53 protein-coding genes and 2 pseudogenes (1 of these 55 running past the window's edge) are annotated in these 56469 nt (G+C 67.3%); 26 read left to right on the forward strand and 29 right to left on the reverse strand.

Annotated elements, in window-relative coordinates; genetic code table 11:
• Window positions 1-23 precede the first annotated feature (23 nt).
• The 5 genes from DIE04_RS16240 (at window position 24) to DIE04_RS16260 (ending at window position 4751) form a co-directional block, all read left to right on the forward strand.
• Window positions 24-1214: a CaiB/BaiF CoA-transferase family protein gene (locus DIE04_RS16240; RefSeq protein ID WP_044843524.1), complete on the forward strand. Its 1191-nt coding sequence runs from the start codon at window positions 24-26 to the stop codon at window positions 1212-1214.
• 32 nt (window positions 1215-1246) lie between these two features.
• The gene (locus tag DIE04_RS16245) at window positions 1247-2212 is read left to right on the forward strand and encodes a hydroxymethylglutaryl-CoA lyase (protein WP_124521746.1); all 966 of its coding nucleotides are present in this window, start codon (window positions 1247-1249) and stop codon (window positions 2210-2212) included.
• A 19-nt stretch (window positions 2213-2231) separates the two neighbouring features.
• Window positions 2232-2615: a VOC family protein gene (locus DIE04_RS16250; RefSeq protein WP_124485470.1), complete on the forward strand. Its 384-nt coding sequence runs from the start codon at window positions 2232-2234 to the stop codon at window positions 2613-2615.
• Between the two features lie 294 nt (window positions 2616-2909).
• Complete coding sequence (locus DIE04_RS16255; RefSeq protein WP_124521742.1) at window positions 2910-3737, forward strand: alpha/beta hydrolase; 828 nt, start codon at window positions 2910-2912, stop codon at window positions 3735-3737.
• Between the two features lie 120 nt (window positions 3738-3857).
• Window positions 3858-4751 carry a LysR family transcriptional regulator gene (locus DIE04_RS16260; protein ID WP_124485468.1) on the forward strand — a complete coding sequence of 298 codons (894 nt, stop codon included), beginning with the start codon at window positions 3858-3860 and terminating at the stop codon, window positions 4749-4751.
• Window positions 4752-4840: 89 nt separating this feature from the next.
• On the opposite strand, the gene DIE04_RS16265 is transcribed toward DIE04_RS16260, so the two are convergent.
• The gene (locus DIE04_RS16265; protein WP_124521740.1) at window positions 4841-6298 is read right to left on the reverse strand and encodes an MFS transporter; all 1458 of its coding nucleotides are present in this window, start codon (window positions 6296-6298) and stop codon (window positions 4841-4843) included.
• Window positions 6299-6784: 486 nt separating this feature from the next.
• A complete protein-coding gene (locus DIE04_RS16270; RefSeq protein WP_124521738.1) occupies window positions 6785-7954 on the reverse strand; it encodes a hypothetical protein in 1170 nt (389 codons plus the stop codon).
• A 143-nt stretch (window positions 7955-8097) separates the two neighbouring features.
• Between DIE04_RS16270 and DIE04_RS16275 the strand changes: the two genes are divergently transcribed.
• From DIE04_RS16275 to DIE04_RS16300, 7 genes are all read left to right on the forward strand, one after another.
• Window positions 8098-9024 (forward strand): LysR family transcriptional regulator, encoded by a 927-nt coding sequence (locus DIE04_RS16275; RefSeq protein ID WP_044843518.1) that lies wholly within the window; start codon window positions 8098-8100, stop codon window positions 9022-9024.
• A 117-nt stretch (window positions 9025-9141) separates the two neighbouring features.
• Window positions 9142-10344: a YbfB/YjiJ family MFS transporter gene (locus tag DIE04_RS16280; protein WP_124521736.1), complete on the forward strand. Its 1203-nt coding sequence runs from the start codon at window positions 9142-9144 to the stop codon at window positions 10342-10344.
• A complete protein-coding gene (locus DIE04_RS16285; RefSeq protein WP_124521734.1) occupies window positions 10341-11600 on the forward strand; it encodes an MFS transporter in 1260 nt (419 codons plus the stop codon). Before DIE04_RS16280 ends, DIE04_RS16285 begins: the two co-directional genes overlap by 4 nt.
• A gap of 279 nt (window positions 11601-11879) precedes the next feature.
• Window positions 11880-12980 (forward strand): nitronate monooxygenase family protein, encoded by a 1101-nt coding sequence (locus DIE04_RS16290; protein WP_124521732.1) that lies wholly within the window; start codon window positions 11880-11882, stop codon window positions 12978-12980.
• 168 nt (window positions 12981-13148) lie between these two features.
• On the forward strand, window positions 13149-13520 hold the full coding sequence (locus DIE04_RS16295) for a GFA family protein (protein WP_044843515.1): 372 nt from the start codon (window positions 13149-13151) through the stop codon (window positions 13518-13520).
• Window positions 13517-13660, forward strand: coding sequence for a hypothetical protein (locus DIE04_RS29775; protein WP_185500367.1), 144 nt, complete (start codon window positions 13517-13519; stop codon window positions 13658-13660). Before DIE04_RS16295 ends, DIE04_RS29775 begins: the two co-directional genes overlap by 4 nt.
• 126 nt (window positions 13661-13786) lie before the next feature.
• Window positions 13787-14242 carry a MarR family winged helix-turn-helix transcriptional regulator gene (locus tag DIE04_RS16300; protein WP_044843621.1) on the forward strand — a complete coding sequence of 152 codons (456 nt, stop codon included), beginning with the start codon at window positions 13787-13789 and terminating at the stop codon, window positions 14240-14242.
• Window positions 14243-14365: 123 nt separating this feature from the next.
• On the opposite strand, the gene DIE04_RS16305 is transcribed toward DIE04_RS16300, so the two are convergent.
• The 6 genes from DIE04_RS16305 to DIE04_RS16330 form a co-directional block, all read right to left on the reverse strand.
• Window positions 14366-15109, reverse strand: coding sequence for a GNAT family N-acetyltransferase (locus tag DIE04_RS16305; RefSeq protein WP_124521730.1), 744 nt, complete (start codon window positions 15107-15109; stop codon window positions 14366-14368).
• A 141-nt stretch (window positions 15110-15250) separates the two neighbouring features.
• Entirely contained in the window at window positions 15251-15580 is a 330-nt protein-coding gene (locus DIE04_RS16310; protein WP_124521728.1) for a DUF4148 domain-containing protein, read from the reverse strand.
• A gap of 72 nt (window positions 15581-15652) precedes the next feature.
• Window positions 15653-15979, reverse strand: a complete 327-nt coding sequence (locus DIE04_RS16315) for a DUF4148 domain-containing protein (RefSeq protein WP_124521797.1) — start codon at window positions 15977-15979, stop codon at window positions 15653-15655.
• A gap of 90 nt (window positions 15980-16069) precedes the next feature.
• On the reverse strand, window positions 16070-16396 hold the full coding sequence (locus DIE04_RS16320) for a DUF4148 domain-containing protein (protein WP_124521796.1): 327 nt from the start codon (window positions 16394-16396) through the stop codon (window positions 16070-16072).
• 66 nt (window positions 16397-16462) lie between these two features.
• Window positions 16463-16882 carry an organic hydroperoxide resistance protein gene (locus tag DIE04_RS16325; protein WP_124485459.1) on the reverse strand — a complete coding sequence of 140 codons (420 nt, stop codon included), beginning with the start codon at window positions 16880-16882 and terminating at the stop codon, window positions 16463-16465.
• A 271-nt stretch (window positions 16883-17153) separates the two neighbouring features.
• Window positions 17154-17618 carry a RidA family protein gene (locus DIE04_RS16330; RefSeq protein ID WP_124485458.1) on the reverse strand — a complete coding sequence of 155 codons (465 nt, stop codon included), beginning with the start codon at window positions 17616-17618 and terminating at the stop codon, window positions 17154-17156.
• A 339-nt stretch (window positions 17619-17957) separates the two neighbouring features.
• On the opposite strand from DIE04_RS16330, the gene DIE04_RS16335 reads away from it, so the two are divergent.
• Window positions 17958-18890, forward strand: a complete 933-nt coding sequence (locus DIE04_RS16335) for a LysR family transcriptional regulator (protein ID WP_124521726.1) — start codon at window positions 17958-17960, stop codon at window positions 18888-18890.
• 139 nt (window positions 18891-19029) lie between these two features.
• Here DIE04_RS16335 and DIE04_RS16340 read toward each other — a convergent pair whose 3' ends face one another.
• The 7 genes and pseudogenes from DIE04_RS16340 to DIE04_RS16370 form a co-directional block, all read right to left on the reverse strand.
• A complete protein-coding gene (locus DIE04_RS16340; RefSeq protein WP_124521724.1) occupies window positions 19030-19737 on the reverse strand; it encodes an SDR family NAD(P)-dependent oxidoreductase in 708 nt (235 codons plus the stop codon).
• A gap of 535 nt (window positions 19738-20272) precedes the next feature.
• A pseudogene (locus DIE04_RS30390) lies at window positions 20273-20581 on the reverse strand (DUF3331 domain-containing protein); the annotation flags it as partial.
• Between the two features lie 545 nt (window positions 20582-21126).
• Window positions 21127-21873, reverse strand: a complete 747-nt coding sequence (locus DIE04_RS16350; RefSeq protein ID WP_124485714.1) for a glucose 1-dehydrogenase — start codon at window positions 21871-21873, stop codon at window positions 21127-21129.
• Window positions 21874-22032: 159 nt separating this feature from the next.
• On the reverse strand, window positions 22033-22674 hold the full coding sequence (locus DIE04_RS16355; RefSeq protein WP_124485454.1) for an HD domain-containing protein: 642 nt from the start codon (window positions 22672-22674) through the stop codon (window positions 22033-22035).
• A gap of 66 nt (window positions 22675-22740) precedes the next feature.
• Window positions 22741-24210, reverse strand: a complete 1470-nt coding sequence (locus tag DIE04_RS16360) for a catalase (RefSeq protein ID WP_124521722.1) — start codon at window positions 24208-24210, stop codon at window positions 22741-22743.
• 374 nt (window positions 24211-24584) lie between these two features.
• Window positions 24585-25517, reverse strand: coding sequence for an AraC family transcriptional regulator (locus tag DIE04_RS16365; protein ID WP_124521720.1), 933 nt, complete (start codon window positions 25515-25517; stop codon window positions 24585-24587).
• A gap of 236 nt (window positions 25518-25753) precedes the next feature.
• Entirely contained in the window at window positions 25754-27226 is a 1473-nt protein-coding gene (locus DIE04_RS16370; protein ID WP_409333452.1) for an efflux transporter outer membrane subunit, read from the reverse strand.
• Between the two features lie 92 nt (window positions 27227-27318).
• Here DIE04_RS16370 and DIE04_RS16375 point away from each other — a divergent pair, with 92 nt between their 5' ends.
• The 3 genes from DIE04_RS16375 (at window position 27319) to DIE04_RS16385 (ending at window position 32235) form a co-directional block, all read left to right on the forward strand.
• Window positions 27319-27936 carry a TetR/AcrR family transcriptional regulator gene (locus tag DIE04_RS16375; RefSeq protein WP_124485450.1) on the forward strand — a complete coding sequence of 206 codons (618 nt, stop codon included), beginning with the start codon at window positions 27319-27321 and terminating at the stop codon, window positions 27934-27936.
• 76 nt (window positions 27937-28012) lie between these two features.
• Window positions 28013-29140 (forward strand): efflux RND transporter periplasmic adaptor subunit, encoded by a 1128-nt coding sequence (locus DIE04_RS16380; RefSeq protein WP_124521717.1) that lies wholly within the window; start codon window positions 28013-28015, stop codon window positions 29138-29140.
• A complete protein-coding gene (locus tag DIE04_RS16385) occupies window positions 29137-32235 on the forward strand; it encodes an efflux RND transporter permease subunit (protein WP_124485448.1) in 3099 nt (1032 codons plus the stop codon). The genes DIE04_RS16380 and DIE04_RS16385 overlap by 4 nt, the downstream gene beginning before the upstream one ends.
• Window positions 32236-32321: 86 nt before the next feature.
• Here the strand turns inward: DIE04_RS16385 and DIE04_RS16390 are convergent.
• Both DIE04_RS16390 and DIE04_RS16395 read right to left on the reverse strand, forming a co-directional pair.
• Window positions 32322-32639, reverse strand: a pseudogene (locus DIE04_RS16390) (helix-turn-helix domain-containing protein); the annotation flags it as partial.
• Window positions 32640-32964: 325 nt separating this feature from the next.
• A complete protein-coding gene (locus tag DIE04_RS16395) occupies window positions 32965-33453 on the reverse strand; it encodes an aminoacyl-tRNA deacylase (protein ID WP_044848239.1) in 489 nt (162 codons plus the stop codon).
• A 440-nt stretch (window positions 33454-33893) separates the two neighbouring features.
• Between DIE04_RS16395 and DIE04_RS16400 the strand changes: the two genes are divergently transcribed.
• On the forward strand, window positions 33894-34181 hold the full coding sequence (locus DIE04_RS16400) for a YciI-like protein (protein ID WP_124485447.1): 288 nt from the start codon (window positions 33894-33896) through the stop codon (window positions 34179-34181).
• Window positions 34182-34199: 18 nt separating this feature from the next.
• On the opposite strand, the gene corA is transcribed toward DIE04_RS16400, so the two are convergent.
• Window positions 34200-35177 (reverse strand): magnesium/cobalt transporter CorA, encoded by a 978-nt coding sequence (gene corA / locus DIE04_RS16405; protein ID WP_044848267.1) that lies wholly within the window; start codon window positions 35175-35177, stop codon window positions 34200-34202.
• Between the two features lie 179 nt (window positions 35178-35356).
• Here corA and cydX point away from each other — a divergent pair, with 179 nt between their 5' ends.
• Complete coding sequence (gene cydX, locus DIE04_RS16410; RefSeq protein WP_044848241.1) at window positions 35357-35503, forward strand: cytochrome bd-I oxidase subunit CydX; 147 nt, start codon at window positions 35357-35359, stop codon at window positions 35501-35503.
• A complete protein-coding gene (locus tag DIE04_RS16415) occupies window positions 35500-36117 on the forward strand; it encodes an ATP-binding protein (protein WP_044848242.1) in 618 nt (205 codons plus the stop codon). The genes cydX and DIE04_RS16415 overlap by 4 nt, the downstream gene beginning before the upstream one ends.
• A 191-nt stretch (window positions 36118-36308) precedes the next feature.
• On the opposite strand, the gene DIE04_RS16420 is transcribed toward DIE04_RS16415, so the two are convergent.
• Together DIE04_RS16420 and DIE04_RS16425 are read right to left on the reverse strand one after the other, a co-directional pair.
• Window positions 36309-37409 (reverse strand): saccharopine dehydrogenase family protein, encoded by a 1101-nt coding sequence (locus tag DIE04_RS16420; RefSeq protein ID WP_040144221.1) that lies wholly within the window; start codon window positions 37407-37409, stop codon window positions 36309-36311.
• Window positions 37410-37875: 466 nt separating this feature from the next.
• Window positions 37876-38340, reverse strand: a complete 465-nt coding sequence (locus DIE04_RS16425) for an Lrp/AsnC family transcriptional regulator (protein ID WP_006481526.1) — start codon at window positions 38338-38340, stop codon at window positions 37876-37878.
• 323 nt (window positions 38341-38663) lie between these two features.
• Between DIE04_RS16425 and DIE04_RS16430 the strand changes: the two genes are divergently transcribed.
• Both DIE04_RS16430 and DIE04_RS16435 read left to right on the forward strand, forming a co-directional pair.
• Window positions 38664-39209, forward strand: coding sequence for a Spy/CpxP family protein refolding chaperone (locus DIE04_RS16430; RefSeq protein ID WP_124485446.1), 546 nt, complete (start codon window positions 38664-38666; stop codon window positions 39207-39209).
• A 131-nt stretch (window positions 39210-39340) separates the two neighbouring features.
• Complete coding sequence (locus tag DIE04_RS16435) at window positions 39341-39772, forward strand: PGDYG domain-containing protein (protein ID WP_124521715.1); 432 nt, start codon at window positions 39341-39343, stop codon at window positions 39770-39772.
• Window positions 39773-39832: 60 nt separating this feature from the next.
• Here DIE04_RS16435 and DIE04_RS16440 read toward each other — a convergent pair whose 3' ends face one another.
• From DIE04_RS16440 to DIE04_RS16475, 8 genes are all read right to left on the reverse strand, one after another.
• Window positions 39833-40195, reverse strand: a complete 363-nt coding sequence (locus DIE04_RS16440) for a DUF3022 domain-containing protein (protein WP_044848245.1) — start codon at window positions 40193-40195, stop codon at window positions 39833-39835.
• A gap of 13 nt (window positions 40196-40208) precedes the next feature.
• Window positions 40209-40997 (reverse strand): YhfC family intramembrane metalloprotease, encoded by a 789-nt coding sequence (locus tag DIE04_RS16445; RefSeq protein ID WP_124485443.1) that lies wholly within the window; start codon window positions 40995-40997, stop codon window positions 40209-40211.
• A gap of 54 nt (window positions 40998-41051) precedes the next feature.
• Entirely contained in the window at window positions 41052-42095 is a 1044-nt protein-coding gene (locus DIE04_RS16450; RefSeq protein WP_124485442.1) for a LacI family DNA-binding transcriptional regulator, read from the reverse strand.
• 322 nt (window positions 42096-42417) lie between these two features.
• Window positions 42418-43383, reverse strand: coding sequence for an NAD(P)-dependent oxidoreductase (locus DIE04_RS16455; protein ID WP_044848268.1), 966 nt, complete (start codon window positions 43381-43383; stop codon window positions 42418-42420).
• 5 nt (window positions 43384-43388) lie between these two features.
• Window positions 43389-44669 carry an MFS transporter gene (locus DIE04_RS16460; protein ID WP_044848248.1) on the reverse strand — a complete coding sequence of 427 codons (1281 nt, stop codon included), beginning with the start codon at window positions 44667-44669 and terminating at the stop codon, window positions 43389-43391.
• 165 nt (window positions 44670-44834) lie between these two features.
• On the reverse strand, window positions 44835-45827 hold the full coding sequence (locus DIE04_RS16465; RefSeq protein ID WP_044848249.1) for a sugar kinase: 993 nt from the start codon (window positions 45825-45827) through the stop codon (window positions 44835-44837).
• A 28-nt stretch (window positions 45828-45855) separates the two neighbouring features.
• A complete protein-coding gene (locus tag DIE04_RS16470; RefSeq protein ID WP_124521713.1) occupies window positions 45856-46620 on the reverse strand; it encodes a sugar phosphate isomerase/epimerase in 765 nt (254 codons plus the stop codon).
• Between the two features lie 162 nt (window positions 46621-46782).
• Entirely contained in the window at window positions 46783-47676 is an 894-nt protein-coding gene (locus DIE04_RS16475; RefSeq protein WP_124485439.1) for a LysR family transcriptional regulator, read from the reverse strand.
• 111 nt (window positions 47677-47787) lie between these two features.
• On the opposite strand from DIE04_RS16475, the gene DIE04_RS16480 reads away from it, so the two are divergent.
• Entirely contained in the window at window positions 47788-48864 is a 1077-nt protein-coding gene (locus tag DIE04_RS16480) for a YeiH family protein (RefSeq protein ID WP_124521711.1), read from the forward strand.
• A 115-nt stretch (window positions 48865-48979) separates the two neighbouring features.
• Window positions 48980-50713, forward strand: a complete 1734-nt coding sequence (locus DIE04_RS16490) for a ClcB-like voltage-gated chloride channel protein (RefSeq protein WP_221621948.1) — start codon at window positions 48980-48982, stop codon at window positions 50711-50713.
• Window positions 50714-50819: 106 nt separating this feature from the next.
• On the opposite strand, the gene DIE04_RS16495 is transcribed toward DIE04_RS16490, so the two are convergent.
• Window positions 50820-51440 carry a TetR/AcrR family transcriptional regulator gene (locus tag DIE04_RS16495; RefSeq protein WP_124485436.1) on the reverse strand — a complete coding sequence of 207 codons (621 nt, stop codon included), beginning with the start codon at window positions 51438-51440 and terminating at the stop codon, window positions 50820-50822.
• 191 nt (window positions 51441-51631) lie between these two features.
• Here DIE04_RS16495 and DIE04_RS16500 point away from each other — a divergent pair, with 191 nt between their 5' ends.
• The 3 genes in view from DIE04_RS16500 to DIE04_RS16510 are tightly spaced (at most 2 nt apart) and all read left to right on the forward strand, a layout consistent with a single transcriptional unit that may run on beyond the window.
• Complete coding sequence (locus DIE04_RS16500; RefSeq protein ID WP_124521709.1) at window positions 51632-52741, forward strand: efflux RND transporter periplasmic adaptor subunit; 1110 nt, start codon at window positions 51632-51634, stop codon at window positions 52739-52741.
• The gene (locus tag DIE04_RS16505) at window positions 52738-55887 is read left to right on the forward strand and encodes an efflux RND transporter permease subunit (protein ID WP_124521707.1); all 3150 of its coding nucleotides are present in this window, start codon (window positions 52738-52740) and stop codon (window positions 55885-55887) included. The genes DIE04_RS16500 and DIE04_RS16505 overlap by 4 nt, the downstream gene beginning before the upstream one ends.
• Window positions 55888-55889: 2 nt before the next feature.
• Window positions 55890-56469 carry the 5' portion of an efflux transporter outer membrane subunit gene (locus tag DIE04_RS16510; protein WP_124521705.1) on the forward strand. The gene runs 1028 nt beyond the window's last position, so 580 of the gene's 1608 nt are visible here — the first part of the coding sequence; its start codon is at window positions 55890-55892; the stop codon falls past the right edge of the window.

The following is a 56469-nucleotide window of genomic DNA, read 5'->3' on the forward strand; positions in this document are numbered from 1 at the left end:
AACACGATTTTCAGGAGACAGTCATGACGCGCCCCCTGGACGGTATCCGCGTGCTGGAACTCGGCCAACTGATCGCCGGGCCGTTCGCGGGCCGGATGCTCGCCGAATTCGGCGCGGACGTGATCAAGGTGGAGCCGCCCGGCGTCGGCGACCCGCTGCGCAAATGGCGGCTGCTGCACGACGGCACGTCGGTCTGGTGGGCCGCGCAGTCGCGCAACAAGCGCTCGCTCGCGCTCGACCTGCGCACGCCCGAAGGGCAGGACGTCGTGCGCCGCCTCGTCGCCGGGACCGACGTGCTGATCGAGAACTTCCGGCCCGGCACGCTGGAAGGCTGGGGGCTCGACTGGGAGACGCTGTCCGCGATCAACCCGCGTCTCGTGATGCTGCGCGTATCGGGCTTCGGCCAGACCGGCCCGTATCGCGACCGGCCCGGCTTCGGCGTGATCGCCGAAGCGATGGGCGGCCTGCGCCACCTGACCGGCGAGCCCGGCCGCACGCCGGTGCGCGTCGGCGTGTCGCTCGGCGATTCGCTGTCGGCGCTGCACGGCGTGATCGGCATCCTGCTCGCGCTGCGCCATCGCGAACAGCAGGGCGGCAAGGGGCAGGTCGTCGACGTCGCGCTGTACGAATCCGTCTTCAACATGATGGAAAGCCTGCTGCCCGAATACTCGGCGTTCGGCGCGGTGCGCGAGCCGGCCGGCAGCAGCCTGCCGGGCATCGCTCCGACCAACGCGTACCGCTGCCGCGACGGCAGGTACGCGCTGATCGCCGGCAACGGCGACAGCATCTTCCGGCGCCTGATGGCGCTGATCGGGCGCCCCGATCTCGGCGACGATCCCGCGCTCGCGCACAACGACGGGCGCGTCGCGCAGGTCGCGCGCATCGACGCGGCGATCGGCGAATGGAGCGCGCGGCTCGATCTCGACGACGTGCTCGCCGCGCTGCACGACGCACGCATCCCGTCCGGGCGCATCTACGACGTCGCGGACATCGCGGCCGATCCGCATTACCGCGCACGCGACATGATCGTCGACGCCGCGCTGCCCGACGGCACGCCCGTGCTCGTGCCGGGCATCGTGCCGAAACTCGGCGCGACGCCGGGATGCATCGAGCGTCCGGCGCCCGCGCTCGGCGCCGATACCGACGCGGTACTCGAATCGATCGGCATCGATGCGGCGACGCGCGACGACTGGCGCACGCGCGGCGTGATCTGAAGCGACCAACCCGCCGCCACCCGGACGACGACATGAACCAGCCCCATCCCCAACGACTTTATATTCACGAAGTCGCGACACGCGACGGTTTCCAGAATGAAGCGGCGTTCGTCGACACCGACGACAAGATCGCGCTCGTCGACGCGTTGAGCGCGTGCGGCTACGCGAAGATCGAGGTCACGTCGTTCACGTCGCCGAAGGCGATCCCCGCGCTGCGCGACGCGGAAGCCGTGATGCACGGCATCGTGCGCGCGCCGGGCGTCGTCTATACGGTGCTCGTGCCGAACGTGCGCGGCGCGGAACGCGCGCTGTCGTGCGGCGTCGACGAGGTGAACCTCGTGATGTCGACGAGCGAGAGCCACAACCGCACGAACCTGCGGATGACCCGCGAGCAGTCGTTCGCGCAACTGCGCGACGTGATCGACACGGTGCGCGGCACCGGCGTCGCGCTCAACGTGTCGCTGTCGACCGCGATGGGCTGCCCGATGGAAGGCGACGTGCGCGCGCAAACCGTGCTCGCGTGGATGCAGCGCTTCGCGGATCTCGGCGTGCACGGCTTCACGCTGTGCGACACGACCGGCATGGCGTATCCGTCCCAGGTGCGCGACCTGGCCGAACGCGCGCGCGAACGCTTCGGCGCGCTGCAGCTCACGCTGCACTTTCACAACACGCGCGGCATGGCGCTCGCGAACACGCTCGCCGCGCTCGACGCCGGCATCGACCGCTTCGACGCATCGCTCGGCGGCCTCGGCGGCTGTCCGTACGCGCCGGGCGCGACCGGCAACGCGTGCACCGAGGAGCTCGTGCACATGCTCGCGCTCGACGGCTACGATACGGGCGTCGACTTGGCGGGCGTACTCGCCGCGGCCGCGCGGTTGCCCGCGCTGATCGGGCATGACGTGCCGAGCCAGATCCTGAAGGCCGGGCGCCGCTCGGACCTGCATCCGCCACCGCGCGCCGAAGCCGGCCACATGCCGGCGCAGCGGGCTTTCTCGTAACCGAACCGGAGCGAATCACATGGCACTGATTGACCACCTCGACCACCTCGTGCTGACTTGCGTCGATCCGGAGCGGACGAAGCATTTCTATACCGAAGTGCTGCAGATGCAGCTCGAAACCTTCGGCGCGGGCCGGCTCGCGTTCCGCTTCGGCAACCAGAAGATCAACCTGCACGTGCGCGGCGCGGAGTTCGAGCCGAAGGCGCACGTGCCGGTGCCCGGCGCGCTCGACCTGTGCTTCATCGCGTCGGTGCCGCTCGACGACGTGATCGCGCATCTGCACCTCGTCGAATGGCCGATCGTCGAAGGGCCCGTCGAGCGCACCGGCGCGACGCAGAAGATCCGGTCGGTGTACGTGCGCGACCCGGACCTGAACCTGATCGAGATCTCCGAGCTGATCTGAGTTGCGTTGCCGTGAATTGCACGGCGCGCGCGGCGGTCATGCCGAGCTGTCGTGCGGCGTGGGCGCAGCATCGCGTCCGTTCTGCCGGTTCCGCATGCGCCGGCGCGATGCGCCCGCCACGCAGCAATCCTCCGCCGAAAGCGGACAGGCGCGTACCGCACCCGCCGATTCCGGATAGGCGCGCCCCGTTGTACTGCGGATAATGGCGTGCATCGGCGCCGGTCCGTCCGCCGCCTTCGCAGCGGGCGCGACGCGCGTCCCGCGGATCCGCAATCCGACCCACGCACATTCCGAATGACGATCCTCTATCGCGGCATGGACCGCGCGGCGCTCGACGCCGCTTACCTGAACACGAAGGCCATTCCTGACTTCCCCGCGGTACTCGCGTCCTGCCAGGCACGCAGTGCCGCGCTTTACGCCGCGACGCCCGCGCAGCGCGACCTGCGTTACGGGTCGCGCCCCGCGCAGCGCTTCGACTGGCTGCGCTGCGGCCTGCCCGGCGCGCCGCTGTTCGTGTTCATTCACGGCGGCTACTGGCAGCACTGCGCGAAGGAAGATTTCGCGTACGCGGCCGCCGGGCCGCTCGCACGCGGGTTCGATGTCGTGCTCGCCGAATACACGCTCGCACCGGCTGCATCGATGACCGACATCGTCGGCGAGATCGGCGCGCTGCTCGACCATCTCGCGGCCGATCCCGATCGCATCGGCACCGGCGGCCGGCCGATCCACCTGAGCGGCCACTCGGCAGGCGGTCACCTGACCGCCGTGTATCGCGCGCATCCGGCGGTCGTGTCGGCGCTTGCGATCAGCCCGCTCGTCGATCTCGAGCCGATCTCGCTGTGCGTGCTCGGCGAGAAGCTTCGACTCACCGCGCAGGAAATCGCCGCCTACAGCCCGCTGCGTCATGTCGGCCCCGGTGCGCCGACCGTCGTCGCGGTCGGCGCGGCCGAGTTGCCGGAGCTGGTGCGCCATGCGCATGAATACGCGGACGCATGCGAGGCGGCCGGCGAGCCGGTTGCACGCGCGTGGCTGCCGGGCATGCAGCACTTCACGGTACTCGACGATCTAGCGCGACCGGACAGCGCGATGCTCGCCGCACTGCAGGCGATCGCGCCGCGCTGAGCGCGCCGTCCTGCGCCGTCTCGCGCGCTTTCGCCGCGTGCATGGCCGGGCGTATGATCGGCATCAAGCCGGTCGGGCGCCGTTCGCACGCGCCGCACGGCACACCCCAGGATCCTCGTCATGGTGAACCCGCTTCATTTCGATCTGCAGTCGCTGCGCGTGTTCGCGCTCGTCGCCGAGCACGGCAGCCTGACCAAGGCGGCCGAACACGGTCAGCTCACGTTGTCCGCGGTCAGCAAGCGGATCGCCGAACTCGAGAGCGTGACCGGCAGCGCGCTGTTCGTCCGGCATGCGCGCGGCGTCGAGCTGACGCCCGCGGGCCGCGCGCTGCTCGAACATGCGGCGAAGGTGATCGAGCAGGTGAACCGGATGGCGCACGAGATGAGCGATTACGTCGCCGGCGTACGCGGCCACATTCACGTGTGGACCAATACGTCGGCGATCGTCCAGTTCCTGCCGGCCGATCTCGCCGCGTTCCTGACCGACAACCCGGGCATCAAGGTCAGTCTCGAGGAAAGGCTGAGTCACGAGATCGTCGATGCGCTCGGGTCCGGCAAGGCCGATCTCGGCGTGTTCGCGGACAACGTGCCGGCGCCGGGCATCGAACGCCGGCTGTACCGGCGCGACGAGCTCGTGCTGCTCGTGCCGCGCGGGCATCGCTTCGCCGCGCGCGACAGCATCCGCTTCGCGGATACGCTCGATGAAGACTACGTCGGCCTGAGCGACGGCAGTTCGCTGCTCGCGCGGATGACCGACGCCGCGTTCGCGGCCGAGCGCTCGCTGAAGCTGCGCATCCAGGTATCGAATTTCGACGGCGTGAGCCGGATGATCGAGGCCGGGCTCGGGATCGGCGTGCTGCCGCGCGATGCGGTGACGGGCGAGCGCGCGGCGCGGCTCGGCGTCGTGACGCTCGACGACGCGTGGGCGACGCGCACGCTGTGGGTCGGCGTGAAGGCCGGCACCGTGCTGACGACGGACATCGCGAAGCTGTTCGATTTCATGTCGGCGCGCTGAATGCGAAGAATGCGACGAATGCGCGACCTGCGTTCAACGCGCGGCAGGCGCGACGCACGGGGCACGCATGCCCCGTGCCGCATACCGCGTCATACCGGGTTGATGTCGTCCTGGCTGCGCCGCGTGGTCAGCGGCCCGAGCACGCGCAGCGTGACCGCGACGATGCCGAGCGCGACCGAGATCACGCCGAACATCGCTCCGGCGCCGTGCTCGGCCAGCACCGGCAGCAGCACGAACGGCAGCGCGCCGCTGACGATGCGCGACAGCGAGTAGGTGCTGCCGATCGCGGTCGAGCGCACGCGCGCCGGGAAGATCTCCGCCTGATACACGTGATACGCGTTGCTGAACACGTTCGACGCGCAGGTCGTCAGGAACCCGAAGCAGACGATCAGCGCCGTATTGCCCGAATACGCGAAGCACAGCCCGAACGCGGCGATCGAGAGGATCGACACGATCACGAGCGTGCGGCGCTCGATCCAGTTCAGCAGCGGAATCGACAGCAGCGAGCCGATCGGATAACCGATGAACGACAGTGCGATGAACAGCGTGCTGTCGGTGACGTCGAACCCGCGGCTCTTGACGACCGTGCTCGCGAGCGTGCCGAAGCCGTAATAGCCGAAGCCCTGGAACAGGTGGAATACCGCGAGCATCAGGTAGCGCGCGCCGTAGGGCCGGCGGCGCAGCAGCGCGATGCGCTCGCCGACGCGCAGCGGCCGCTGCGGTTCGGCCGATGCCGCGAACTGGTCGGGCACGCGCACCCCCGCGCTGTCCGCGAAGCGCTTCGCCGCGGCATGCGCATCCGCGGCGCGGCCCTGCGCGAGCAGCCAGCGCGGGCTTTCCGGCAGACGATGCTGGACCAGCAGCACGTACACGGCGCCGAGGCTGCCGATCGCGAGGATGATGCGCCAGCCGGCCACGCCCGCGACGTGCAGCGGATTCAGCCACAGCGCGAGGAAGCCGACCAGCGGCACGGCGACGTACGAAGTCGTATAGGCCCATGCGGCAAGCCGTCCGCGCTTGTCCTTCGGCAGGATTTCGGACAGGAAGCTGTCGGCGACCGGGTAGATCGCGCCGACGCCGATGCCCGTGAGAAAGCGGCATGCGACGAGCATGTCGGCGTTCACGGAGAACGCGCCGATCAGCGAGAACGCGCTGTACCAGACGAGCGTCATCAGGAACGCCTTGCGCCGGCCGATGCGGTCGGCGAGGCTGCCGAGACACAGCGCGCCGACGAACATTCCGATGAATGCCGACGCGAGCAGCAGCTTGAAATCGACGCTTTGCCGGCTGAGCCCGTATTCGTGCTGCAGCGCGGAGCCGATCGTGCTGACGAGGAAGATCTCGTACATGTCGAAGAACAGCCCGATGCCGATCACCCAGACGACGAACCGGTGCAGCGCACCGACCGGCAGGTCGTCCATGAATTCGCCGAGCGTGATGCCACGCGCGGGCAGGGCCGTCGCATCGGCGCCGGCCCGGGCCGCGGACGATGCGGCGGACGCGGGTCCGCCCGCGGTGCCGCCAAGGTCGAGGGATTGGCTGTTCATCGTGTCTCCTGATTATCGATTTGCCGTGGCGCGATGCCCGGCCGTTCGCGGCTATTCGCGGCCGGCATCACGGGCCCGGTCGCGCGACGCGGCGCACGTGCCCGCAAGGCCCGCGAAAGGCCGGATGCGCGCGATCGCGCCGATCGTCCGAAACATGGTCGGCGAATTTGCGCGACGCGATAATTGCGGATGCTTCAAGCATCCTTTCCCGCGCAGAAAGGCCGGGAAACGCCCGCTGGGCGGGCGTCGGACGGAAGGCGAGCCGAAGCTGGAAGGTCAGGGCAGGGAAAACGATAGGCCGCGCTGCGCGGATTCGGCGGCCGGTGATGGTGATGGCGTACCGCGCGGTTCGGTATCCTCGGTCAATCCGCCGGCGCCGCGCGACGGAACGGCGGAGCGACGCCGCGGGACCTTGCATTCGTCAGCGTTCATCGATCGCTGCGACGCACCGAATGTGCAGCGCCGCCGCTCGTCCGCCCATCCGGCTCATGGCGACGCGCACGGATCGGACCGTTCATCCGTCGCCGCCGCACCGGCATCGGTGCCGGTCCCGACCCCGACGTCCGCCCGTTCATGCCGCACCGTCTCCGACGCAACCGCCTGCAGCTTCACCGCCAGGTCCGGCGCGATGCCGAGCTGCGCGGCTGCTTGCTCCCGCGCGCCCAGGGTGCGCACGTCGACGCCGGCGATCTGCTGGAACAGCACGAGGGCGCTGAGGTAAGCGCCCGTCACGCCCGGATGCTGATAGTCGAGCCGCGAGATCGGCGGGTCGTTGTGCGCGCGCATGCCGTACCACAGCAGCGGGGCGCCCGACGGCGCATACGGATCGGGATCGGCGATGCCCGCCATCCACGCGCGCTGCCATGCGCGGCCGACCGGCGCGACGGCCACGATCGACGGATCGGTGCGGCGGGCGCGTTCGAATGCATCGCGATACGCGGCGCCGAGTTCGGCGAGACGCTCGACATAGCGCGCGTGAAAGCCGGCGCTGCCCGGCTCGCCCGCTAGCGCCTTCGCGAGATCGGCGCCCGGCCAGGTTTCGTACAGATAGACGCGCGCTTGCGGTGCAGCAGCGCGAATGCCGCGCGCGATCTTCGCGACGCTCGCGCAGAAGGCGGCGGGATCGCTGGCACGGCTATGCGTGAGCACGAACGGCAGCGGCTTCGCGCTCAACTCCTGCAGCACGACCGCGTCCCAGACGGGCCGGTCGATCACGTCCGATGCAACGCGGTCGTGTTTGGCGAGACTCGTCGCCGACATCGCTTCGAGATGGACGTCATAGTCGAGCCCGGCTTCGACGGCAAACCGCGCGAAGATGCCCGGAATCCCGCCCCACGGGCCCGGCTCGCGTTCCGCGCGGGCGCCGGTCTGCCCGAAGTTCTCGTCGATCACCCGCGCCGCGGCCGCGCCTGCGGCCTGACGGCCGGCATGCATCGCGCCGTACGAACGCACGGGCGTGTAACGGCCGTGCGTGAGACTGTCGCCGACGAACAGGATGCGTTGCGGCGAGCGGATTGCGGGCGCCGGCAACCCGGGCGGCGACACCGCCGACGAGCCGGCCATCGCCGGCCCGGCGACCAGCCACGCGACGACGCACGCCGACGCGCAACGCATGACGACGCAACGCAACGCGGGCACGGCAGGCAAGTCGGTCATCTCGAAGTTCCGCAAGGACGCGTGGCCGAAGTATTTCACGAAGCGGCGCGACCGCGCTGCCCCCGCGTTGCGCAACGCGTACGGTAGACTGCTCGCTGGCTTTTCCCGCCCACGACACGACCCCACGCGCCCCCGCACACGACATGGACCGAATCGATGCGATGAAGGTGTTCGTCGCCACGCTCGACGAGGGCAGCCTCGCGGGCGCGAGCCGCCGGCTGGGCCGCTCGCCGGCGGCCGTCAGCCGCGCGCTCGCGTTTCTCGAGGAACACACGGGCACCGCGCTGCTGTACCGGACCACCCGGACGATCCGTTTGAGCGAAGCCGGTGAACGTTATGCGGCAGCGTGCCGCCGCATCCTCGCGGATCTCGAGGAAGCCGACATGCTGATCGCCGACGAACGCTCGGCGCCGCGCGGCCTGCTGACGATCACCGCACCGGTCGCCGCGGGCGAAGACGTGCTGCGTGCGCTCATCGACGAATTCATCGACCGCCATCCGGCCGTGTCGATTCGCCTGCAACTGCTCGACCGTCCCGTCAGCCTGATCGACGAGGGCATCGACGTCGCGCTGCGCATCGCGCACCTGAGCGATTCGACGCTCGTCGCGATGCCGGTCGGCGCGGTGCGGCGTGTCGTCGTCGCGTCGCCGGACTACCTTGCGAACCATCCGCCGATTACCGCGCCGGCCGATCTCGCCCGGCACCGGATCATCTCGATGACGCACTTCGGGCTCGATTCGTGGAGCTTTCCGCCGTCCGCGCCGTCGGCGCTGCCACAGGTGGTCCAGTTCGCACCGCGCTTCATCGTCAACACGATCCGCGGTGCGCTCGCGTCGGCGCTCGCCGGCCACGGCGTCACGCGGCTGTTCTCGTATCACGTCGCGGAGCCGGTGCGGGACGGCGCGCTGCGCATCGTGCTGCGCGACAGCGAGCACGCGCCGCTGCCGATTCATCTGGTCACGCCTTACGGACGCCTGTCGGTGCCGAAGGTGCGGACGTTCGTCGATTTCGCCGCGCCGCGATTGCGCGAGCATTTCGCGCAGCTGGCGGCCATCACCGACGGAGATTGAATCGCGTTGCGGAAGAATGGCTTCCGTGCTGCATGGATTCTCCCGATACCCGGTTCAATCTAGACTTCCTTCAACCGGCGGATGCGCGTGCATCCGCCCAGCGAATGGGAGGTCTCCATGCAACAAGCGCTTCTCGACCGGCCGCACGCCCCCGCGTTCAACGTGTGGCGCGGCACGGTATCCGGCGCCAGCGCGAGCCTGATCGGGATCGGCCTGGCGCGCTTTGCGTACACGCCGCTCTTGCCGGCGATCATCGGTGCGCACTGGTTTCCCGCGTCCACCGCCGCGTATCTCGGGGCGGCCAACCTCGGCGGCTATCTGGCCGGCGCGCTGGTCGCCGGCACGCTCGCGCGCCGCGCCGGCTCGACCGCCGTGCTGCGCGCGATGATGCTGCTCGCGACACTCGCATTCGTCGCGTGCGCGGCACCAGTGTCGTTCGTGTGGTTCTTCGTGTGGCGGTTCGCGTCCGGCCTGTCGGGCGGTGCGCTGATGGTGCTCGCGGCGCCGGCGATCCTCACGCACGTGCCGCCGTCCCGGCGCGGTTTCGCGAGCGGCGGCATCTTCACCGGGATCGGGCTCGGCATCGCGGCATCGGGCACGATCGTGCCGATCCTGCTGCGGCAAGGGCTCACCGTCACGTGGCTCGGGCTCGCGATCGTGTCGCTACTGCTGACCGCCGTCGCGTGGCGCGGCTGGCCGGCCGACGACGCACGGCCCGCAGCCGCCGCGGCGCATGCCGCGCACGCGCGCAACCTGCCGGCCGGCAGCCTGCGCGCGCTGTACGTCGAATACGGGCTCAACGCGGTCGGGCTCGTCCCGCACATGATCTTCCTCGTCGACTACGTCGCGCGCGGACTCGGCAAGGGCGTCGACGCGGGCGCGCAGTACTGGGTGCTGTACGGCCTCGGCGCGATCGTCGGGCCGCTCGCGTGCGGGCATCTGGCCGACCGTGCGGGCTTCGGCCGCGCACTGCGGATCGCATTCGCGATCGAAGCCGTCGCGGTCGCGCTGCCGCTGCTCGGCCTGGGCCCGGCCGCGCTGATCGTGTCGAGCCTGCTCGTCGGCGCGTTCACGCCCGGCATCGTGCCGCTCGCGCTGGGCCGCGTAAACGAGCTGCTCGCGCATCATCCGTCGGTCGCGAAGCGCGCATGGCGCAGCGCGACGACCAGCTTCGCGATCATGCAGGCGGTCGCCGCCTACGGTCTGTCGTACCTGTTCGCATCGAGCGGCGGCCGTTACGAAGCGCTGTTCGGCGTCGGCACCGCCGCGCTGTTGCTGGCGCTCGCGGTCGACGTGATCTCCTCGGCGAGGACGCGATGAGCACGACCGCCCACGCACCGGCCGCCGCACACGCCGGCCGCTCGAGCGCCGGCTACGCCGAACGCAATGCGCGCTACTGGCGCCGCAATCTCGCCGTGTGCGTGTTCGGTTCGTTCACGACGCTCGTGAGTCTCAGCATGCTGCTGCCGTTCCTGCCGCTGTATGTGCGGCAGCTCGGCGTCGACGCGCAGTCGGCCGTGATCCAGTGGTCGGGCGTCGCGTTCGGCGCGACGTTCCTCGGCACGGCCGTCACCGCACCGCTGTGGGGCCGCCTCGCGGACCGCTTCGGCCGCAAGCCGATGCTCGTGCGCGCGGCACTCGGGATGGCCGTCGTGATGTCGCTGATCGGCGTCGCGCACAACGTGGTGGAACTCGTTGCACTGCGGCTGATCGCCGGGCTCGTCGGCGGCTATGCGTCCGCGTCGACCGTGATGGTCGGCACCCAGGCGCCGCGCGAACGCGCGGGCTGGGCGCTCGGCATCCTGTCGACCGGCGCGCTCGCGGGCAATCTCGTCGGGCCGCTCGTCGGCGGCCTGCTGCCGGGCTGGCTCGGCATTCGCGGCACGTTTTTCGCGGGTGGCGCGATGATCGCCGTCGCCGCGCTGCTGACGATCGTCGTCGTGAAGGAGGACTTCGATCCGGCCACCGACGCGCACGCGCGGCACGCCCGCGCAACGTCGGCGAACCCGGCCCGGCGCACCGATCGCGTGGCGGTCGCCGCGCTGCTCGTGACGGCGATGATGGTGCTGCTCGCGAACATGTCGATCGAGCCGATCATCACGGTCTATATCGGCGGGCTCGGCGTGGACGGCAATCATCTGGCGCGCGTCGCCGGCGTCGTGATGGCCGGCTCCGCACTCGGCAGCATGCTGACCGCCGCGCGGCTCGGCGCGCTTGCCGACCGGATCGGCAGCTGGAACGTGATCGTCGGCTGCCTGCTGCTGACCGCGCTCGCGATGCTGCCGCAGGCGTTCGTCACGCACTGGTGGCAGCTCGCCGCGCTGCGCGTGCTGATGGGGATGACGCTCGCCGGGTTGCTGCCGTCGATCGGCAAGCTGGTCCGGCAGTCGGTCGACGAGCGCGCGACGGGCCAGATGCTCGGCTACCTGCAGTCCGCGCAGTTCGGCGGGCAGGTGATCGGCCCGGTGATCGGCGGACAGATCGGCGTCGCGCTCGGCCTGCATTCGGTGTTCTTCGTGACGGCCGCGCTGCTGGCGGCCTGCGCGGCGCTCGCATATCGGGTGCGCAGCCGGTAGAAGCGCTGCGCGCTGGCCCGCGGGCGGAGCTCTGGCGTAGCATGGGCGCAGTTGCGGGGCGGCCGGTTCGAACGCCGTGCGGAGGCGACGCCGCAACCACGCGTCGCGACGGCCGCGTCGTCGTTTGGTCAGCCGCCGTATCCGGCACCGCTTTCGCATTCGCATGACAGGGTCCATACGACGCACCGCGCATGCGCGACGTCGCCGGACCCGACCCAGCCGCTTCGGCCGGCAGCCGGCCCGAGCCTTCCGATCCCGGACGTTGCAGGAGGCAACGACATGAATCGACCGACCGACAACCGGACGCTGCTGCGCACGCTCGGCGTCCGCACTCCGATCATCCAGGCGCCGATGGCCGGCGTCAGCACGCCCGCGCTGGCGGCTGCCGTGTCGAACGCGGGCGGGCTCGGCTCGCTCGGCGTCGGCGCGACGAACGCCGACGGCGCGCGCAAGATGATCCGCGACACGCGCGCGCTCACCGACCGGCCGTTCAACATCAACCTGTTCTGCCACCAGCCGGCCCGTGCCGATGCCGCCGTCGAGCGCGCGTGGCTCGAGTGGCTCGCGCCGGTGTTCCGCGAATACGGCGCGACGCCGCCGGCGGCGCTGTCGGAGATCTACACGAGCTTCGTCGCGGACGATGCGATGCTCGCGATGTTGCTCGAGGAAAAACCGGCGGTCGTGAGCTTTCATTTCGGGTTGCCGTCCGACGAGGCGATCGCGATGCTCAAGCGCGCCGGCATCACGCTGTTCGCGTCCGCGACGCATCCCGACGAAGCCCGCCAGATCGCCGCGGCCGGCATCGATGCGATTGTCGCGCAGGGCATCGAGGCCGGCGGGCATCGCGGCGTATTCGACTCGACGGCGCACGACGACCGGCTCGGCACGTTCGCGCTGACGCGACTGCTCGTGCGCGAATGCGCGCTGCCGGTGATCGCCGCCGGCGGCATCATGGACGGCGACGGCATCGCCGCGGCGCTCGCGCTCGGTGCGCAGGCCGCGCAACTCGGCACGGCGTTCGTCGCGTGTCCCGAAACGTCGATCGACGACGGATATCGCCGCGCGATCCTCGGCGACGCGGCGCACCGCACGACCTTCACGACCGCGATCTCCGGCCGTGTCGCGCGCGGCATCGCGAACCGGCTGACGGCGCTCGGCGACGATCCGCACGCACCGGCGACGCCCGCCTATCCGATCGCGTACGACGCCGGCAAGGCACTGCATGCGGCCGCGAAGGCGAAGGGCGAGTTCGGCTACGGCGCGCAGTGGGCAGGGCAGGCGGCGCCGCTCGTGCGGTCGCTGCCGGCGGCGGAACTGTTCGCGACGCTCGAGCGCGAGACGCGGGCGGCCATCTCGCGGCTGCAGCACGCGCTGGACTGAGTGCCGGATCACGCGGCGCGCGGCGGACGCGCCGGAAGGCGCTGAAGTCCGCACCGTTCGCGACAAAATTGCAATGCTCTGTGTCTGCGCACCGCGCGGATACAGAGCGATACAACGCGTCCGCCCGGGTTCGATATAAAGCAGACATCACCTCTCGAGGAGCACGACATGTCTGCTACATGGTTCAACGGATCCTGCCATTGCGGCGCCGTGAAATTCCAGGTCCGGACCGCGCTTGCGCCGGCCGTTCGCTGCAACTGCAGCCTTTGCCGCCGTCGCGGCGCGTTGATGAGCCCGATGTTCCCCGCCGCCGACCTGAAGATCGTCGCAGGCGAGGACGCGCTGACGACCTACCGTTTCAACACGCGCACGGCCCGTCACTTTTTCTGCAGCCGGTGCGGTGTCTACCCGTTTCATCAGACGCGCAAGGATCCCGCGTGCTGGCGCGTCAATCTCGGCTGCCTCGAAGGCGTCGATCCGTATGCGCTCGACGCGACCGTCGCCGACGGCGCGAGCCTGTCCGTCGTGGAGGATGCATGAAACGCTGGCTGACGATCCTGCTGTTCGCCGCGGGCGGCCTCGCGACCGAAATCGCGCATCCGGTGCAGTGTTCGCTGCTGTCGATCAGCCGGCAACGGCACGGCGAGCGCCGGGGCCGGAACGACGGCGATCGAGCCTGAGCGTGAGCGGGCATCGCTCGCGTCGCGTGCTGTCGATCGGAAACGATAATCATGCTTCCGATAAGATCGCACGCGATATATAATGCATTCATCTGCGACACGCCCCCGTGTCGATGGAGGATGCTCATGAAACCGACCGAAACCCAATCGCCCGCCACGCCGAAGCTTTCCGAGTTCCTGTGCTTTGCGATCTACTCGACGAACCTCGCGTTCGGCAAGGCCTACAAGCCGATCCTCGAGGAGCTCGGCCTCACGTACACGCAATACATCACGATCATTGCGCTGTGGGAGGAGGGCGACCAGACGGTCGGGCAGCTCGGCGAAAAGCTGTTCCTCGAATCGAACACGCTGACGCCGATCCTGAAGAAGCTCGAGGCGATGGGCTATCTGGAACGGCACCGCGATCCGTCGGACGAGCGTCAGGTGGTCGTGAGCCTGACGAAAAGCGGTCGCCGCGTGCGCGAGAAGGGGCTCGACATGAATCTCGTCGAAGCCACCGGGCTCAAACCCGACGAATTCGCGAAGATGCAGAAGGCGATCGTCACGCTGCGCGGCAACCTGATCGATTCGATCGACGAGTAAACCACGAATAGCCTGGCCGCCGGCTCGATGTCGAGCCGGGATACGATTGCAGCCGGCTTCCTCCACGATTTCCATGCTTTTCCGGCCGTCCGGACCGACTTTTGCAATGCTGCGCCCGGTTGCTTACGGCTGACGCTCGGGCTGGCCCGTCCCGGTATCCTCACGCCCCAACACCAGCAATTGCATGTCGCGACGGATCGTGAAACCGAGCGCCAGATAGCGCTCGATTGCGACGCGATTCGACGACAGCACATGCAGAAACGGCGTTTCCGCCCGCGCATGAATCCGCGCGATCAATGCGCGGATCAGTCCGGCCGCGAGGCCCTGGCCGCGAAAGGCGGGATCCACGCACACGGCGCTGATCTCCGTATGGCCGCCGGCAGTCAGTCGCTGACCGGCCATCGCCACGAGCCGTCCTTCTCTCCGTACACCGAGATAGCCGCCGAATTCGATCGTGCGCGGGCCGAACGGACCCGGCTCCGTCGCCGCGATCAGCTCGAGCATGGCCGGTACGTCGACTTCGGTCAGCCGGACATGCTCCAGCGGCTGCGCATCGTCAGGCGTTCCCTGCCAGATCATCTGATGCAGCACCGCGCGCCGGACCACGGAACATCCGCCCGGCGTCGGGATCTCGTCAGGCGTGACCAGTGCCGCGGGCCCGTGCGTGTCGATCAATGCGCGCAACGCGTCGAAAGCGGCCGGGCTGCGCTCGGCGAGGCCGGCAAAGGGCGCGAGTTCGGGAGGAAAGCGCCGCGCGCGCTCGTCGCCGAGCGCAAAACGCTGCTGCTCGCCGGCGAGCGCATGCCAAACGGCGTTGTCGAGCGGATGCGCTCCGCTTCCTTCGTTCCCCGTCGTTGCTTGCCGCATTGCCTGCTCCCTGATTGAAGGTCGTTCGTCGCACAGCATAGACGCGATCGTCCATTCAGGTCTCAGACGAACAAAAAGCGCATACGATTATATCGCATACGCTTTATTTGATGGATGACGTCGTCGATTTCGGCGCGGTGCTCAATGACCGAAGTAGATCGAGCGCTCGGCCGTGCGAACGACGTTCCGGCTGCCGGCTTGCGTCGCGCCGTCGGCGTCGGTGCCGTAACCGGATGCGTCGGTATCGGCCGCTGTCGCAGCGTTGTCGCGCACCCGCTTCAGCGCGGTCTGCAGATTCTCCGGATAGTTCGGATCGTTCGGGCGATTCGGCAGGTAGCCGGCCTTCTGGAGCGCGGCCAGTTCCGCCCGCACCTGCGCGCGCGTGACGGTGCTTTCGGTCGCGAATGCCGGTGCGGCAGCGGAAACGGACACGGCGACGAGCAGGGCAGCAATCAGTTGGGTCTTCATCATTTACCTCGACAGAAAAGAGTGATCGGAGTGTGGGCGTCGCACGCCGGCAATCGGCGCCGATCGCGATTTCATTCAATGGCCGAAGTAGATCGAGCGCTCGGCGACCCGCATGGCAGGACGGCTGCCCGACTGCGTGCCGGCTGCCGCGTCGCTGCCGTAACCGGACGTCGCCGTATCGGCTGCGGCGGTGTCGTTCGCATGGATACGCGTCAGCGCGGCCTGCAGGTCGTCCGGATAGTGCGGATCGTTCGCGCGGCCCGGCACATAGCCGGCTTGCTGCAGCTGGGCGAGCTCGGCACGTACTTGCGCACGCGTCACGACGGCTTCATTGGCAAAGGCGGGGGCGGCAACGGCGGCGGATACGGCAACGAGAAGGGCGGCGATCACTTGGGTTTTCATCATTTACCTCGACAGATTCAATGGAAAGAAACGGGGCGTTCAGGCATGTGCGGCATGTCGACGCGATTCGTCCGGAATCGCGGATCGCGCTCAACGACCGAAATAGATCGAACGCTCGGCCATCTGCACGACCGCGCGTCGGCCCGACTGCGTCGCCGCGACGGCGTCACCGCCGTAGCCCGCGTTCGACGGTGCGTTGGCCACCGCGTCGTCCGCGTGGATCTGCGTCAGCGCGGCCTGCAGGTTGTCCGGGTAGGTCGCGTCGCTGGCGCGGTTCAGCGGGTAGCCGGTCCGTTCGAGCTGCACGAGTTCGGCGCGCACTTGCGCACGCGTCACGACGGCTTCATTGGCGAAGGCCGGCGCGGCAACGGCAGCGGACACGGCGACGAGCAGGGCGGCGATCAGTTGGGTCTTCATCATTTACCTCGACAAGAAAATGGCAGGAGATTCGGGAGGGCGGCGCCTGGCCGCCCGATTCAACGTTCAGACGATGCGGATTTCGACGTCGATGTTGCCGCGCGTCGCTTTCGAGTACGGGCAGGTCTGATGCGCGGTGTCGACGATGTGCTGCACGACGTCACGATCGAGCCCGGGCGCGCTCACGTTCAGGCGGGCCTGCAGGAAGTACGCGTTGCCGCCCATGCCCAGGTCCACTTCCGCATCGACCGCGAGATCGGCCGGCAGCGTCACCTTCGCCGCACGTGCCGCGAGTTGCATCGCGCCGATGAAGCAGGCCGACCAGCCGGCCGCGAACAGTTGTTCCGGATTCGTGCCGGTTCCGGCGGTGCCCGGCGACGACAACTGGATGTCGAGGCGACCGTCGGAACTGCGCGCCGCGCCGTCGCGGCCGCCGGAAGTCGTATGCGTCTTGCCCGTGTACAGCACTTTTTCGATCTTGCTCATCGTTCACTCCGTCAGGTTGGAAGGTTCCATCTAATGCGATTCGATCGCATGCGATGCAGTTTGGTCGAGACGCCGAACCTCATCAAGCGGATTCGATTAAATCGCATGCGATATTTTGTATTTCAATGTATCTGGATCGTGTACGGCCTTGCCAGGCAAGGATGTGCGGTGTTCCATCCCTTATATCGAAAAGATCGCGTCGCGCGACATTCCGGGCGCGGACAGGGCGGCCGCCGTCGGAACGGCGGCTGCCCGCGCAACCACAACGCGGCTACGCCGGCCGGATTTCGGCGATCACGACCAGAATCACGGCTGCGTCGGCCGGCAACTGGCGCTGGGAAAACGCCGAGCGCGCATGTCCGGCCTTGTCGCCGAGCACGGCGGCGAACAGATCGGATGCGCCGTCGATCACGGCCGGCTGGCCGAAAAAGCCGTCCGCCGACGCAACGTGCCCCTCGACACGCACGATGTGATGCAGGCGCTCGAACCCGCCGAGGTGTTTGCGGATCTGCGCGAGCACGTTCAGCGCCGCGAGTTGCGCCGCATGCCGCCCGTCGTCGACGTTCAGCCGTTCGCCGACGCGGCCTGTATAGGCAACCTTGCCGTCGACGAGCGGCAGTTGTCCGGAGATGAACAACAGGTTGCCGGCTTCGCTGACGGCCGTGTAGCTGCCGAGCGGTTGCGGCGGTTCGGGTAACGTGAGGCCGAGTTCGGCCAGCTTCTGTTCGATCGTCATCGCTTGCTCCTTCGGGGAAGCTTGAGTGGCGCCCAGGCTCGGAAGATTCACTCGCACGGGTCTCTGGCAGTCACTCTATTGAGGCGGTCGACGCCGGTAAATATCGTTCGCGCAATTGAATCGACACGCGATGTAACGAATCGCGCGCGGCGCAATGTGGCGCGAACGGTTGCCGGCGACGGTCGTCGGTACGCTGGTTTCCCGGCCGGGATTCATGCACACTCGCTGCTTCAGCGTCACGCGACGAAACGGCGCGCGCCGGCTCACCGCGAGCGCGATTCCGTGATGCCTACGTTCGCGTTGCCGGCCACGCCACGCACGAAGCAGCAGGAGCGCCCCATGCAGAGAAAATTCGACGACCTGCTGCTCGGCAGCATCGAGCTGTTCTGCCTGGCCGCGGAACTCGGCAGCTTCACGCTCGCGGCGACGGCCGCGAGCGTCACGCCGGCCGCGGTCAGCCGCTCGGTCGCGCGCCTCGAGGAGCGTCTCGGCGTACGCCTGTTCGTGCGGACGACACGGCAGATCCGCCTGACCGATTCCGGCCGGCGCTATTTCGAGCAATGCCGTGATGCGCTCTCGCAGCTCGTCGACGCCGAGCGCGAAGCGACGGGCCAGCAGGCCACGCCGGCCGGCGTGCTGCGCATCAGCATGCCGACGCCGTACGGACACTATCGCGTGTTGCCGCTGTTACCCGCGTTTCGCGAGCGATATCCGGACGTGCGCGTCGAAACGCATCTGAGCAACCGCAACATCGACTTCGCCGAGGAGGGTTTCGATCTTGCGATCCGCGGCCGCGCGCCGGCGGATTCGAGCCTGGTCGCGCGCAAGCTGGAGGATGCGGAACTCGTTGTCGTCGCGACGCCCGGCTACCTGAAACGCGCCGGCGTGCCGCGCGCCGTCGACGATCTGCACACGCACGAATGCATCCAGTTCGAGCTCCCGAGCAGCGGCCGGCCGATTCCGTGGTTGTTCAACGACGGCTCGGCGGAAATCGACGTCGCGACGACCGGCGGCTACGGCACGTCGGGCGACGTCCTCGCCGGCGTCACGCTCGCGCGCAGCGGCGCGGGCCTGTTCCAGACCTATCGCTTCATCGTCGACCGGGATCTGCGCGAGGGCACGCTCACGGAGGTGCTGTCCGGCCAGGGCGGCCGGTCGCGGCCGTTCATGCTGCTGTATCCCCACGCGCGCTATCTGTCTTCGCGCGTGCGCGTGTTCGTCGACTTTCTCGTCGAACATCTGCAACAGGCGCCCGGCAAGCGGGCGCGCTAGGCTCGTCCGGGGTGGAATGCCGGCAACGGGGCAGAGCGGGGCGCGAATGGCGCGGCTGCGCCGTTGCAGGACCGCCGCGCTCCGCGCCCCGCTCGCCATTCGCGCCATTCGCGTCAGCGCAGTCTCCCATCGTCGCCGCTCAATGCCCGGCGCTCTGGCCGCCATCCACGTGCAGGATCTCGCCGGTAACGAACGGCGCCGAATCCAGATACAGGATCGCGCCGACGATGTCGCTCATCTCGCCCATCCGGCCGACCGGATGCAGCGAGGCGAGCGTCGCGTGCGTGTCGGGCGCATGCATCGGCGACTTGATGATGCCGGGGGACACGGCGTTCACGCGGATGCCGGCCTTCGCGTACTCGATTGCGAGCGACTTCGTCGCCGCGTTGAGTCCGCCTTTCGTCAGCGATGCGAGCACCGACGGCACGTTGCTGTTCGCGTGGTCGACGAGGCTCGTCGTGATGCTGACCACGTGTCCGCCGCCGTTGCGTTGCATCGCCGCGATCGCGCGCTGCGTGACGTGGAAGAAACCGTCCAGGTTCACGCGGGTGATGGCCGCATAGTCGTCGGCGGTGTATTGCGTGAACGGCTTCGCGATGAACACGCCGGCGTTGTTGACGAGCGTGTCGACCCGGCCGAAGCGCTCGAGTGCGGTATCGACCACGCGCCGCGCGACGGCCGGGTCGCCGATGTCGCCCGCGACGGTGACCAGGCCGGGATCGTCCGACGCGCCGATCGAACGGGACGTCGCGACCACCCGATGGCCCTGGGCGCGGAATGCGTTGACCGTCTCCGCGCCGATGCCTTGCGATGCGCCGGTGACGATGATGACTTTGGATGTGCTCATGATATGCCTCGACAGGTGACTGGTTTTCGGCTTCGGTGCCGACCGGATCGATGAATCCGATGGACCAGACTTTAGGCGCGTCGCGCCGGAGTTCGAACACCCACCGTGGACCAACAGTCTTGCGTCGCGGGAACAAATGCGGGAAAGAACGGGGCGGCCGCGACGGCGATCGTTGCGGCGGAAGGGGAATCGACGCGGCTGCGAACGAAGCAGCAATCGCGGGCGACACCGCGCGTCGAATCGCCGTGAAATCCGGGATTCGTGCGAGGAAGTGCTGTCAATGCCGCGCGATGGCGTGCCCGGACGCGCCGGGTACTTCGATGGCTTATCGGATCTGTCCGGATAACTTTTCTTATCACAATAGCATCGATATGAATCGAAACCGGCGAGTACGAAAACGCGTCTGACCTGACCTGCATACGCTTCCTGTTCCGTCCGCGGCCCAGGCTTGCTCATCTGCTGGCGCATCGAATCGAACTGCAATCACCGCAACGGTCCGTACGTCTCCTTTTTCTCGCCTACGTCGGCCTCCGACTCAAGCCTCGGAGAACAGTCGGGCAAGGTGCGGTTCGAGATCGGGGAGAGCATCTGCGTGCCGATCTCCGAGCCGGTCTGGCGTCGAGGGCTTGGGTTCCGCGCCCAACCTGGCCGATGTCTGACCGACCCGATACCGCGGCAGATCGATGGACGACGCCTTGATCATCGCCATCGAGTTGCTGCACATCGCATTCCGCGTGCGCTTTGGACGAAAGACCGAATCCCCCCGGGCAATCGAGTCGCCCGTCAGAATGCAAACCCCGTCCTCTCGGGCAACAACTCTCCGCCAGGTCTGTTCGCCATATCGACACGCCGTCGAGCTGCTCTACGAGATGAGAACGGTGTCGGTTGACGGGCGCTCGAGAATCACGATGCGGACGGCCTCCAGGTTTGAGTGGCTCATGCACGCACGCTCATCCACTCCCGGAAAGGGCGGTGCGGCCGGAGGCGATCGCAGGGCGTCGAGAATCCTGTCCCAGCGATGCCGGTCGCTGATGCCGTTCGTGACATCGTCGGTACCTGGAGTGTTTTCCATAGCTTCATGATCGCCATTGGATAAGCGTCAAAGGCGACGTCGGCGTGAACCCGGCGTGTGCGATCGTGCTGACGCCGATCCGCGGCCACGCACCGTTCAACGAACGAAAAACGCGTGAAAAGCGGGAGAGGGAGGTGACCCGCGAATGCAGGTCACACTTGCAAAGTACGGGCGTCGACGTTTCGTGTCGGTAACTTCGGTCGTCACGCTTCAACTGGACGTGACGACGCACTGACGCGTGAGAAATCCAGAACGACCGTCACGCTTGTTTCGTCGATTTTGAGGCCGACCTGCGTGCGCGGTTTCGCGAACCTGCGTCATCGCATGCCGCCACTGGCGACGATATGCTCGCCCGTCAGCCACTTTGCGTCGTCGGACGCGAGGAAAACCGCAATCGACGCAACGTCGTCCGGTCTGCCCACGCGCCCGAGCGGCGTCTGGCTGACCGCGGAACTCTCGAACTCCGATCCGATCACCCCGGCGCTTTGCGCGCCTTCGGTCACGATCACGCCGGGATTGATCGTATTCACGCGAATGCCTCGCGGCCCGAGTTCACGGGCGAGCGCGCCGGTGATGGAATCCACCGCGCCTTTCGTGCCGCTGTAGACGGCAGTCGTCGCCGGTGTGAGCGTCGAGACGACCGAACTGACATTGATGATGCTGGCGCCTTCGCCCAGGTGCTGGACGGCGGCCTGTGTGGTGAGCAGCACGCCGAGCACGTTGATGTCGAACTGCCTGCGGTATTGCGCTTCCGTGAACGCCTCGATCGGGGCGAACTCGTAGACGCCCGAGTTGTTGACGAGGATGTCGAGGCGGCCGTACGTTTCGATCGCCGCATCGACGATGCCTTTTGCATCGGCAGCCTTCGACACGTCACCTCCGACGGCAACCGCTTTTCCTCCGGCCGTGGTGATGGCGGACACGACGTCATCCGCGCCCGTCTTGCTGCTTGCGTAGTTCACTACGATCGACGCGCCCTCTGCCGCGAGCGCCTTGGCGATGGCGGCACCGATACCCTTCGACGCACCGGTTACGACGGCCACTTTCCGTGCAAGCTTGCCCATGATGTTCACCTCAGTGTGAATGATTCCGTTGATGGACACCGGCATGCCGTCTCGCCCAATGCGATCGCCGGTGTTTTCTGCCTATGCGGACCTGCGTACGATCGCGATCGGGTGGCGCGGCGCGACTGGCCGGGCATCGATGCGCGGGACACGGCACCTTCAACCCGGCCATGCCGAATTGCGGATGACGGAACAGAAATTCCCCCGATGGAAATGAGGCTCCTTGTCGGCGATCACGTCGGCTTTCACGTTGCCGAACGTGGTTTCCGGCTTGTGCCTGATGCCGTCGTAGAACGCCTGAATGATCTCTTCCTTGAAGTGCGGCGGGCGGGGATGCGCATGCGTCACGGCTTCGCGCTCCTCGTGCGTGAACGCGTGGTACGACAGTCCGAGCACATCCATCTCGACCCCGGCGGTCACCAGCGCGACGACCGGGTGCATATGGCGCGGAATGCCGGGCGTGGTGTGCAGCGCAATCGCCGTCCAGACGAGATCGATGTCGGCCGCGTCGATGCCCCGGCCCGAGAGAAAGTCGCGGGCCGCATTGGCCCCGTCGACTTCGAAGCGTTCGGTGGCGCTGCTGTACGCTCCGGTGAGGCCGACGTCATGAAACATGGCACCGGCGTACAACAGTTCCGGATCGAATTTCAGGCCGCGGCGCACACCCTCCAGCGCACCGAACAAATATACGCGGCTCGAATGATGAAAGAGCAGCGGGGTGGACGTGTCGCGCACGAACTCGGTAATTTCCCGCGCAAGCTGACTGTCGGGCACCGCGACATCCTGAATGAACTCTGACATGACGGTCCTCCATCGAAATGTGAGCGGACGCCGGCGTCGTGGCGGACGCCGCACGCGAATGGCTGGCTACTTGGCTGCAGTCGTCGCCCCGATTCTTGCCAGGGCCTCGCGAACACCCGCGCCGTACTCGGGGTCGGCCTTCGTGCAATTGAGGATGTGGCGTTCCTGGATATGCGCCTGAACGGAGGCCATCTGGCGTGCGGTGTTGTCGAACAGCAATTGTTGCTGCGCCTGACTCATCAGGCGAAACAGGTTTCCCGGCTGCGCGAAGTGATCGACGTCCACGCGGTGGTCCCAATGCGCGGCGTCGCCTTCGATTCTCAGCGGCGGCTCGTGAAGATCGGGCCGCACTTCCCACTCGCCGGAACTGTTCGGATAGTAAGAAGGCGTGCCGCCGAGGTTGTCGTCGGTGCGCATGGCGCCGTCGCGGTGGTAGCTGTGGAAGGGGCACTTCGGCGCATTGACGGGAATGTGATTGAAGTTCACGCCCAGCCGATACCGTTGCGTGTCGCCGTAAGAGAACAGACGTGCCTGCAGCATCTTGTCCGGCGAAAAGCCGATGCCGGGCACGACGTTCGCGGGCGAGAAGGCCGCCTGCTCGACCTCGGCGAAATAATTGCCCGGGTTGCGGTTCAATTCGAGTACGCCGACCTCGATCAACGGGAAATCGCTTTTCGGCCAGACCTTGGTCAGGTCGAACGGATTGAACGGCAGAGACCTGGCCTCGTCGTCGTTCATCACCTGAATGAAGAGTGTCCAGCGCGGGAAGTCGCCGCGCTCGATGCTTTCGTAAAGATCGCGGCCATGCGTTTCGCGGTCCTTGCCCACGAGCTGTTCGGCTTCGTCGTCCGTCAGATTCGCGATGCCTTGCTGCGTACGGAAGTGAAACTTTACCCACGTCCGCCGATTGTCGGCATCGACCAGGCTGAACGTATGGCTGCCGAAACCATGCATGTGGCGATAGCTGCGCGGAATGCCCCTGTCGCTCATGACGATCGTGACCTGGTGAAGCGCCTCCGGCAAAAGCGTCCAGAAATCCCAGTTGCTGTTTGCGCTGCGCAGTCCCGTGCGCGGGTCGCGCTTGATCGCGTGGTTGAGATCGGGAAAACGCAGCGGATCACGGAAGAAGAACACGGGCGTGTTATTGCCCACGATGTCCCAGTTTCCTTCTTCCGTATAGAACTTCACCGCGAAGCCGCGGATATCGCGCTCGGCATCGGCGGCGCCGCGCTCGCCGGCGACCGTCGAAAAGCGCATGAATACGGGCGTTGCCTTGCCGATTTCCGAAAAGAGTTTTGCCTTGGTGTAGCGCGTGATGTCGTGCGTTACCGTGAATACGCCGTGCGCGCCCGATCCTTTGGCGTGCATGCGTCGTTCGGGAATCACCTCGCGGTCGAAGTGCGCGAGTTTCTCGATCAGCCAGATATCCTGCAGCAGCGCGGGGCCGCGCGGGCCGGCCGTTTCGATGTTCAGATTGTCGGCAACGGGCGCGCCCGTTGCGTGATCAAGACGCGTAGACGTATCGCGGTTTTTCATGCCTCGACTCCAGGAGGGTTGGGCGGACCGGCGCAGCGCCATACCGTTCCAGGCTGGCGGCCGCGCGAAACTTTACGGGCAAATCAGCGTGCTATCCCGGCGGGTGCGGTGAAAAAGAAACGGCCATACCGCGACGGCCACCCGCTCGATCCGTGACGAGCCGCGCAGGCATCGACGAGTCGATGTGAGAGAAGCGTACCTGTCGGGTGCCAGAACGATCTTGTATAAAACAACGATTCGATGGACGAATCGCGGACGGCCGTCGGACACCGGGGCAGTGGTTGAACTCGGATCAGAGGCGGTGGTGCGTCGCGCGTCGACGCATATCGAGCGGGCGCGCAAGCGCCGATAACGACGTTCGCACCTGTCCGGCGCTATCGGTTCCGCTGCGCCCAGTCTTTCGGCCCGCACCCTTCGAGGCGCGAGAACACGCGCGAAAAATGACTCTGGTCGAAAAATCCGCAGTCCGATGCGATGCTGGCCAGGCTCGCATCTGTTTCCCGCAACAGCGATTTCGCGCGCTCGATGCGGCGCTTGAGCAGCCACTGATGGGGTGTGCTGCCGGTCGTCTGCTTGAAGGCTTCACCGAAATAGCTGGTGGAGAGATTGCACTCGCGCGCGAGATCGGCAATCGAAGGATTGTCGTGCAGGTGGGACGCGAAATAATCTTCGATGCGCCGCATCTGCCACGGAGCGAGTCCCGAGCGGCGCGGCCGGAGCGCCGGATCGGCTCGGCCATATCGTGTGACGACGTGTTCGCAAAACGCCAGCGCGAGGTAATCGATGAACAGCGCACTCGTCAGGTCGGGATGCTGCAGGACCGCCTGCAGCGTATGCGAAAGACTGAACAGCACCGGGTCGCTGGCGCCGAGATGCGGCTGCACGAGTCCGCCTATGCGCCGGCGCCGCTTTTGATCGGTGAATTCCTCGATCGCGCTCTGGGCCAGATAGAGCCGCATGGTATCGAACGGCATGTCGAGACGGCGCGTCGGGCTCGAGCGCAGGTCGAGCAGAAAGCAACTGCCGGGACTGCACGACGCGGAAGCATCGAGGTTACCGCCTGAATAACGGAGGCCGGGATCGGGGCTCAGTATCAGCGGCATCTGAAAGACAAAGGCTTCCTCCGGTTGCGGCGTGAGCGAGCGCCCCGGTTGAGGCCGGGGGTTCGTCAACCGTGTGAACGAGATAGGCTGCCCGTGGGAGAAAACGCCGGCCCGCACGGTGGGCGCATCTCGCAGTAGAAACCGTTTGGCGAGGGCGTCGTCTGCAACGGGTTGCCCGAAATCGACGTGATTCCTATCGTTCATTCATCGCGCCTTGGAGTGCGCCCGTACAGGCGTCGTGTGCCTTTACCCGACGGCGGGTTCAAATGAAAACAGGCCCAATTTAGCGCAATTCGATGACTGGCGCGCGACTGGTGTCGTGATGCGCGAGACGCTCTCCGATTGCGGGCGCGACGCGCACGTCAATGGTGCGGTGCGCTATTGCGCGAACCAGGAACGTGCGCAGGCTCCATTGCGCGCGCCAGTGCAGGGCGGTGGCGTCAGCGTGAGCTCAACGACGTCTGCGCATCGTGCGATGCCGGGTCCCAGCCGCCGCCGAGCGCCTTGAACGTCGAGATCGCTGCACGAGCGGATTCCGTCTGTGCCTGTGCACGCGCGTCGGCGGCCTGGAGCAGCGTCTCGTTGGCGTGCAATACGTCGATGAAACTCGCTGCACCGCTGCGGTACGCGGTCATCGAGGAATCCTTGGCGCGGGAAAACGACGACTCGGCATGCGACAGCGTGGCAGCCTGCGCCTCTCGATTCACCAATGACGAGAGCGAGTTTTCGACGTCCTCGGAGGCGCGGAGCACGGCCTGCCGATAGGCCGCGAGCGCTTGCGCGTCGGCGCCTTTCGCCGCGTCGACATCGGCACTGATGCGGGCGAAATCGAACAGTCGCCAGCGCAGCCCGACGAGGCCGGCCGCCTGGTTGGCGCCGCCCGAGAACAACGTACCGGCGGCGGCCGAGGTCGCGCTGCCGAGGAAGGCGTTCAGCGAGACCGTCGGGTAGTACTCGCCGATCGCAGCGCCGATGCGCGCATTGGCGGCGGCGAGGTGACGTTCGGCGGCGATCAGATCGGGACGTCTTTGCAGCAGATCGGCTGGCGTGCCCATTTCCGCGAGCGCCGGCGCGACGGGGATCGGGGAAGGCGAGCCCAGCTCTGCCCGGTGCGTGCCAGGAGGTGTACCGAGCATCACGTCGAGGGCGTTCGACGCCGCATCAAGCGCCGCGAGGAGGACGGGCACGCTGGCCTGCACCTGGTCGAGCGCACCTTGCGCCTGCTGAACCTGATAGTCGGCTGCCGCGCCCTTCGAATACAGGAGTTTCACGTCTGCGAGAAGCGCCTGCTGCGTCTGCACCTGCCGGGTCGCGATATCCAGACGGGCCTGGAGCCCCCGGATCGTGACGTAGATATCGGCAGTCTGGGCCGCGACGGCAAGCCGGGTGGCAACTGCCGCCGCCTGCGTTGCCGAGTAATCGGCGAGCGCGGCTTCACGCTGACGGCGCAGACCGCCAAAAATGTCGATCTCCCAACCGGCCTCCAGGTTGGTTTCGTACGCGGTGCCCCAGCGCTCGTACCCCGGCGTGGCGTTGAGCAATCGCCCCAACGGCGTATCGACAGACTGATAGGCTCGTGCCGCCGACGCGGAAACCGAGGCCGACGGCAGGAGCGCCGCGTTGGCCGTGCCGAGGCGCGCGCGCGCCTGAGTGATTTGCGCGACGGCCTGGGCCAGGTCCAGGTTCTGGGCCAGCGCCAGCGAAACGTAATGCGTGAGCAGCGGGTCGTTGAAGCTTTCCCACCATGCGGACAGATCGGCAACCGGCGCCTTTGCCGCGCGGGCGGGCGGCTGGGTCATGTAGTGCTGCGCCAGCGGCGCATCCGGGCGGCGGTAGTCGGGACCCACGGCGCACGCCGAAAGGGCGGCGACGCTAGTCAGGAGAACAAGTGGACGGCGCAAGGGCATGATCATCTCGGGAGCGACAACGGGAGGGGAAATATAGTGACCAATATACAATATGGTCACACGTTGTCAACTGACGAGCGTCGGACTAAGCTTGAGGCATGAACAAACCGACTCCCTCCACCTCTTCGTCCCGTGGCCCCTCGGACCACGAAGTTCGCGCCCAGATCGTCGACGCCGCGACGGAATACTTCAGCCGTTACGGCTACGAAAAAACCACGGTCTCCGATCTCGCGAAGGAAATCGGGTTTTCAAAAGCCTATATTTACAAGTTTTTCGACTCCAAACAGGCGATCGGTCAGGTCATCTGCGCCAATCGCCTCGCCGCGATGATCGCCGCAGTCAGGGAAAACATCGACGGCGCGCACAGTGCGACGGAAAAATTTCGCTGCATGTTCAAGACCTTACTTTCAACCGGAGGCCAGCTTTTCTTCCAGGATCGCAAGCTCTACGATATTGCCGCCGTGTCGGCCGAATCGCTCTGGCCATCTGTCCAGAGTTATGAGGACCAGATCCGGCAACTCATCGCCGATATCCTGCGGCTCGGACGAGAAACCGGCGAATTCGAACGCAAGACGCCGCCGGACGAGGCGGTGAACGCGATCTTTCTGGTGATGAAGCCTTACTTCAATCCCTTGCTGCTGCAGTACAACCTCGATGGCGCGGAAGAGGCGACGGCCCAACTCGCGAGCCTGGTACTCAGAAGTCTTGCTCCATGAATCTCGCTGTGACTATTGACTGATTTAGTCACCGGTATCAGAATGAGGTCTCCTGTTCTTTGCGAGAGGGGATCTCATGTTCCGGCGCCATCGTCTTGTCTACACATTGGGCCTGGCTTCGCTTGCGCTCGCAGCATGCGGCGAGCATCCGGCTGCTGATCCGCGTACCGAGGCGCCACTGGTCCGTACAAGCGCCGTTCACGGTGCGGCGGGTGCGAGCCGGTCGTTTTCGGGTGTCGTGGGCGCCCGCGTTCAGAGCGATCTCGGTTTCCGCGTTCAGGGTAAAGTCATCGAGCGACTGGTCGACGCGGGCCAAACGGTCAAGCGCGGCCAGCCCCTGATGCGCATCGATCCGATCGATCTGGGGCTGCAGGCCCGTGCGCAGCAGAAACTCGTGGACGCTGCGCAGGCGCGCGCGACGCAGACGGCTGCCGACGAGGCGCGGTATCGGGATCTCGTCGGGGCGGGCGCGGTGTCGGCATCGACCTACGACCAGCTCAAGGCGGCCGCCGATTCCGCCAGGGCCCAGCTCGTCGCAGCGCAGGCGCAGGCCGTGCTCGCCAACAATGCTTCCGGATACGCCGTCGTCATGGCGGACGCCGACGGCGTGGTGGTCGAGACGCTGGCGGAGCCGGGCCAGGTCGTCGCGCCGGGACAAATCGTCGTGCGGCTCGCGCATGCCGGCCCCCGCGAGGCCGTCGTCCAGCTTCCCGAGACGCTGCGTCCCGCGTCCGGCTCGATTGCCGCGGCGACGCTTTACGGCGCGGACCAGAAGCCCGTTCCCGCCGTCCTGCGCCAGCTCTCCGATTCTGCCGATCGGCTGACACGGACCTACGAGGCGAGATACGTCCTCGAGGGCGCGCTCTCGAATGCACCGCTCGGCGCGACCGTGACCATCGATCTCGCCGGCGATGCCGGCCAGACACAGGCCGGCATGGTGGTGCCGGTCGGCGCCTTGTTCGATCCGGGCACGGGCACCGGCACCGGCGTCTGGACCGTCGATCGATCTCAATCGCGTGTGACCTGGCACAAGGTTCGTGTCACCGCATTGAGCGACGACAGTGCGACGGTGACTGGCGATCTTCGCGAAGGCGACCAGGTCGTCGCGCTCGGTGCCCAGTTGCTGCACGACGGAGAGCGCGTGCGTCTCGCCAACGACAAGCTGGCCGCGGCATCCGTCTCCACGCAAGGAGCCGCGCAATGAGCGGCTTCAATTTGTCGGCTCTTGCGGTGCGGGAGCGCTCGGTCACGCTGTTTCTGATCATCCTGATTTCGATCGCCGGCGTGATTGCCTTCCTGAAACTGGGGCGGGCCGAAGATCCGCCATTCACCGTCAAGTCGATGACGGTCATTACGGCATGGCCCGGCGCGACCGCGCAGGAAATGCAGGACCAGGTGGCCGAGCCGCTCGAAAAGCGCATGCAGGAGCTGCGCTGGTACGACCGGACCGAGACCTATACGCGTCCGGGGCTGGCCTTCACCACCGTGACCTTGCTCGACAGTACGCCGCCCGCGGACGTGCCCGAGGAGTTCTATCAGGCGCGCAAGAAGCTGCACGATGAAGCGGGCAACCTGCCGCCCGGGGTGATCGGCCCGCTCGTCAATGATGAGTATTCCGACGTAACGTTCGCGCTGTTCGCGCTCAAGGCGAAAGGCGAGCCGCAACGATTGCTGGTGCGCGACGCCGAGGGATTGCGCCAGCGGCTTCTTCATGTGCCGGGCGTCAAGAAGGTGAACATCATCGGCGAGCAGGCGGAACGGATCTACGTGTCGTTTTCGCACGACCGGCTCGCGACGCTCGGCGTGACGCCGCAGGAGATCTTTGCCGCGCTGAACAACCAGAACGTTCTCACGCCGGCTGGTTCGATCGATACGGCGGGCGCGCAGGTCTTCATTCGTGTCGAAGGCGCCTTCGACAAGCTGCAGACCATCCGTGACACGCCAATCGTCGTTCAGGGCCGCACACTGAAGCTCTCCGATGTGGCGACCGTCGAACGCGGTTACGAAGACCCGGCCACGTTCCAGATTCGCAACAAAGGCGAACCGGCGTTGCTCCTCGGCGTCGTGATGCGGGACGGCTGGAACGGGCTCAATCTCGGCAAGGCGCTCGACACGGAAGTCGCATCGATCAATGCCGGGCTGCCGCTGGGCGTGAGCCTCACGAAAGTGACCGACCAGGCCGTCAACATCCATTCGGCCATCGACGAATTCATGGTGAAGTTCTTTGTCGCGCTGCTCGTGGTGATGGTCGTGAGCTTCGCGAGCATGGGATGGCGTGTCGGCATCGTCGTGTCGGCGGCGGTGCCGCTGACACTCGCGGGCGTCTTCGTCGTCATGGCCGCAACGGGCAAGAGCTTCGACCGCATCACGCTCGGTTCGCTGATTCTCGCGCTCGGCCTGCTCGTCGACGACGCGATCATCGCCATCGAAATGATGGTCGTGAAAATGGAGGAGGGCTATAGCCGCGTCCAGGCATCAGCTTACGCGTGGAGCCACACGGCCGCACCGATGCTGTCGGGCACGCTGGTCACGGCTGTCGGCTTCATGCCGAATGGCTTTGCGCGCTCGACGGCCGGCGAATACACCAGCAACATGTTCTGGATCGTCGGCATCGCGCTGGTCACCTCGTGGATCGTGGCCGTCGTCTTCACACCGTACCTCGGCGTCAAGCTGTTACCCGACATCGCCGTAATCGAAGGCGGCCACGAGGCGATCTACAACACGCCGAACTACCGGCGCTTTCGCCGCTTCCTCGGGCGCGTGGTCGCGCGCAAGTGGATGGTCGCCGGGATCGTGGTGGCATCGTTCGTGGTCGCCGTGATGGGCATGGGGCTCGTGAAGAAGCAATTCTTCCCGACTTCCGATCGCCCGGAAGTGCTCGTCGAAGTGCAGATGCCCTATGGGACTTCGATCGAGCAGACCGCGTCGGCAACGGAAAAGGTCGAGGCATGGCTCGCGAAGCAGCCGGAAGCGCAGATCGTGACCTCGTACATCGGGCAGGGCGCTCCGCGCTTCTATCTGGCCATGTCTCCGGAGTTGCCGGATTCGTCCTTCTCGAAGATCGTGATCCGCACGAATGACGAGCGACAACGGGAAGCGCTCAAATTCCGTCTGCGCAAGGTCATCGCCGAAGGGTTGGTGCCCGGAGCGCAGGTTCGCGTCACGCAGCTGGTGTTCGGCCCTTACTCGCCTTACCCCGTTGCGTTCAGGGTCATGGGCCCGGACGCCCAGACGTTGCGCACCATCGCCGCACAGGTCGAACGGACCATGAACGCCAGCCCGATGATGCGAACGGTGAACGCCGACTGGGGGCCGCGCGTTCCCACCGTGCATTTCACGCTCGATCAAAATCGGCTCGGGGCGTTTGGACTGACGTCCAGCTCGGTCGCGCAGCAACTGCAATTCCTGCTGACCGGCATTCCCGTCACGCACGTGCGCGAGGACATTCGTTCCGTGGAGCTCGTCGCGCGTTCGGCGGGCGACATCCGGCTCGACCCGCAACGGATCGACGGATTCACGCTGATCGGCGCCGCAGGGCAGCGGGTGCCGCTCTCGCAGGTCGGCAAAGTCGACATCCGCATGGAGGATCCGATCCTGCGCCGGCGCGACCGAACGCCGACGATCACCGTGCGCGGCGATATCGCCGAAGGGTTGCAGCCGCCCGATGTGTCGACCGCGATGCTCGCGCAGCTTCAGCCCATCATCGCGAAGCTGCCGGGCGGCTACCGGATCGAGGAGGCCGGCTCCATCGAGGAGGCCAACAAAGCGACAACTGCGCTCGCGCCGCTGTTCCCGATCATGATCGCGCTGACGCTGCTCATCATCATTTTTCAGACCCGCTCGATTTCCGCCACGATGATGGTGTTCGCGACCAGTCCGCTGGGTTTGATCGGTGTGGTGCCGACACTCCTGCTGTTCAATCAGGCCTTCGGCATCAACGCATTGGTGGGACTCATTGCGCTCTCAGGCATCCTGATGCGCAACACGCTGATCCTGATCGGCCAGATCGAAGAGAATGCGCGCGCGGGCATGACGCCGTTCGATGCGGTGGTGGAGGCAACGCTGCAGCGCTCGCGGCCCGTGATCCTGACTGCGGTCGCCGCGATGCTTGCGTTCATTCCGCTTACCCATTCCGTGTTCTGGGGCACGCTGGCTTATACGCTTATCGGAGGAACATTCGCCGGAACGGTTCTGACGTTGGTGTTTCTGCCGGCCATGTACTCGATCTGGTTCAAGATCCGTCCCGGGGCAGGGGAAAACCACTCTGCGCTCGAACCCAGCGCCAGCGTGACGACGTAGGCCGGTGCGCTCCGGGCGATGACGGTCTCGCCCGGGGCGTCGATGTGAACCCGCAACGGCGCGTCCGGCCGGAAAGCAACTCCGGGTAATGCGTGGCATTCCCACAGCTTCTCGCAAGCCAGCGTCGGCCCGAAATCGGCGTAGCGATCACGGATGATCGACAGTGCTCGATCGGCCAGATCAGCGTCCAGCCGCCGATTACCGGGACGCCCACGCTTGCGCGAAGCCAGTCCGGCGGCGCCAGACTCACGGTAACGATCCACCAGACGCTGGAGCTGACGCACGGTCACGCCCAGTCGTTCGGCCGCGCGTCCGGGCTTGAGTCCCATGTCCACCACGGCCTGGATTACCTTCAGACGGTCGAGTTCTCGCATGTTCAGTGTCACCAATGCACCTGGATACATGGCCGGCTCCGTGGTCCCGCAAAGAACCGGCCAGCATACCGAGGTCAAAACACGACATTTCTAAGTAGCCAGAACACGACATTTCTAAAAAGCTACTACAACCAGTCATATCGATAATTGAGATTATGTCAAATATGAAATTCACCCGAAAACGCCCCTGAAATCCCCGCCGCACACCACCGGCCTCCTTCCTCACCAGTCACGCGCAGCCACCTTTCTTGCAGCGTGAACCCCGCCTCAGCAAAAACCTGCGGCACGCAATGCCCCCGACGGCCGCCCGCCAGACGCCGTCTCCAGCCACCGCAAACCGCCCGCAACAGGACGATCAGGACAACCACATCCCCTGCATCTTGTGCGAGAAATGCGCGCGCTCGGCCGTCTCCATCAGCGACAGGAATTCATCCTGCATCATGTGGATCAGCGCTTCGTGGTCGCCGGCCTCGAAATACACTTCCGGCTGCTGCGCGAGATGTTCCTCGAGGAACGTCTTCATCCCGTACGCCATGCACACCGGCGGCAACGCGCCCAGGTCGCAATCCTTGAAGAGTTCGCGCAGTTCGATTTCCCTGGCGAGCACGAGATGGCGGCCGGTCTTGACCCAGAGGTCCGACAGCCGCACCGCGTGCGACGTCGGCAGCACGGCGGCGACGTAGCCTTCGTCGTCCTCGAGCAGCACGGTTTTCGCGAGGCGATCGCCGGGGATATGCGCGGCGGCGGCCGTCTCCATGCTGGTATGGCTATACGGGTGGTACACGACTTCGTACCGCGATGACTTCTGGCGCAGGCAATCCTGCAGGGTGGCTGATACAGGCATGGCACACCTCTCTGGACGAATCGGACGAACGAAGTTCGCTCCGGGTTTGTTCAGCATAGGTCGCATTGCGGCCAATGGAAACGCCCTCGCACGACGCCCGCACCGACGCTCGCCCCGGCTTCGGCCCCCTTTTTCCGGCGCGCGCAATCCGGGCCCGGAATCCGCATGGAACATGTCTGCCTGCCCCCGCCTTTCCTGAAGACACAACGAGACGCAACGGGCGGTAACGGTTCCCGTACGAGGACCCCACCACATGTGATGGCGGATCTGCGCCAGACCGTTAGTTGCATTTTAAGGAAGAACGTCGAGACCTGAAAACCGTCGCCATCGGCGGGCCACGCACCAACGAGGCCACCGCAAACCGCGCCGACAAAGACAGAACCTCGCCCTATACTGAGCCAACACCCGCCATCCCGCGGCGGCCGATTCCGGGAGCGACCATGCATTACCAGCTGATCTACGAACTCGTCGACGATTACCTGTCCCGGCGCGAACAGTACCGCGCCGAGCACCTCGCACTCGCGCGGGCGGCAACCGAACGCGGCGAACTCGTGCTCGCCGGCGCGTTGCAGGATCCGGCCGACCAGGCCGTGCTCGTGTTCGAAGGCGATTCGCCGGAAGCCGCCGAATCGTTCGCGCGCGCCGATCCCTACGTGCAAAACGGCCTCGTCAAGTCCTGGCGCGTGCGTCCGTGGCGCGTCGTGGTCGGCAAGCACGCTCCGCGCTGACGGTGCACGGGGCCACGGCTACAGCCACCCCGCCCGCTTGAAGCGCCACCACAACGCGAGATCGGCTACGACCATCACGCCGATGCAGCCGTAGAAGCCGTACTTGAGGTGCAGTTCGGGCATGTTCGCGAAGTTCATCCCGTAGATGCCGGCAATCATCGTCGGTATCGCGAACAGCGCGGCGAACGAGCCGAGCCGCTTGGTCACCTCGTTCTCCGCAAGCGAGATCATCCCGAGATTGACCTGGATCGCGGTCACGACCATCTCGCGCCGCCCTTCGATCGTCTTCACGATCCGCTGCAGGTGGTCGTACACGTCGCGGAAGTAATGCTCCATCCCGCTGCAGACCTGCGGAATGCGTCCGCCGGTGAGCTTCGCGAGCGGCTCGATCAGCGGCGCCGTGTGCTGGTGCAGCATCACGAGCCGGCGTTTCAGCGAATAGAGATCCTCGATGATCGCGCGCGACGACGCGGGCGTGGCCTTGGTGAAGATGCGGTCCTCGAGTTCCTCGAGCTCGTTGCCGAGCGTCTCGAGGATCGGGAAATAGCGGTCGACGACCTGGTCCATCAACGCATAGAACACGAACGCCGACCCTTCCTGCAGCAGATGCGGCTCGCGCTCGCAGCGCTTGCGCACCGCGCGGAAGTCCTGTTCGGTATGGTTGCGGATCGACAGCACGTAGTTCGGGCCGACGAACACGTTCAGCTCGCCGACATTGAATTCGCCGTCGTGGTCGAGCTCGACCGTGTGCAGCACCGCGAACAGCGAATCGCCGTACTCCTCGATCTTCGGCCGCTGATGCCCCTTGCGGGCATCCTCGAGCGCGAGCTCGTGCAGCCCGAATTCCTCGCCCATCAGGTCGATCTCGTCCGGCGTCGGATCCTTCAGCGCGACCCATACGAAACACTCGGGTTTCGACACGTATTCGCTGATGGCGTCGATATCGATATCGGCCAGCTTGCGGCCGTCCTGGTATGCAGCACAGTTGATGAGCATGATGTCCGTCATGTTGCCGTTATCGCACCAGTTTACCGGGTTGCCGCGCGGGCGGCCCGGCTTGCGCGGCACGCCGATATTGGTCATGATCGGATTGCGTGCGCCGCGGCTCGCGCACGGCATCGCTTCGACAAGTGCACGGCACGGCCGTGCCGCCCAACCTTCAAGGAGACAGACCCATGTGGTATTTCTCGTGGATACTCGGCATCGGCGTGGCGCTCGGCTTCGGCATCATCAACGCGATGTGGCTTGAAGCGGAAGTGTTCTCGCGCGACGGCAAGCGCACCGCCGCACCGCGCACGGATTCGGGGAGCCGGTATTCGTGACGCACCTGGTGTTCTTCTGCGGTCATGCCGGCACCGGCAAGACCACGCTCGCGAAGCGGCTGATCGGGCCGCTGATGCGCGCGACCGGCGAAGCCTTCTGCCTGCTCGACAAGGACACGCTCTACGGCCGCTACAGCTCGGCCGCGATGGGCGCCCTCACCTCCGATCCGAACGACCGCGACAGCCCGCTCTACCTGAAGCATCTGCGCGATCCCGAATACCAGGGCCTGCTCGACACGGCCCGCGAGAACCTCGCGCTCGGCATCGGCGCGCTCGTGGTCGGCCCGCTGTCGCGCGAAGTGCGTGACCGGCGCATCCTCGACCGCACGTGGCTCGGCATCGGGCCGGACGTCGCGCTGACGGTCGTGTGGGTCCACACCTCGGAAGACGTCGCGCACCAGCGGATCGTCGCGCGCGGCAATCCGAACGACGCGTACAAGCTCGCGCACTGGGACGAATACCGGCAACGCCGCTTCGTGCCGACCGGCCACGAATGCGACGGCATCGTGATGTTCGACAACACCGCACCGTCCGACGCGGACATCGATGCGCTGCTGTACCGCATCGTGCCGCCCCCGCCGGCGGCAACGATCGTCCCGCCGCTGCCCGCCTGAGCGGCGCGCACCGCCCTGCTCCTCGTCGCTTCACCATGTCGCGTGAAGGCATCGCGACGCAACGTGTCGATTCGGCCGACGCCAATGCGATCCGTGAAGCCGTGAAGGGCTTCGACGCGCTCGTCAAAAAAAACGCCGGAAGCGCTGTTGCGCTCCCGGCGTCGCACGGCCCTCGTGCCTGGGACCGATCGTCAGGCGACTTCGTGCACGCGCTCCATCGTGCCGCCTTCGTACAGCTTGCCGAAGCGGTTCGCGAGGAACGCCTTCAGCGACACCTTTTCCTGCGGGATGAAACCGCTTTGCGGCAGCTTCTTTTCGCGGAACAGATCCAGCACCGCGCACATCGCGCCGGCCGTCGTGATCTGGATGGCGCTCATGTGCATCCCGCACACGTCCTTCGCGAAGATCTTGCGGGTGAACACGTCCTGCACGAGCTGGCCGTCCTTCACGCCCGTCACCGTGACGAACACGAGCACGACGTCCTGCTTCGTCGACGGCACCGCGCGGCGCATGATCGACTTCAGCGTGTCGCGGTCGCTCGACAGTCGCAGGTCTTCGAGCAGGAACTGCACGAGTTCGCGGTGGCCCGGATAGCGCACCGACTTGTAGTCGAGCGTCTCGACCTTGCCCGACAGCGTCTCGCACAGCGTGCCCAGGCCGCCCGACGTGTTGAACGCTTCGTATTCGGTGCCGTCGAGCGAGAAATGTTCGAGGCCTTCGAGCGGCTGCACCCACTGCTTGCGGCCGTCGCGGATCGCTTCGCACGGCTGGCAGTATTCGTTGATCAGGCCGTCGACGCTCCACGTCAGGTTGTACTTCAGCGCGTTGGTCGGATACTCGGGCAGCGCGCCGACGCGCATCTTCACGTCGCGCACTTCGCTGAAGCCGTTCACGAGCTCGTGCGCGGCGATGCCGATGAAGCCCGGTGCGAGGCCGCACTGCGGCATGAACGCGCGGTCCGAACCGTCGGCCAGTTCGCGGATCGCGTGGGTCGCGCGCACGTCTTCGGTCAGGTCGAAGTAATGGACGCCGGCCGCCTTGGCCGCCGCTGCAACGTTGACCGCCAGGTAGTACGGCAGCGCGTTGACGAGCGCATCGAAGCCCTTCACGGCTTCACGGATCGCATTGGCGTCGGCCGAATCGACACGTTGCGTCGCGATGCCTTCACGCGACAGCTTGGCGAGCGCATCAGCGTCACGGTCGAACGCGACGACTTCGTAGTCGCCCGTTTCACGCAGCATGTGAGCAATGGTGTGGCCGATCAGACCTGCGCCGACGATGGCGATTTTCATGCGCTTATCTCCTGATGATGGGTTTGGTGTTGGTGTACGGCGTCGAGCCATGAACACAGTTTAGGGACGTGCAAAATCAGTTCCAAGACGAAGAATGATGCGAAACGACCGATACTTTCGACGAAATGACTACACATTTCGTCACAACGACCAAATCATCTAAAAAACGCGTATACGACGGGCCGCAGAAGGGCCGCGATCGACGCGTGTGGACGCGTGTGGACGCGTGTGGCCGGACAGGAAAGAACCCGCAAGGCGGGACATGGCGGGCAAATGAATCGTTGCGCGCGCCCGGGCACGCATTCGACACAACGATGCTCGCGTGCGGACGCGCGAGGCAACGCCCCGCCCCGCGGCGAGCGCAGGCGGCGGGCATCAAGGCATCGAGGGAAGGGAAAGGAGGAAAAAACCTGCGCGACGAATCGAATCGCGCCGCGGCGTCACATGCAACACCGCATGCGACGCGTCATCCGCCGATCGTGCCGCGATCGATCTTGCGCGACAGAATGATCGACGTCGTCGTACGCTCGACGCCTTCGAGCGTGCCGATCTGGTCGAGCAGGTCGTTGAGCCGTTCCGGCGAATCGGCACGCAACCACGCGACATAGTCGTATTCGCCACTCACCGCGCACAACAGCTGCACCTCGGGCATCCGGTCGAGCTTGCGCAGCACGTCCTTGCCGAACTTCGGCGTGAGAATGATGCCGACGTATGCGTAAATGCTCGCGTCGAGCACGTCCTGACCGAGCCGCACGCTGTAACCGGCGATCACGTTGGTACGCTCGAGCCGCGCGATGCGCGCGACGACCGTCGTGCGGGCAACGTCGAGCTGTCGCGCGAGATCGGCGACGCTTGCACGCGCATCCGCTTGCAGCAGCGCGACGAGTTGCCGGTCGAGGTCGTCGAGTTGGTCGAGGCGAGGAGGACGCATGAGGCTGGGCCGGCGTGCAACGCGCCGGCGAAATGGAACGTGACGCGATGATAGCGCCGAACGCCGGTGCGCCCAAACGGGATCTCACGCGTTCGCATCGCCCCGCCTCGTTCGCGCGCGGCGCCCGACTCGCCGATCGAACACCATCGATCACCGGCCTTCCCCAGGTCCCTTTCAATTTCGATTCGTATCGGATGTAAGCAAGTGTCGCTTTCGCTGCTGCACTGCACTCAACGTGCTACTAATAAGGTGCGACGCGAGATGCGCGCTCGCGGCACTGGCCGCCGCGCCCGCTCGCACGACACCACCCCGGAGAGCCAACCATGAAGAAGATCTCGCTCACCCTCGCTACGCTCGCCGTTGCAGCCAGCGCATTCGCGCAAACCCCGCCGCAACCGCAGACGCCCGCTCCGGCAGCGGCAACGGCGTCGTCGGCCCCGAGCGCCGAGCAGCGTGCGGCGCGCCACGAAGCGCGCATCGAGCAGCGCATCAAGTACCTGCACGACCAGTTGAAGATCACGTCGGCGCAGGAACCGCAATGGAAGACGTTCGCCGACACGATGCGCGAGAACGGCGACACGATGGGCCGCCTCTATCGCGCCCGGATGGAAAGCCATGACGTGTCCGCGGTCGACGACATGAAGCAGTACGCGGAACTCGCGCAGGCGAACGCGGACGGCGCGAAAAAGCTCGCCGACGCATTCGCGCCGCTCTACGAGCGCTTCCCGGCCGACCAGAAGGCGCTCGCCGACACGACGTTCCGCAGCTGGCTGCACCACGGCGGCGAACACCGCGGCAAGGGCAAGGCCGCGAGCAAGGAAGGCAAGGCAGCAGCCGCGCCGGCCGCCAGCGCGCCCGCGCAACCCTGACGTCCGCCCCGTCGGCGCCGCACTGCCCGTGCGGGCCGAACGGCGTCGCGCATCCCGCGGGAATCCGGCGCGTCACACGGCGCGCCGGATTCGGGATAAGCTCCCGGCTTTTCCCGCACTTCCCCCCTGCCATGCTCGAACTCAAGCACCTCGATCTGCGTACCGACCCGCAGGCCCGTCGCGTCGTGAAGGATGAAACCGTCACGGTCGCATTCGCGGATGCCGACGGCGAACTGATGAGCCTCGAAGGCCCGAACCGCTATGTCGCGGGCGACGCGCTGATCACCGGCTCGACCGGCGACCGTTGGGTCGTGTCGCGCGCGCGCTTCGACGCGAAGTACCTGCCCGCCGATCCGGCGCTCGCGCACGGCGCGCCGGGCGCCTACCGGAACCGGCCGGCCGTCGTGCTCGCCCGTCGCATGGACGAGCCGTTCACGATCGCCCGCTCGGAAAACGGCGACACGCTGCGCGGCGTGGCCGGCGACTGGGTCATGCAATATGCACCCGGCGACTATGGCGTCGTGCAGGCGCAGCGCTTCGCGCAGGTTTATCGCGACGCGTAAGCGCGCGTCGCGTGACACGCGCCGCGCCGGCATCGTGCCGGCGCGCGCCGGCGTCGCCGCTCACGCAAAGTCTTCGTCGAGTTCGAGTTCCGCGGTGCGCTCGACGGCTTCACCCGCCGCGTGCCGCTCCTCGAGCGAGCCCAGCATCGCTTCCGTGTACGCATGCAGCACCGCGTGGCTGCGGGCGCGCTGCATCGGCCTGAGCGCCAGATAGCGCGCCAGCGCGGCCGGCACGATGCGGATATCGAGCGTCATCCGTTTCGGCGTCGAACCGAAACGCATCGCGAGCCACTGCACGGACAGGAAGCGCCCGCGTTCGTCGCTGCTTTCGGCAAAACGCGTCTGCTCCGGAAAGAGATCGCAGATCACGCGCGCGAGCGCGTCGAATTCGGCGCTTGCGCATTCGATCAGATAGTCGTCCATTCCGCCTCTCCCGTCAGGCCGCCGCGCGCGGCGACCGGCACGTCTTCACCAGCACGGCGACCAGGATCGCGGCCAGCACGAAATACACGGCCTCGAGCGATCCGGCCGGCAGCACGCGCACCTGGTACAGCAACGCCGGTGCGGCCGCCAGCGCATGCAGCACGATCGCGAGCGGCAATACGCCCGCGCGGCCGGCACGCACGCCGCGCCAGACCAGCACCGACAGCGCGAGCTGCACCGCGAACGCCGCGCAGCGCTCGATCAGCAACAGCAGGATCGACTGTGCCGACAGCGTCGCCAGCATCACGTGCAGCCGCACGACGGTATCGCCCGGCAGGTCGGCAAGCTGCGTCTCGAGCTGCCCGCGGCTCGCGAGCCACGCGAGATACGACCACTGGCCCCAGACGAGCACGCCGACGAACCAGGCTTCGGCGCCGGCATGGCCGATCCCGTAGCCGATGCCGCGCCCGTCGCCGGCCGACGCGCCGTAGCGGCGGTTCAGGAACCGGATCCCGAGATAACGGCCGACCTCCTCGAACACGGCGGTCGCGAGCGCGCTGTACGCGACGAATGCGAGCGGCTGCGTGAGCCAGCCGCCGGCGGGCGTCTGGCTCAGCACGAGGCCATGGAATGCGCGTTCGACGATCATCGCGAACAGCGTGAAGACGGCGACGCCGACGATCGTGTCGCGGCGGTCGAGCGCAAGCGGCTTGCGCAGGGTACGGAAGAGAACGAACGGCAGTAGCGCGATGATCAGCGTGGCGGCGATCAGCACCGCCAGCGTGACGGGAGCGACAGTCATGAATTTCCTTGTTCGGGGCAGCGCACCTGACGCGCCGCGTGCCCCGCATGATACTCAGCTTGCGGTCGACGCGCGCGCAATCAGCTCGCCCGGCAGCATCGCGACGCGCACGTCGCCGACCGCGCCGTCGATGCGCTCGTGCACGAATTCGACGGCCTTGTAGCCGATCTCGTAGGTCGGCTGACGGATCGTCGTGATGCCGATCAGCTCGGCCCACTCCGGATCGTCGATCGACAGCAGCGCGGCCTTTTCCTGCCATGCGGCGCCGAAGCGGGCGCGCAGGTGGCGCGCGATCGCGAGCGCGACCGGCGCGTTCGCGGCGAACAGCGCCGCCCGCACGCCGCGCTGCGTGGCCGCGTCGACGCGCGCGTCGAGGTCGGCGAGCGCCACGGCGGCCGCGGCCGGCTCGTTCAGGTCGAGCACGACCGTCGGCGGCACCGGCAGCCCGCGCGCCTCGAGCGCCGCGCGGAACGCGGCCTCGCGCAGGCGCCGCGAGCTGACGCGCTCGAACGGCTGCACGACGAAATGAATCGCATCGAAGCCGCGCGCGATCAGGTGCGCGAGCGCCGTCTCGATCGCATCGGTGTTGTCGAGCCCGATCAGGTCCGCCTCGAAGCCCTCGACCGTGCGGTCGACGAGCACGGCCGGGATGCCGCCGCCGCGCAGCGGGCGCAGCACGTCTTCCTCGGCGCCGAGCGCATTGACGATCAGCCCTTCGACCCGGTAGGTCGTGAGCAGCTGCAGGAAGCGCCGCTCCATCTCGACTTCATTCGCCGCGTGGCAGATGAGCGGCATGTAGCCGAGCGCGTGGCACGCGGCCTCGACGCCCAGCAGCACTTCGACGGTATAGGGATTGGTCAGGTCGGCCGCGAGCATGCCGAGCAGCCGGTTGCGGCCGCGCTTCAGCCCGCGCGCCATCTGGTTCGGCCGGTAGTTCAGGCGCGCGATCGCCGTCTCGATCCGCTGGCGCAGATCGGCGGACAGCACGTGCGTCTCGCCGTTCAGATAGCGCGAAACGCTGGTCTTGCCCGTGCCTGCTTCGCGTGCGACGTCGCTGATCGTCGCCGGACGCTGCGTGGAAGGTTGCGAATCGCTCAAGTCGTGCCTCGCGACGTACGATCCGCGCCGCTTCGTGTGCGGACGGACCTTTGTTGTTGGATACGAACGCCCCCCGGCGCACGCCGCCGCTCCCCTGCTTCGCGGTCGATCGAAGCCGGCGCCTTCGCGTCCGCTCCGCTCGCCTGACACGCACGGCGATCGGCCGCACCGGGCTGGCACGGATGCCCGTCGCCGGACGCCGCCGGCCGCGTGGCCGGGTCGTCGATGCGCGACGAGCGGGCGATCATAACGCAGCCTGCCCTCCCGCACCAAGACCATCGACTCTAACGGCGGCGGCGGCCCGCCGGCCGGCCGCCGCCGCTCAGACGCGCGCGAGCGCGTCCGGATTGACGAGATTCGTGCGCAGCGTGCCGGCCAGCGCGCCGACCAGGTTTTCCGCGGCGCAGCGCGCCATCGCATGGCGCGTCTCGTGCGTCGCCGAGCCGATATGCGGCAGCGCGACGACGTTGCTCATCCGCAGCAGCGGCGAGTCCGCCGCCAGCGGCTCCTTCTCGAACACGTCGAGCCCCGCGCCGCGGATCGTGCCGGCCCGCAGCGCGTCGATCAGCGCGGCCTCGTCGACCACCGGCCCGCGCGACGCGTTGATCAGGATCGCGCCACGCTTCATCTTCGCGAATTCGGCCGCGCCGATCAGGTGATGCGTTTGCGGCGACAGCGGCACCTGCAGGCACACGAAGTCCGACTGCGCGAGCAGCTCGTCGAGCGTCACGCGGCGCGCGCCGTACTGCGTCTCGGCTTCGGCGTGCGCGGCACGGTTCGTGTACAGCACCTGCATCCGGAAGCCGAGCGCCGCGCGGCGCGCGACCGCGCCGCCGATCCGCCCGAGCCCGACGATGCCGAGCGTCTTGCCCTGCACGTCGGTGCCGTACAGATCGGGGCCGATGCTGCGCTGCCAGTGGCCGGCCTTCACCCACTCCGCCAGTTCGACCACCCGCCGCGCGGACGCGAGGATCAACGAGAACACGGTATCGGCGGTCGATTCGGTCAGCACGTCGGGCGTATGCGCGAGCACGATCCCGCGCCGCGTGAGATCCGCGACGTCGAAGTTGTCGTAGCCGACCGAGATCGTCGACCAGGCCTTCAGCCGCGGCGCGCGATCGAGCATCTGCGGCGTGACCTTCAGGCTCGCGCCGATCGCGCCGTCCGCGTCGCCGAGGGCGTCGGCGAGCGCGTCGGCGCCGTCGGCCTGCACGAGCTCCGCATGCTCGCGCAGGTACGCGAGCACGTCATCGGGCAGCGGCTTGTACGCGACGATACGAGGCTTCATCGTTTTCATTTTCCTTGCAGCGGCGTCGCGAGCGGGTGCGCATCGCGCGCCTGGGGTTTGACGGACAGCGTGAGGATCACCGCGGCGACGAGCGCGACGCTCATGAACGCATACGATGCGACGGGCGACCCGGTCGCCCCGTTCAGGTAGCCGACGAAATACGAGCCGACGAACGAGCCGAGCGCGCCCATGCTGTTGATCAGCGCCATCGCCCCACCGGCGACGTTCCTCGGCAGCAGTTCCGGCACGATCGCGAAGAACGGGCCGTACGGCGCGTACATCGCGGCGCCCGCGACGACCAGCAGCGCATACGAGATCCAGAAGTGCGACGAGCCGAGCGCATACGACGCGGCGAACGCGGCCGCGCCGACCAGCAGGAACGGCCACACGAAGCCGCGGCGCGAGCCGACCTTGTCGGACGCCCACGACGCGACCAGCATCGCGATCGTCGCCGCGAGGTACGGCAGCGCCGACAGCCAGCCGGTCGCGACCATCCCGAGCTCGGAGCCGTTCTTGACGATCGACGGCAGCCACAGCACGAAGCCGTACACGCCGATGCTCCAGCAGAAATACTGCGCGCACAGCTTGATCACGGCCGGCGAGCGGAACGCCTCGCCGTAGTTGCGCACGGGCTTGATCGCCGCCTGTTCGGCCGCGAGCGCGGCGTCGAGGTCGCGCTTTTCCTGCGCGGTGAGCCACGGCGAATCGGCCGGCTTGTCCTGCACGAGGAACCACCAGCATACGGCCCAGATGATGGCCGGCACGCCTTCGGCGATGAACATGTGGCGCCAGCCGAATTCGTGCACGAGATAGCCCGACACGATCGACATCCACAGCACCGTGACCGGGTTGCCGAGGATCAGGAACGTGTTCGCACGCGAGCGCTCGTTCTTCGTGAACCAGTTGCTGATGTAGATCAGCATCGCCGGCATCACCGCCGCCTCGACCACGCCGAGCACGAAGCGGATCGCCATCAGCGACGGGATGTTGGTGACCACCCCCGTGAGCGCCGCGCACGCGCCCCACAGCACGAGGCTGGCGAACACGAGCTTCTTGACGCTGCGGCGCTCCGCATAGATCGCGCCGGGAATCTGGAAGAAGAAGTAGCCGAGGAAGAACAGCGCGCCGATCAGCGACGACAGGCCCTTGCTGATCCCGAGGTCCTGGTTGATGCCGGCGGCTGCAGCGAACCCGTAGTTCGCGCGGTCGAGGTAAGCGAGGCTGTAGGTGATGAACACGATCGGCATGATCGTCCACCAGCGTCGTGCTGCGAGATTGGCTGCCATCAGAGTGTCTCCTTGGGTGATCGGAGTGGGCGGGTCAAACGCCCGGCTCCGCTCCCGTCCTTTCGGGAATCGACCGGCGTCGGCGCGATGGCGCCTGCTCCGGCCTCATGCAAAACCGTGCACGAAGCACGAATTGGGTCCGCGGATTGTGCCGTGTCCGGCCTCTCATTGCGCGGTGACGGTTTCCTCTAGGCGATCGGCGCGATTGCTGACGTTTTCGAGCCGATCGAGCGCCGCGCGGGTCGGCAAGCCTTCCGAATCGCCGATCACCTGGATCGCGAGCGCCCCGATGCGATTGCCGCGCGCGACCGCCTGCTCGACGGAGCGGCCTTCCAGCAGCGCGCTGACCACGCCGACCGCGAAGCCGTCGCCGGCGCCGACCGTGTCGACCACGTTCGCGACACGCTCGCCCGCCACCGTGCCCTCGCGGCCGTCGGCCGTGCGGAAGTACGCGCCGTCGGCGCCCAGCTTGATCACCACGCCGCGCGCGCCCTGTGCCAGGTAGAAGCCCGCGATGTCGGCCGGCGTGTCGTGCCCGGTGAGCTGCTGCCCTTCGGCCAAGCCCGGCAGCACCCAGTCGGCGAGCGACGCGAGCGCGTTCAGCGTCTTCGCCATCACGTCGGCGGACGGCCACAGCGTCGGGCGCAGGTTCGGATCGAACGAGATCGTCTTGCCGGCCGCACGCATCTCGCGCGCCAGCCGGAACGCAAGCTCGCACGACGTCGCGGAGATCGCGGGTGCGACGCCCGTCAAATGCAGGTGCCGTGCGCCGAGCACGTAGTCGGCCACGTAGTCGTCGCACGACAGGTGGCTCGCGGCCGAGCCCTTGCGGAAATATTCGACGGTCGGGTCACTGCCGTCGTCGTTGCGCGACTTCAGCTGGAAGCCGGTCGGATAGCGCGGATCGACGGTCACGCACGACGCGTCGATGCCTTCGCGCGCGAGCGTGTCGAGCACGTAGCCGCCGAACGAATCGCGGCCCACCCGGCTCATCCAGCCGACCCGGAAGCCGAGCCGCGACAGGCCGATCGCGACGTTCAGGTCCGCGCCCGCGATCCGTTTCGTGAATTGCGCGGCGTGCGCGAGGTGGCCGGGCTCGGCGGCGACGAACATCGCCATCGCTTCGCCGTAGGTCACGACATCGAGTGCTGCCTTCATGAGTGCATTCCTCCGTATCCTTCGAGCGTCACGCGGCGGCGAGCCACGCGACGCGCCGGCCGGCATCGCCCGCCAGGTCGGCCGCATCGAACGGGAATTCGATGCCGCGCGGCGCCGCTTGCGGCAGGGCCGCGAGCACGCCCGTGACGAGCGTGTCGCCCGGCGCCGGCGCCACCGCGAAACGGCGCGCGCCCTCGCCAGCGACTGCCTTGCAATGAATGTATTCCACATGCGGCGCGAGTGCGTGCGCGCATGCGAGCGGCGCTTCGCCCGGCCACTGCCAGTTGCCGATGTCGAACGTCATGCCGAGCGCATCGGGCGCGCCCGCCTCGGCCAGCGCCGCGAACAGCCCGCTGAATTGCACGAGCGCGCCGCCCACCGGCAACTGGCCGTTCTCGACCACCACGCGGGCACGCGCGCCGCGCGACAGCGCGACGATCTCGGCTGCGTGCGCGTTGCCGGCGAAGCCGCCGAGCTGGAACTTGACGAAGCGCGCGCCGAGCGCGTCGGCTTCGACGAGCGTGTCGCGCAGCGCTTCGGCGTCGAGCGCGCCGGTTTCCGTGTACAGCGTGGCCGGCGTCGAATAGACCGACCACAGCCCGTGCGCGGCGAGCGCCGTGCCGAGCTCGGCCAGCGCGCCGGGCGTCGCGTCGTCGTCCGATGCGAACAGTTCGCGCCGCACCTCGAAGCCGGTCGCACCGGATGCCGCCGCGGTCGCGATGAATGCACGGTGGCCCTCCTGACGCACGCGGTCCATCCCGAATGCGCTCGCCACGATCACGATGTCTGCCATGTCTGCCCTTTTTTCTCCGGAATGGAACCGGTTCCATTTGCTTGAGACGGATGGTGCGCTTCGCCCCGGGCGCACGCCATAGAGGAAATCCCTAAGGATGGCCGCCGCACGAACGTGCGCGGGCGCAGGGGCATCCGGCGCTCCAGGACCGGCTTCGGGTGTCTACCCGGCGTCGTGCGCGAGGCTCATTTCCAGGAACTGGGCGGCCACGCGCGACGGCGCCGCGCCGTGCGGCACCAGGATCGAGAAATGACGCGTGAGCGGCGCGGGGGCGAGCGAGCGCGGCACGAGCGCCGCACCCTCGTGGCGCAGCGACATCGCGGACACGAAGCCGACGCCCATCCCCGCGCGCACGGCCTCCTTCACGGCCTCGACACCGGCGATCTCGAACGCGACACGCATCGGCGCGCCGCCGTGCGCGAACGCGCGTTCCACGAGTTGCCGCACGCCGGAGCCCTCCTCGCGCAGCACGAGCGGATGCACGGCGAGTGCCTCGAGCGTGACGCCGGCTGCGTACTCGGGCGCGGCGAGCGCATGCCCGGCCGGCACGACCGCGACGATCTCGTCCTCGTGCCATGCGTGCACGGCGGTGCCGGGCGGCAGCGCCTCGCCGGGCGGCCCTTCGATCATCGCAATGTCGAGCGATGCCAACGCGGCGACCACGTCGGCCGTGTTGCCGCTCATCGTGTGGATCGCCACCCGCGGCACGCGCGGCTGGAACGCCGCGATCAGGTAAGGCAGCAGGTAGCTGGCCGGCGTCGTGCTCGCGCCGATCCGCAGCGTGCCGGCGTCGAGCCCGCGCACCGCGTCGCGAAACGCGCGCGCCTGCGCGAACGTGTCGCGCTGGGCCTTCGCGTACTGCGCGAGCTGCTCGCCGACCGGCGTCAGGCGGATGCCGCGGCCGTCACGCTGGTACAGCGGCTCGCCGAACTCGTCCTGCAGCAGGCGCAGCTGGCCCGATACCGCCGGCTGCGACAGATGCAGCGCCACGGCAGCGCGGCTGATGTTCAGATGTTCGGCGACGGCCGCGAACGTTATCAGTTGATCCGGGGTCATGGGGATGAATTATCGGCTTCCCGGATAGTTTACGTCACAAATCACAATTTTTCATATCGATATAACCAAACTAGGATTAGGCCATCGCAACCTGCTTGATCACGGTGCCCCATGTCCACTGCTCCGACTCCCCATCTTGCCCACGCCGCGCCGTCGCTGCGCGGCCAGTTGAACGGCGTGCTGTTCGTCGCGCTGTTCGCCGCCGCCGTCACGAGTCTGTCGCAACTGCCGGCAGTCGCCGGGCTCGGCCTGTCGCCGCTGATCGTCGGCATCGTCGCCGGTGCGCTGTACGGCAACGCGCTGCGCGACGGCATGCCCGCGAGCTGGGCGGCCGGCATCAACTTTTCCGCGCGCAAGCTGCTGCGCATCGCGGTCGCGTTCTTTGGCCTGCGCGTGAGCCTGCAGGAAATCGCGCAGGTCGGCCTGCCGGGCCTGACGGTGTCGGTGCTGATCGTCGTCAGCACGCTCGCGATCGGCACCTGGGTCGGCATGAAGGTAATGAAGCTCGATCGCGACGCGGCGCTCCTGACCGCCGCCGGCAGTGCGATCTGCGGCGCGGCCGCCGTGCTCGCGTTCGAGTCGACGCTGCAGTCGAAGCCGCACCAGAGCGCGATGGCCGTGGGCAGCGTGGTGCTGTTCGGCACGCTGTCGATGTTCCTGTACCCGTTCGCGTATCACGCCGGCCTGCTCAACCTCGACCCGACCGGCCTCGGCCTGTTCTTCGGCGGCACGATCCACGAGGTCGCGCAGGTGGTCGGCGCGGCGAGCGACATCAGTCCGGAGGTCACGCACGTCGCGACCATCGTGAAGATGACCCGCGTGATGCTTCTGGTGCCGGTGCTGCTCACGCTCGGCTGGTGGCTCGCCCGCTCCGCGCGCTCGGCCGATGCGACCGCTGAAGGCGCGCAAGGCAAGCGCAAGGTGGCGGTGCCGTGGTTCGCGCTCGGCTTCCTCGGCTTCGTGATCGTCAATTCGCTGAACGTGCTGCCCGCCGACGTCACGCACACGCTGAACCTGCTCGACACCTTCGCGCTGACGATGGCGATGACCGCGCTCGGCATCGAGACCCGCGTGTCGCAGATCCGCGAGGCCGGCCCGCGCGCCTTGACCACCGGCCTGATCCTGTACGTGTGGCTGATCGCCGGCGGCTACGGGATCACCTGGGCGGTACAGCACTGGCTTGGCTGAGCCGCGCAGCCACGCCGCGACACGCGCCGCGCCCGACGGGAAGGTCCCGCGGGCGCGGCGCAGTGCTATGCTTCGCGTCGTTTTCCTTCGTCCTCTTCATCACCCTCTTTCAGCCGTGCTCTCGTTCCTGCTGAAGCTGCGCACTCGCGCCCAGACGCTGTTCCGCCTGTCGGACGCCCATACGATGCTGATCTGGTCGGCCGTCGTCGGCGTCGGCGGCGCCTTCGCCACCATGGCGTTCCGCGAAGGCATCGACCTGATGCAGCGCCTGATCTCGGGGCACAGCGGCAGCTTCGTGGAGATGGCGAAAAGCCTGCCTTGGTACGTGCGCTTCTGGATGCCGGCCGCGGGCGGCTTCCTCGCCGGCTGCGTGCTGTTGCTCGCGACGCGCGGCGACCGAAAATCCGGCAACATCGACTACATGGAAGCCGTCGCGCTCGGCGACGGCGTCGTGCCGGTGCGGCAGAGCCTGTGGCGCAGCGTGTCGTCGCTGCTGACGATCGGCAGCGGCGGCTCGATCGGCCGCGAAGGCCCGATGGTGCAGCTCGCGGCGCTCGCGGCGTCGCTGGTCGGCCGCTTCGTGCACTTCGACCCGCCGCGCCTGCGCCTGCTCGTCGCGTGCGGCGCCGCGGCCGGTATCACGTCCGCGTACAACGCGCCGATCGCCGGCGCGTTCTTCGTCTCCGAGATCGTGCTCGGCACGATCGCGATGGAGAGCTTCGGGCCGATGGTCGTCGCGTCCGTCGTCGCGAACATCGTGATGCGGGAATTCGCCGGCTACCGGCCACCGTACGAGATGCCGGTGTTCCCGGCCGTGACGGGCGCCGAAGTGCTGCTGTTCGTCGTGCTCGGCGCGCTGTGCGGCGTGCTCGCGCCGCAGTTCCTGCACCTGCTCGATGCGTCCAAGAACCAGTTCAAGCGGCTGCCCGTGCCGCTGCCGGTGCGGCTCGCGCTCGGCGGCCTCGTGGTCGGCGTGATCTCGGTGTGGATTCCGGACGTGTGGGGCAACGGCTACAGCGTCGTGAACCACATCCTGCATGCGCCGTGGACCTGGCAGGCGCTCGTCGCGGTGCTGGTGTTCAAGGTGATCGCGACCGCCGCGACCGCAGGCTCCGGCGCGGTCGGCGGCGTGTTTACGCCGACGCTGTTCGTCGGCGCCGTGTTCGGTTCGCTGTTCGGGCTCGCGATGCACGCGCTGTGGCCCGGCCACACGTCCGCGTACTTCGCGTATGCGATGGTCGGGATGGGCGCGTTTCTGGCCGGCGCCACGCAGGCGCCGCTGATGGCGATCCTGATGATCTTCGAGATGACGCTGAGCTACCAGGTCGTGCTGCCGCTGCTGGTGTCGTGCGTGTTCGCGTATTTCGTCGCGCGCGCGACCGGCACGACGTCGATGTACGAGATCACGCTGCACCATCACCAGGACGCACAGGAACGGCTGCGGCTGCGCACCACCCAGATGCGCGAGCTGATCCAGCCCGCGCAGACGATCGTGCCGCTCACCGCGAGCGTCGCCGACATGACGCGCGTGTTTCTCGAATATCCGGTGAAGTATCTGTACGTGACCGACGACGCCGGGCGCTTCCGCGGCGCGGTCGCGCTGAAGGACATCACGTCCGACCTGCTCGACAAGCGCGACACGACCGACAAGACGGCCGCGCACTACACGCATACGCCGTTTCCGCTGCTCACGCCCGACATGCCGCTCGCGACCGCGCTCGAACGCTTCATGGCGTTCCAGGGCGAACGGCTGCCGGTGATCGAAAGCGAAGCCGAGCCGACGCTCGCGGGCGTCGTCTACAAGACGTCGCTGCTCGACGCGTACCGGCGGATGACCGGCGAGCGGTGACGGCGCCGGTGCGCGGCGCCCGATGTGGCGTCGTGGCCTTGTCGGTCGCCGCACCGGCGCACCACCCGTAGGCCGCGCCCGCTTCTCCGTCCGCCCGCCCGGCCGTTCAGTCCGGCGCGCGCCCCAGCACGACCCGTGCGAAGAACCCTGCGAGCACCGATTCGGCCACGTCGGCCGACACGTGCTGCGGGTCGGCCGTGTAGTACGACTGCACGCCGTCGCACAGGCACATCAGGCCGAACGCGAGCGTCTCGGCCGGCAGCAGCAGCGGCGTGCCCGCGCGCTCCGCGAAGCGCTGGATGAATTCGGCCATCTGCAGCCGCTTGCCGTGCAGGAACTGGTTGAAGCGCACGCGGAACTTCGCGTCACGCGCCGCCTGCAGCTTCGCCTCGCCCCACAGCAGCGAATATTCGTCGTCGCGAAACAGCGTCCGGTAGTACGCGAGCGCCATCGACTCCATCTGCTCGCGCGACCCGCCTATCTCGAAGATCGCCTCGAAATCGGCCCGCACCGAATCGTGGTCGCGCTCGAGCAATTCGAGCAGCAGTTCCGACTTGCTGCGGAAGTTCGAGTAGAACGCGCCGCGCGTGTAGCCGGCCGCCGCGGCGATGTCCTCGACGCTCGCCGCGACAAAGCCTTTCTTCATAAAAATGCGGTGCGCGGCAGTCAGCAGACGTTCGCGCGTCTGGTCCCTGCTCTGCTCGCGAGTTAAGCGCTGAGGTTTCATGGCGCGCAGTCTAGCACCAACTTCCTTTCAGATTCATCTTTGCATTCAGATACAGCAGTGTATTAGAATCCACCGCAGTTTCCGAACGACCCCGTTCGGCTGTGTTCGTGTGCGCCGGACTGGCGCCACTCGGGGCAAGCGCCCGCCGCGCTTGCCGGCTTCGTTCCGCTCTCACCTCATCTGGGGGTTTCGTGAATCGCTCCGGTTCCCGCGCCGTGCTGCTGGTCGGCACCGCGCTCGTCCTCGCCGCCTGTCATCCGAAGGAAGCCGCGCCGCCCGCGCCGCGCCCGGTCGTCGCGCTGCCCGCGCGCGCCGACGGCGCCGCGGCCGCCGCCACGCTGCCCGGCGAGATCCAGCCACGTTATGCGACGCCGCTGTCGTTCCGCATCGCGGGCAAGATCGTCGAGCGCAAGGTGCGGCTCGGCGATACCGTCAAGGCCGGCCAGGTCGTCGCGCTGCTTGATCCGTCCGACGTCGAGAAGAACGTCGCGAGCGCGCAGGCGCAACTCGATGCCGCGTCGCACAGCCTCGCGTTCGCGAAGCAGCAGCGCGATCGCGATCGCGCGCAGGCGCGCGAGAACCTGATCGCAACGGCGCAGCTGGAGCAGACCGAGAACAGCTACACGTCGGCGCTCGCGCAGCGCGACCAGGCGCAGCAGCAGCTCGCGCTTGCGAAGAACCAGCTCCGCTATGCGACGCTCGTCGCCGATCACGCCGGCACCATCACCGCCGAGCAGGCCGACACCGGCCAGAACGTATCGGCCGGCCAGGCCGTCTACCAGCTCGCGTGGTCGGGCGACGTCGACGTCGTCAGCGACGTGCCCGAGGCCGCGCTCGCATCGCTCGCGCCCGGTCACGCGGCGAGCGTCACGCTGCCGTCGCTGCCGGGCCGCCAGTTCGCCGCGAAGGTGCGCGAAATCGCGCCGGCCGCCGATCCGCAAAGCCGCACCTGGCGTGTGAAGCTCACGCTCGCCGCGCCCGATCCGACCGTGCGCCTCGGGATGACCGCGAACGTCGCGTTCGACGGCGCGCCGGTTGCCGGCAACGCGCCGAGCATCACGCTGCCCGCGACCGCACTGTTCCACGACGGCCCGCATCCGGCCCTGTGGGTCGTGCGCACGAAGGACGACACGCTCGAGCTGCGCCGCGTCGACGTCGCGCGCTTCAACGAACGCACGGTCACCGTGTCGAGCGGGCTGCAGCCGGGCGAGCGCGTCGTGCTGCAAGGCGTGCACACGGTCAGCGCGGGCGAGAAGGTGCGGCCGGTCGCCCCGCTGCACGCGGAGGACTTCGCGTCATGAGCAGCCCCCGCGAAGAAGGCCGCTTCAACCTGTCGGCATGGGCGCTGCGCCACCAGGCGCTGGTCGTCTACCTGATCGCGCTCGCGACGCTCGCGGGCATCCTCGCGTACACGCGGCTCGCGCAATCCGAAGACCCGCCGTTCACGTTCCGCGTGATGGTGATCCGCACGTTCTGGCCCGGCGCGAGCGCGCGGCAGGTGCAGGAACAGGTGACCGACCGGATCGGCCGCAAGCTGCAGGAAACGCCGGCCATCGACTTCCTGCGCAGCTATTCGCGGCCCGGCGAATCGCTGATCTTCTTCACGATGAAGGACTCGGCGCCCGTGCAGGACGTGCCCGAGACCTGGTACCAGATCCGCAAGAAGGTCGGCGACATCGGCCATACGCTGCCGCCCGGCGTGCAGGGCCCGTTCTTCAACGACGAGTTCGGCGACGTCTACACCAACATCTGGACGCTCGAAGGCGACGGCTTCACGCCCGCGCAGCTCCACGACTATGCGGACCAGCTGCGCACCGTGCTGCTGCGCGTGCCCGGCGTCGGCAAGGTCGACTATTTCGGCGATCCCGACCAGCGGATTTTCATCGAGGTGAACAATGCGCAGCTCACGCGCCTCGGCATCTCGCCGCAGCAACTCGGGCAGGCGATCAACGCGCAGAACGACATCTCGTCGGCCGGCGTGCTGACGACCGCCGACGACCGCGTATTCGTGCGGCCGAGCGGCCAGTTCGACAACGTCGCCACGATCGCCGACACGCTGATCCGCATCAACGGCCGAACGTTCCGGCTCGGCGATCTCGCCACCGTGAAGCGCGGCTACGACGATCCGGCCATCACGCAGATGCGTGCGAACGGTCACGCCGTGCTCGGCATCGGCGTGACGATGCAGCCGGGCGGCGACGTGATCCGGCTCGGCAAGGCGCTCGACGCCGAATCGAAGGATCTGCAGGCGCGGTTGCCGGCCGGCCTCAAGCTGACGCTGGTGTCGAGCATGCCGCATGCGGTCGCGCATTCCGTCGACGACTTCCTCGAAGCCGTCGCCGAAGCGGTCGCGATCGTGCTGGTCGTGAGCCTCGTGTCGCTCGGCCTGCGCACCGGAATGGTCGTCGTGATCTCGATTCCGGTCGTGCTCGCCGTCACCGCCCTGTTCATGTACCTGTTCGACATCGGGCTGCACAAGGTGTCGCTCGGCACGCTCGTGCTCGCGCTCGGGCTGCTCGTCGACGACGCGATCATCGCGGTCGAGATGATGGCCGTGAAGCTCGAGCAGGGCTACAGCCGCGCGCGCGCCGCCGCATTCGCGTACACGAGCACCGCGTTCCCGATGCTGACGGGCACGCTCGTCACCGTGTCGGGCTTCCTGCCGATCGCGCTCGCGAAATCGAGTACCGGCGAGTACACGCGCTCGATCTTCGAGGTGTCGGCGATCGCGCTGATCGCATCGTGGTTCGCGGCCGTCGTGCTGATCCCGCTGCTGGGCTTCCACCTGCTGCCCGAACGCAAGAAGCACGCGCACGAAGCGCACCTGCCGGACGATCACGAGCACGACATCTACGACACGCGCTTCTACACGCGCTTGCGCGGCTGGATCGACTGGTGCATCGAGCGGCGCTTCGTCGTGCTGCTGATCACCGGCGCCCTGTTCGTGGTCGCGCTGGCGGGCTTCTCGCTCGTGCCGCAGCAATTCTTCCCGAGCTCCGATCGCCCCGAGCTGCTGATCGACCTGCGGCTGCCCGAAGGCGCGTCGTTCGCGGCGACGCTGCGCGAGACCGAACGCCTCGAGAAGGTGCTCGACAAGCGGCCCGAAATCGACCATTCGGTGAATTTCGTCGGCAGCGGCGCGCCGCGCTTCTACCTGCCGCTCGACCAACAGCTGCAGTTGCCGAACTTCGCGCAGTTCGTCGTCACCGCGAAATCGGTCGAGGATCGCGAGAAGCTCGCGGCCTGGCTCGAGACCACGCTGCGCGACCGCTTCCCGGCCGTGCGCTGGCGCCTGTCGCGGCTCGAGAACGGGCCGCCCGTCGGCTATCCCGTGCAGTTCCGCGTGAGCGGCGACGACATCGCGACGGTGCGCGCGATCGCCGAGAAGGTCGCGGCGACGATGCGCGGCGACGCGCGCACGGTGAACGTGCAGTTCGACTGGGACGAGCCGGCCGAACGTTCGGTGCGCTTCGAGCTCGACCAGAAGAAGGCGCGCGAGCTGAACGTCACGTCGCAGGACGTGTCGAGCTTCCTCGCGATGACGCTGTCCGGCACGACCGTCACGCAATACCGCGAACGCGACAAGCTGATCGCGGTCGACCTGCGTGCGCCGCGCGCCGATCGCGTCGATCCCGCGCAGCTCGCGGGCCTCGCGATGCCGACGCCGAACGGCCCCGTGCCGCTCGGTTCGCTCGGCCGCTTCACGCCGACGCTCGAATACGGCGTCGTGTGGGAACGCGACCGCCAGCCGACCATCACCGTGCAGTCCGACGTCCGCGCCGGCGCACAGGGCATCGACGTCACGCATGCGATCGACGGCAAGTTGAATGCGTTGCGCGCGCAACTGCCGGTCGGCTACCAGATCAACATCGGCGGGTCGGTCGAGGAAAGTGCGAAGGCGCAGACGTCGATCAACGCGCAGATGCCGCTGATGGCGATCGCCGTGTTCACGCTGCTGATGATCCAGCTGCAGAGTTTCTCGCGCGTGCTGATGGTCGTGCTGACCGCCCCGCTCGGCCTGATCGGCGTGGTCGGCACGCTGCTGCTGTTCGGCCAGCCGTTCGGCTTCGTCGCGATGCTCGGCGTGATCGCGATGTTCGGGATCATCATGCGCAACTCGGTGATTCTCGTCGACCAGATCGAGCAGGACATCGCGGCCGGCCACGGACGCTTCGACGCGATCGTCGGCGCGACCGTGCGGCGCTTCCGCCCGATCACGCTGACGGCCGCGGCCGCCGTGCTCGCGCTGATCCCGCTGTTGCGCTCGAACTTCTTCGGGCCGATGGCGACCGCGCTGATGGGCGGCATCACGAGCGCGACCGTGCTGACGCTGTTCTACCTGCCCGCGCTGTACGCCGCGTGGTTCCGCGTGAAGCGCGACGAACGCGACCCGCGCGACGCCCCGCCGCACGACGGCGGCACGCCTGCCGCGCCGTCGGGAGCCTGACCATGGAACTGTCGATGAACCTGAAAACGAAGGCCGCGCGGGTGGTCGCGGCCGCGAGCCTCGCCGGCCCGCTCGCCGGCTGCGCGTGGTTCGCGCCGAGCGGCGAGCCGCCCGCGATGCCGTCGCCCGCGCATTACGGCGCCGCGCCGCAAGTGCCGCAGACCGTCGCCGCGCAAGGCGTCGCGCAGCAGTTCGACGTCGGCGCGCAGCCCGTGCCCGACTGGTGGACGCAGTACCGTTCGGATGCGCTGAACGCACTCGTCGACGAAGGGCTGCGCAACAGCCCGACGCTCAGCGCCGCCGCGCACTCGCTGGATGCCGCGCGCGAGCAGTTGCGCGGGCAGATCGGCAGCTCGATGCTGCCGTCGATCGACGCCGGCGGCCAGGCCACGCGCCAGCGTGCGCTCGGCGTGCCGATCCCTGCGCTCGGCGCGCCGACGTTGCTGTACGACACGTTCGTCGGGCAACTGCAGGCGAGCTATACGGTCGACCTGTTCGGCGTATCGCGCTTCGCGAACCGGGCGCTTGCGAAACGCGTCGACGTCAGCGCGTTCCAGCTCGAATCGGCACGCCGGGCACTCG

Origin of the sequence: Burkholderia sp. Bp8994 (genome assembly GCF_003853805.1) — a bacterium.
Taxonomy (GTDB): domain Bacteria; phylum Pseudomonadota; class Gammaproteobacteria; order Burkholderiales; family Burkholderiaceae; genus Burkholderia.

Excerpts from the sequence above, each read along its gene's own strand:
- DIE04_RS16245 (WP_124521746.1), top strand. The coding sequence starts at position 1,247 with ATGAACCAGCCCCATCCCCAACGACTTTATATTCACGAAGTCGCGACA.
- DIE04_RS16445 (WP_124485443.1), bottom strand. The coding sequence starts at position 40,997 with ATGACTGTCGCTCCCGTCACGCTGGCGGTGCTGATCGCCGCCACGCTG.
- DIE04_RS16400 (WP_124485447.1), top strand. The coding sequence starts at position 33,894 with ATGCATTACCAGCTGATCTACGAACTCGTCGACGATTACCTGTCCCGG.
- DIE04_RS16350 (WP_124485714.1), bottom strand. The coding sequence starts at position 21,873 with ATGGGCAAGCTTGCACGGAAAGTGGCCGTCGTAACCGGTGCGTCGAAG.
- corA (WP_044848267.1), bottom strand. The coding sequence starts at position 35,177 with ATGCTCATCAACTGTGCTGCATACCAGGACGGCCGCAAGCTGGCCGAT.
- DIE04_RS16465 (WP_044848249.1), bottom strand. The coding sequence starts at position 45,827 with ATGAAGGCAGCACTCGATGTCGTGACCTACGGCGAAGCGATGGCGATG.
- DIE04_RS16430 (WP_124485446.1), top strand. The coding sequence starts at position 38,664 with ATGAAGAAGATCTCGCTCACCCTCGCTACGCTCGCCGTTGCAGCCAGC.
- DIE04_RS16380 (WP_124521717.1), top strand. The coding sequence starts at position 28,013 with ATGTTCCGGCGCCATCGTCTTGTCTACACATTGGGCCTGGCTTCGCTT.
- DIE04_RS16475 (WP_124485439.1), bottom strand. The coding sequence starts at position 47,676 with ATGACCCCGGATCAACTGATAACGTTCGCGGCCGTCGCCGAACATCTG.
- DIE04_RS16495 (WP_124485436.1), bottom strand. The coding sequence starts at position 51,440 with ATGAAACCTCAGCGCTTAACTCGCGAGCAGAGCAGGGACCAGACGCGC.
- DIE04_RS16285 (WP_124521734.1), top strand. The coding sequence starts at position 10,341 with ATGAGCACGACCGCCCACGCACCGGCCGCCGCACACGCCGGCCGCTCG.
- DIE04_RS16315 (WP_124521797.1), bottom strand. The coding sequence starts at position 15,979 with ATGAAAACCCAAGTGATCGCCGCCCTTCTCGTTGCCGTATCCGCCGCC.
- DIE04_RS16385 (WP_124485448.1), top strand. The coding sequence starts at position 29,137 with ATGAGCGGCTTCAATTTGTCGGCTCTTGCGGTGCGGGAGCGCTCGGTC.
- DIE04_RS16455 (WP_044848268.1), bottom strand. The coding sequence starts at position 43,383 with ATGAAGCCTCGTATCGTCGCGTACAAGCCGCTGCCCGATGACGTGCTC.
- DIE04_RS16255 (WP_124521742.1), top strand. The coding sequence starts at position 2,910 with ATGACGATCCTCTATCGCGGCATGGACCGCGCGGCGCTCGACGCCGCT.
- DIE04_RS16240 (WP_044843524.1), top strand. The coding sequence starts at position 24 with ATGACGCGCCCCCTGGACGGTATCCGCGTGCTGGAACTCGGCCAACTG.
- DIE04_RS16265 (WP_124521740.1), bottom strand. The coding sequence starts at position 6,298 with ATGAACAGCCAATCCCTCGACCTTGGCGGCACCGCGGGCGGACCCGCG.
- cydX (WP_044848241.1), top strand. The coding sequence starts at position 35,357 with ATGTGGTATTTCTCGTGGATACTCGGCATCGGCGTGGCGCTCGGCTTC.
- DIE04_RS16470 (WP_124521713.1), bottom strand. The coding sequence starts at position 46,620 with ATGGCAGACATCGTGATCGTGGCGAGCGCATTCGGGATGGACCGCGTG.
- DIE04_RS16305 (WP_124521730.1), bottom strand. The coding sequence starts at position 15,109 with ATGCGGCAAGCAACGACGGGGAACGAAGGAAGCGGAGCGCATCCGCTC.
- DIE04_RS16290 (WP_124521732.1), top strand. The coding sequence starts at position 11,880 with ATGAATCGACCGACCGACAACCGGACGCTGCTGCGCACGCTCGGCGTC.
- DIE04_RS16375 (WP_124485450.1), top strand. The coding sequence starts at position 27,319 with ATGAACAAACCGACTCCCTCCACCTCTTCGTCCCGTGGCCCCTCGGAC.
- DIE04_RS16280 (WP_124521736.1), top strand. The coding sequence starts at position 9,142 with ATGCAACAAGCGCTTCTCGACCGGCCGCACGCCCCCGCGTTCAACGTG.
- DIE04_RS16340 (WP_124521724.1), bottom strand. The coding sequence starts at position 19,737 with ATGAGCACATCCAAAGTCATCATCGTCACCGGCGCATCGCAAGGCATC.
- DIE04_RS16335 (WP_124521726.1), top strand. The coding sequence starts at position 17,958 with ATGCAGAGAAAATTCGACGACCTGCTGCTCGGCAGCATCGAGCTGTTC.
- DIE04_RS16250 (WP_124485470.1), top strand. The coding sequence starts at position 2,232 with ATGGCACTGATTGACCACCTCGACCACCTCGTGCTGACTTGCGTCGAT.
- DIE04_RS16325 (WP_124485459.1), bottom strand. The coding sequence starts at position 16,882 with ATGAGCAAGATCGAAAAAGTGCTGTACACGGGCAAGACGCATACGACT.
- DIE04_RS16435 (WP_124521715.1), top strand. The coding sequence starts at position 39,341 with ATGCTCGAACTCAAGCACCTCGATCTGCGTACCGACCCGCAGGCCCGT.
- DIE04_RS16460 (WP_044848248.1), bottom strand. The coding sequence starts at position 44,669 with ATGGCAGCCAATCTCGCAGCACGACGCTGGTGGACGATCATGCCGATC.
- DIE04_RS16395 (WP_044848239.1), bottom strand. The coding sequence starts at position 33,453 with ATGCCTGTATCAGCCACCCTGCAGGATTGCCTGCGCCAGAAGTCATCG.
- DIE04_RS16425 (WP_006481526.1), bottom strand. The coding sequence starts at position 38,340 with ATGCGTCCTCCTCGCCTCGACCAACTCGACGACCTCGACCGGCAACTC.
- DIE04_RS16275 (WP_044843518.1), top strand. The coding sequence starts at position 8,098 with ATGGACCGAATCGATGCGATGAAGGTGTTCGTCGCCACGCTCGACGAG.
- DIE04_RS16270 (WP_124521738.1), bottom strand. The coding sequence starts at position 7,954 with ATGACCGACTTGCCTGCCGTGCCCGCGTTGCGTTGCGTCGTCATGCGT.
- DIE04_RS16360 (WP_124521722.1), bottom strand. The coding sequence starts at position 24,210 with ATGAAAAACCGCGATACGTCTACGCGTCTTGATCACGCAACGGGCGCG.
- DIE04_RS16420 (WP_040144221.1), bottom strand. The coding sequence starts at position 37,409 with ATGAAAATCGCCATCGTCGGCGCAGGTCTGATCGGCCACACCATTGCT.
- DIE04_RS16365 (WP_124521720.1), bottom strand. The coding sequence starts at position 25,517 with ATGAACGATAGGAATCACGTCGATTTCGGGCAACCCGTTGCAGACGAC.
- DIE04_RS16260 (WP_124485468.1), top strand. The coding sequence starts at position 3,858 with ATGGTGAACCCGCTTCATTTCGATCTGCAGTCGCTGCGCGTGTTCGCG.
- DIE04_RS16300 (WP_044843621.1), top strand. The coding sequence starts at position 13,787 with ATGAAACCGACCGAAACCCAATCGCCCGCCACGCCGAAGCTTTCCGAG.
- DIE04_RS16330 (WP_124485458.1), bottom strand. The coding sequence starts at position 17,618 with ATGACGATCGAACAGAAGCTGGCCGAACTCGGCCTCACGTTACCCGAA.
- DIE04_RS16310 (WP_124521728.1), bottom strand. The coding sequence starts at position 15,580 with ATGATGAAGACCCAACTGATTGCTGCCCTGCTCGTCGCCGTGTCCGTT.
- DIE04_RS16480 (WP_124521711.1), top strand. The coding sequence starts at position 47,788 with ATGTCCACTGCTCCGACTCCCCATCTTGCCCACGCCGCGCCGTCGCTG.
- DIE04_RS16440 (WP_044848245.1), bottom strand. The coding sequence starts at position 40,195 with ATGGACGACTATCTGATCGAATGCGCAAGCGCCGAATTCGACGCGCTC.
- DIE04_RS16355 (WP_124485454.1), bottom strand. The coding sequence starts at position 22,674 with ATGTCAGAGTTCATTCAGGATGTCGCGGTGCCCGACAGTCAGCTTGCG.
- DIE04_RS16295 (WP_044843515.1), top strand. The coding sequence starts at position 13,149 with ATGTCTGCTACATGGTTCAACGGATCCTGCCATTGCGGCGCCGTGAAA.
- DIE04_RS16505 (WP_124521707.1), top strand. The coding sequence starts at position 52,738 with ATGAGCAGCCCCCGCGAAGAAGGCCGCTTCAACCTGTCGGCATGGGCG.
- DIE04_RS16370 (WP_409333452.1), bottom strand. The coding sequence starts at position 27,226 with ATGATCATGCCCTTGCGCCGTCCACTTGTTCTCCTGACTAGCGTCGCC.
- DIE04_RS16320 (WP_124521796.1), bottom strand. The coding sequence starts at position 16,396 with ATGAAGACCCAACTGATCGCCGCCCTGCTCGTCGCCGTGTCCGCTGCC.
- DIE04_RS29775 (WP_185500367.1), top strand. The coding sequence starts at position 13,517 with ATGAAACGCTGGCTGACGATCCTGCTGTTCGCCGCGGGCGGCCTCGCG.